Source organism: Acinetobacter apis, assembly GCF_900197575.1.
GTDB lineage: Bacteria > Pseudomonadota > Gammaproteobacteria > Pseudomonadales > Moraxellaceae > Acinetobacter > Acinetobacter apis.
In genome coordinates, this window is the sequence record NZ_FZLN01000005.1 from 1 (window position 1) to 57671 (window position 57671).

The 57671-nt window shown below is 38.7% G+C and carries 51 protein-coding genes, 1 tRNA gene and 3 pseudogenes (1 of these 55 running past the window's edge); 20 read left to right on the forward strand and 35 right to left on the reverse strand.

The window, feature by feature from the left end; all coding sequences use genetic code 11:
* Window positions 1-348 precede the first annotated feature (348 nt).
* Both CFY84_RS10175 and def read right to left on the reverse strand, forming a co-directional pair.
* Window positions 349-3291: an autotransporter domain-containing protein gene (locus tag CFY84_RS10175; protein WP_171289079.1), complete on the reverse strand. Its 2943-nt coding sequence runs from the start codon at window positions 3289-3291 to the stop codon at window positions 349-351.
* Between the two features lie 231 nt (window positions 3292-3522).
* Window positions 3523-4044: a peptide deformylase gene (gene def / locus CFY84_RS10180; protein WP_088824242.1), complete on the reverse strand. Its 522-nt coding sequence runs from the start codon at window positions 4042-4044 to the stop codon at window positions 3523-3525.
* A 116-nt stretch (window positions 4045-4160) separates the two neighbouring features.
* Here def and CFY84_RS10185 point away from each other — a divergent pair, with 116 nt between their 5' ends.
* The 4 genes from CFY84_RS10185 (at window position 4161) to CFY84_RS10200 (ending at window position 8178) form a co-directional block, all read left to right on the forward strand.
* Window positions 4161-5291, forward strand: a complete 1131-nt coding sequence (locus CFY84_RS10185) for a LysM peptidoglycan-binding domain-containing protein (RefSeq protein WP_088824243.1) — start codon at window positions 4161-4163, stop codon at window positions 5289-5291.
* A gap of 8 nt (window positions 5292-5299) precedes the next feature.
* Window positions 5300-6433, forward strand: a complete 1134-nt coding sequence (gene dprA, locus CFY84_RS10190) for a DNA-processing protein DprA (RefSeq protein ID WP_088824244.1) — start codon at window positions 5300-5302, stop codon at window positions 6431-6433.
* A gap of 14 nt (window positions 6434-6447) precedes the next feature.
* The gene (locus tag CFY84_RS10195) at window positions 6448-7017 is read left to right on the forward strand and encodes an L-threonylcarbamoyladenylate synthase (RefSeq protein ID WP_088824245.1); all 570 of its coding nucleotides are present in this window, start codon (window positions 6448-6450) and stop codon (window positions 7015-7017) included.
* 621 nt (window positions 7018-7638) lie between these two features.
* Window positions 7639-8178, forward strand: a complete 540-nt coding sequence (locus CFY84_RS10200) for a glutathione peroxidase (protein WP_088824246.1) — start codon at window positions 7639-7641, stop codon at window positions 8176-8178.
* 42 nt (window positions 8179-8220) lie between these two features.
* Here CFY84_RS10200 and CFY84_RS10205 read toward each other — a convergent pair whose 3' ends face one another.
* The 11 genes from CFY84_RS10205 to CFY84_RS10255 all read right to left on the reverse strand — a co-directional run bounded on the left by CFY84_RS10205 (window position 8221) and on the right by CFY84_RS10255 (window position 17341).
* Window positions 8221-9090 carry a D-hexose-6-phosphate mutarotase gene (locus tag CFY84_RS10205; protein WP_171289080.1) on the reverse strand — a complete coding sequence of 290 codons (870 nt, stop codon included), beginning with the start codon at window positions 9088-9090 and terminating at the stop codon, window positions 8221-8223.
* A gap of 94 nt (window positions 9091-9184) precedes the next feature.
* Complete coding sequence (locus tag CFY84_RS10210) at window positions 9185-9604, reverse strand: F0F1 ATP synthase subunit epsilon (RefSeq protein ID WP_088824248.1); 420 nt, start codon at window positions 9602-9604, stop codon at window positions 9185-9187.
* Between the two features lie 18 nt (window positions 9605-9622).
* Window positions 9623-11017: a F0F1 ATP synthase subunit beta gene (gene atpD, locus CFY84_RS10215; protein WP_088824249.1), complete on the reverse strand. Its 1395-nt coding sequence runs from the start codon at window positions 11015-11017 to the stop codon at window positions 9623-9625.
* Window positions 11018-11047: 30 nt separating this feature from the next.
* Window positions 11048-11917 (reverse strand): F0F1 ATP synthase subunit gamma, encoded by an 870-nt coding sequence (gene atpG / locus CFY84_RS10220; RefSeq protein WP_088824250.1) that lies wholly within the window; start codon window positions 11915-11917, stop codon window positions 11048-11050.
* Window positions 11918-11978: 61 nt separating this feature from the next.
* Entirely contained in the window at window positions 11979-13523 is a 1545-nt protein-coding gene (gene atpA, locus CFY84_RS10225) for a F0F1 ATP synthase subunit alpha (protein WP_088824251.1), read from the reverse strand.
* 40 nt (window positions 13524-13563) lie between these two features.
* Complete coding sequence (locus tag CFY84_RS10230; RefSeq protein WP_088824252.1) at window positions 13564-14100, reverse strand: F0F1 ATP synthase subunit delta; 537 nt, start codon at window positions 14098-14100, stop codon at window positions 13564-13566.
* A 12-nt stretch (window positions 14101-14112) separates the two neighbouring features.
* Window positions 14113-14583, reverse strand: coding sequence for a F0F1 ATP synthase subunit B (locus tag CFY84_RS10235; RefSeq protein ID WP_088824253.1), 471 nt, complete (start codon window positions 14581-14583; stop codon window positions 14113-14115).
* A gap of 37 nt (window positions 14584-14620) precedes the next feature.
* The gene (gene atpE / locus CFY84_RS10240) at window positions 14621-14875 is read right to left on the reverse strand and encodes a F0F1 ATP synthase subunit C (protein WP_088824254.1); all 255 of its coding nucleotides are present in this window, start codon (window positions 14873-14875) and stop codon (window positions 14621-14623) included.
* Between the two features lie 81 nt (window positions 14876-14956).
* On the reverse strand, window positions 14957-15832 hold the full coding sequence (atpB, locus tag CFY84_RS10245; RefSeq protein ID WP_088824255.1) for a F0F1 ATP synthase subunit A: 876 nt from the start codon (window positions 15830-15832) through the stop codon (window positions 14957-14959).
* Window positions 15833-15929: 97 nt separating this feature from the next.
* Window positions 15930-16331, reverse strand: coding sequence for an ATP synthase subunit I (locus CFY84_RS10250; protein WP_088824256.1), 402 nt, complete (start codon window positions 16329-16331; stop codon window positions 15930-15932).
* 167 nt (window positions 16332-16498) lie between these two features.
* Window positions 16499-17341, reverse strand: coding sequence for a metal ABC transporter solute-binding protein, Zn/Mn family (locus CFY84_RS10255; protein WP_407640207.1), 843 nt, complete (start codon window positions 17339-17341; stop codon window positions 16499-16501).
* A 144-nt stretch (window positions 17342-17485) separates the two neighbouring features.
* Between CFY84_RS10255 and CFY84_RS10260 the strand changes: the two genes are divergently transcribed.
* From CFY84_RS10260 to znuB, 3 genes are read left to right on the forward strand one after another with little or no spacing between them, the layout of a single operon-like run.
* On the forward strand, window positions 17486-17977 hold the full coding sequence (locus tag CFY84_RS10260) for a transcriptional repressor (RefSeq protein WP_088824258.1): 492 nt from the start codon (window positions 17486-17488) through the stop codon (window positions 17975-17977).
* The gene (gene znuC / locus CFY84_RS10265; RefSeq protein ID WP_088824259.1) at window positions 17956-18741 is read left to right on the forward strand and encodes a zinc ABC transporter ATP-binding protein ZnuC; all 786 of its coding nucleotides are present in this window, start codon (window positions 17956-17958) and stop codon (window positions 18739-18741) included. The genes CFY84_RS10260 and znuC overlap by 22 nt, the downstream gene beginning before the upstream one ends.
* 3 nt (window positions 18742-18744) lie before the next feature.
* Window positions 18745-19542: a zinc ABC transporter permease subunit ZnuB gene (gene znuB / locus CFY84_RS10270; RefSeq protein WP_088824260.1), complete on the forward strand. Its 798-nt coding sequence runs from the start codon at window positions 18745-18747 to the stop codon at window positions 19540-19542.
* A gap of 19 nt (window positions 19543-19561) precedes the next feature.
* Here znuB and CFY84_RS10275 read toward each other — a convergent pair whose 3' ends face one another.
* A complete protein-coding gene (locus CFY84_RS10275; protein ID WP_088824261.1) occupies window positions 19562-19804 on the reverse strand; it encodes a hypothetical protein in 243 nt (80 codons plus the stop codon).
* Window positions 19805-19850: 46 nt separating this feature from the next.
* On the reverse strand, window positions 19851-20861 hold the full coding sequence (locus CFY84_RS10280; protein WP_088824295.1) for a DNA/RNA non-specific endonuclease: 1011 nt from the start codon (window positions 20859-20861) through the stop codon (window positions 19851-19853).
* 305 nt (window positions 20862-21166) lie between these two features.
* On the opposite strand from CFY84_RS10280, the gene CFY84_RS10285 reads away from it, so the two are divergent.
* Window positions 21167-21430 carry a hypothetical protein gene (locus tag CFY84_RS10285; RefSeq protein ID WP_088824262.1) on the forward strand — a complete coding sequence of 88 codons (264 nt, stop codon included), beginning with the start codon at window positions 21167-21169 and terminating at the stop codon, window positions 21428-21430.
* Between the two features lie 38 nt (window positions 21431-21468).
* Here the strand turns inward: CFY84_RS10285 and CFY84_RS10290 are convergent, their stop codons facing one another.
* On the reverse strand, window positions 21469-23349 hold the full coding sequence (locus CFY84_RS10290; RefSeq protein WP_088824263.1) for a potassium transporter Kup: 1881 nt from the start codon (window positions 23347-23349) through the stop codon (window positions 21469-21471).
* A 121-nt stretch (window positions 23350-23470) separates the two neighbouring features.
* On the opposite strand from CFY84_RS10290, the gene CFY84_RS10295 reads away from it, so the two are divergent.
* Window positions 23471-23560: transfer RNA gene (locus CFY84_RS10295), tRNA-Ser, on the forward strand.
* Between the two features lie 27 nt (window positions 23561-23587).
* On the opposite strand, the gene CFY84_RS10300 is transcribed toward CFY84_RS10295, so the two are convergent.
* Together CFY84_RS10300 and ybaK are read right to left on the reverse strand one after the other, a co-directional pair.
* The gene (locus tag CFY84_RS10300) at window positions 23588-24208 is read right to left on the reverse strand and encodes a DUF805 domain-containing protein (RefSeq protein WP_088824264.1); all 621 of its coding nucleotides are present in this window, start codon (window positions 24206-24208) and stop codon (window positions 23588-23590) included.
* A gap of 475 nt (window positions 24209-24683) precedes the next feature.
* Window positions 24684-25154, reverse strand: coding sequence for a Cys-tRNA(Pro) deacylase (ybaK, locus tag CFY84_RS10305; protein ID WP_088824265.1), 471 nt, complete (start codon window positions 25152-25154; stop codon window positions 24684-24686).
* Between the two features lie 290 nt (window positions 25155-25444).
* Between ybaK and fruB the strand changes: the two are divergent.
* The 7 genes and pseudogenes from fruB to CFY84_RS10335 all read left to right on the forward strand — a co-directional run.
* A pseudogene (fruB, locus tag CFY84_RS11395) lies at window positions 25445-26573 on the forward strand (fused PTS fructose transporter subunit IIA/HPr protein); the annotation flags it as partial.
* Window positions 26574-26644: 71 nt separating this feature from the next.
* Window positions 26645-28294: pseudogene (gene ptsP, locus CFY84_RS11400) on the forward strand (phosphoenolpyruvate--protein phosphotransferase); the annotation flags it as partial.
* 2 nt (window positions 28295-28296) lie between these two features.
* Window positions 28297-29229 (forward strand): 1-phosphofructokinase, encoded by a 933-nt coding sequence (gene pfkB / locus CFY84_RS10315; RefSeq protein WP_088824267.1) that lies wholly within the window; start codon window positions 28297-28299, stop codon window positions 29227-29229.
* A 9-nt stretch (window positions 29230-29238) separates the two neighbouring features.
* Window positions 29239-30963: a fructose-specific PTS transporter subunit EIIC gene (locus CFY84_RS10320; RefSeq protein WP_088824268.1), complete on the forward strand. Its 1725-nt coding sequence runs from the start codon at window positions 29239-29241 to the stop codon at window positions 30961-30963.
* 233 nt (window positions 30964-31196) lie between these two features.
* Window positions 31197-32873 (forward strand): malate dehydrogenase (quinone), encoded by a 1677-nt coding sequence (gene mqo, locus CFY84_RS10325; RefSeq protein ID WP_088824269.1) that lies wholly within the window; start codon window positions 31197-31199, stop codon window positions 32871-32873.
* A gap of 127 nt (window positions 32874-33000) precedes the next feature.
* On the forward strand, window positions 33001-33885 hold the full coding sequence (locus tag CFY84_RS10330; protein WP_088824270.1) for a homocysteine S-methyltransferase family protein: 885 nt from the start codon (window positions 33001-33003) through the stop codon (window positions 33883-33885).
* A complete protein-coding gene (locus CFY84_RS10335) occupies window positions 33885-35210 on the forward strand; it encodes a basic amino acid/polyamine antiporter (protein WP_088824271.1) in 1326 nt (441 codons plus the stop codon). Before CFY84_RS10330 ends, CFY84_RS10335 begins: the two co-directional genes overlap by 1 nt.
* A gap of 52 nt (window positions 35211-35262) precedes the next feature.
* Here CFY84_RS10335 and gltP read toward each other — a convergent pair whose 3' ends face one another.
* A complete protein-coding gene (gene gltP / locus CFY84_RS10340; RefSeq protein WP_088824272.1) occupies window positions 35263-36549 on the reverse strand; it encodes a glutamate/aspartate:proton symporter GltP in 1287 nt (428 codons plus the stop codon).
* Window positions 36550-37026: 477 nt separating this feature from the next.
* Here gltP and CFY84_RS10345 point away from each other — a divergent pair, with 477 nt between their 5' ends.
* A complete protein-coding gene (locus CFY84_RS10345) occupies window positions 37027-38397 on the forward strand; it encodes a phosphohexomutase domain-containing protein (protein WP_088824273.1) in 1371 nt (456 codons plus the stop codon).
* A gap of 44 nt (window positions 38398-38441) precedes the next feature.
* On the opposite strand, the gene galE is transcribed toward CFY84_RS10345, so the two are convergent.
* From galE to tviB, 12 genes are all read right to left on the reverse strand, one after another.
* Window positions 38442-39464: a UDP-glucose 4-epimerase GalE gene (gene galE, locus CFY84_RS10350; RefSeq protein ID WP_088824274.1), complete on the reverse strand. Its 1023-nt coding sequence runs from the start codon at window positions 39462-39464 to the stop codon at window positions 38442-38444.
* A complete protein-coding gene (gene pgi, locus CFY84_RS10355; protein WP_088824275.1) occupies window positions 39457-41130 on the reverse strand; it encodes a glucose-6-phosphate isomerase in 1674 nt (557 codons plus the stop codon). The genes galE and pgi overlap by 8 nt, the downstream gene beginning before the upstream one ends.
* Window positions 41127-42386, reverse strand: coding sequence for a UDP binding domain-containing protein (locus CFY84_RS10360; protein WP_088824276.1), 1260 nt, complete (start codon window positions 42384-42386; stop codon window positions 41127-41129). Before CFY84_RS10360 ends, pgi begins: the two co-directional genes overlap by 4 nt.
* 17 nt (window positions 42387-42403) lie before the next feature.
* Window positions 42404-43288, reverse strand: coding sequence for a UTP--glucose-1-phosphate uridylyltransferase GalU (gene galU, locus CFY84_RS10365; RefSeq protein ID WP_088824277.1), 885 nt, complete (start codon window positions 43286-43288; stop codon window positions 42404-42406).
* 31 nt (window positions 43289-43319) lie between these two features.
* Window positions 43320-43946, reverse strand: coding sequence for a sugar transferase (locus CFY84_RS10370; RefSeq protein WP_088824278.1), 627 nt, complete (start codon window positions 43944-43946; stop codon window positions 43320-43322).
* Between the two features lie 115 nt (window positions 43947-44061).
* On the reverse strand, window positions 44062-45198 hold the full coding sequence (locus CFY84_RS10375; protein ID WP_088824279.1) for a glycosyltransferase family 4 protein: 1137 nt from the start codon (window positions 45196-45198) through the stop codon (window positions 44062-44064).
* Between the two features lie 7 nt (window positions 45199-45205).
* A complete protein-coding gene (locus CFY84_RS10380; RefSeq protein ID WP_088824280.1) occupies window positions 45206-46234 on the reverse strand; it encodes an NAD-dependent epimerase/dehydratase family protein in 1029 nt (342 codons plus the stop codon).
* A complete protein-coding gene (locus CFY84_RS10385; RefSeq protein ID WP_088824281.1) occupies window positions 46231-47334 on the reverse strand; it encodes a glycosyltransferase in 1104 nt (367 codons plus the stop codon). Before CFY84_RS10385 ends, CFY84_RS10380 begins: the two co-directional genes overlap by 4 nt.
* On the reverse strand, window positions 47331-48419 hold the full coding sequence (locus CFY84_RS10390; protein ID WP_088824282.1) for a glycosyltransferase family 4 protein: 1089 nt from the start codon (window positions 48417-48419) through the stop codon (window positions 47331-47333). Before CFY84_RS10390 ends, CFY84_RS10385 begins: the two co-directional genes overlap by 4 nt.
* A complete protein-coding gene (locus tag CFY84_RS10395; protein WP_088824283.1) occupies window positions 48416-49378 on the reverse strand; it encodes a glycosyltransferase family 2 protein in 963 nt (320 codons plus the stop codon). The genes CFY84_RS10390 and CFY84_RS10395 overlap by 4 nt, the downstream gene beginning before the upstream one ends.
* Before the next feature lie 9 nt (window positions 49379-49387).
* Complete coding sequence (locus CFY84_RS10400) at window positions 49388-50650, reverse strand: lipopolysaccharide biosynthesis protein (RefSeq protein WP_088824284.1); 1263 nt, start codon at window positions 50648-50650, stop codon at window positions 49388-49390.
* A 5-nt stretch (window positions 50651-50655) separates the two neighbouring features.
* Window positions 50656-51933 (reverse strand): Vi polysaccharide biosynthesis UDP-N-acetylglucosamine C-6 dehydrogenase TviB, encoded by a 1278-nt coding sequence (gene tviB, locus CFY84_RS10405; RefSeq protein WP_088824285.1) that lies wholly within the window; start codon window positions 51931-51933, stop codon window positions 50656-50658.
* A 282-nt stretch (window positions 51934-52215) separates the two neighbouring features.
* On the opposite strand from tviB, the gene CFY84_RS10410 reads away from it, so the two are divergent.
* Entirely contained in the window at window positions 52216-52905 is a 690-nt protein-coding gene (locus CFY84_RS10410) for an FKBP-type peptidyl-prolyl cis-trans isomerase (RefSeq protein WP_088824286.1), read from the forward strand.
* A 55-nt stretch (window positions 52906-52960) separates the two neighbouring features.
* Window positions 52961-53662: an FKBP-type peptidyl-prolyl cis-trans isomerase gene (locus tag CFY84_RS10415; protein WP_407640206.1), complete on the forward strand. Its 702-nt coding sequence runs from the start codon at window positions 52961-52963 to the stop codon at window positions 53660-53662.
* Window positions 53663-53727: 65 nt separating this feature from the next.
* On the opposite strand, the gene murJ is transcribed toward CFY84_RS10415, so the two are convergent.
* Both murJ and ampD read right to left on the reverse strand, forming a co-directional pair.
* A complete protein-coding gene (murJ, locus tag CFY84_RS10420; protein WP_088824288.1) occupies window positions 53728-55272 on the reverse strand; it encodes a murein biosynthesis integral membrane protein MurJ in 1545 nt (514 codons plus the stop codon).
* A 54-nt stretch (window positions 55273-55326) separates the two neighbouring features.
* Window positions 55327-55902 (reverse strand): 1,6-anhydro-N-acetylmuramyl-L-alanine amidase AmpD, encoded by a 576-nt coding sequence (gene ampD / locus CFY84_RS10425; RefSeq protein ID WP_088824289.1) that lies wholly within the window; start codon window positions 55900-55902, stop codon window positions 55327-55329.
* 144 nt (window positions 55903-56046) lie between these two features.
* On the opposite strand from ampD, the gene CFY84_RS10430 reads away from it, so the two are divergent.
* A complete protein-coding gene (locus tag CFY84_RS10430; protein ID WP_088824290.1) occupies window positions 56047-56421 on the forward strand; it encodes a diacylglycerol kinase in 375 nt (124 codons plus the stop codon).
* Between the two features lie 69 nt (window positions 56422-56490).
* Here the strand turns inward: CFY84_RS10430 and tpgA are convergent, their stop codons facing one another.
* Both tpgA and CFY84_RS10440 read right to left on the reverse strand, forming a co-directional pair.
* Entirely contained in the window at window positions 56491-57294 is an 804-nt protein-coding gene (gene tpgA / locus CFY84_RS10435) for a trimeric autotransporter adhesin/peptidogylcan-associated protein TpgA (RefSeq protein WP_088824291.1), read from the reverse strand.
* Between the two features lie 82 nt (window positions 57295-57376).
* Window positions 57377-57671 (reverse strand): annotated as a pseudogene (locus CFY84_RS10440) (ESPR-type extended signal peptide-containing protein); its annotated part runs 11195 nt beyond the window's last position; the annotation flags it as partial.

The window sequence follows — 57671 nt, forward strand, 5'->3', positions numbered from 1 at the left end:
TTCATTGCTTTTAATGATTTACTTAGTGACTCGTCATCAGTAAGCTAGGTCGGCTATATTACTCTCTTCTTCGAAGAAGTCAAGCAGTTGTGCTATTTATTTTTCCTTATCTCTAAACCTATTCTTAAACTATAAAGTTCGTCTCTAAAACCAACTCAATAACCCAAGCTATTGTTTATCAACAAGTTTTATTTAACAGCACCGCCGATGGATTCGCATTATAGACCATTCCTAATCCAACGCAACCCCTTTTTTTAACTATTTCTTCCGCTTGGTCAGTTACTGTGCGTTTTTCAGTATTTTTATGCTTTAATGCTGCTTTTTAAAGCATAAAACACATTTTAATTTTTAAAAGTTATAATTTAAAACCAGTGTGCCACGATGTTGCTTAACATCTTGTGCAAATTCTCCATCGTAATTTAATCCAACTTTCAATTGTGAATAGAGTGTTGTACTGATTCCTAAATTAATTTTAGCAGCGTCTTTAGCAAGTTGTGACCCTTCAACTTGATAACTGGCTTGTGACCCTGCAAAGGATAAGCGTGATAAACCATTCAAGTCACCAAATGCATGCGTCCAACCCGCACCTGCATGTACAGTGACATCATGAGATAAATGAGGAAGTTGATATAAGGTTCGCAATCCAATCGTTGAGAATGTGGTATTCAATCTCGTTTTTTGACCTGTTAACGAGGCAATGCCTGCATCATGCTCTCTAAATGAGTCTACCTCAGTCACAATATGTGATACACGAACATAGGGCTCTAAAGGAAATACTAAATCAGGCTTTGCCCAATACTCACCAAAAATCTGACCACTTCTGACATCTACATTTGCAGATGCTTGTGCATTTAAACCCTCTATATTGATCGTTCGTGTTGCATCTGCACGTGCAATTCGCCCCGTTAAGCCCAATGTGACTCCTGACTGTACATTGTTTTGGCGGGCATAAATACCAAATTCGGTATTGTTATCCTTTGCTGAAAAATACCGATCAGCAACTTTATTGTGTCCACGACCTTGCCCTAATACGGCGCCAATGGATGCTGTATCATTAAGTTGCCGTTCTGCACCGACGAGTGCGCCATAATTTGTGTATTCACTATCAAACCAAGAACCATTATTTTTAATTTGTTTACCATAACCTTGCATCCATACACTGTTTGACGCATTTCGTTGTTCAGCAATCATATGTGATGTTGCAAGTAAATCTTGAGTTGCATGCAGACTTAAAGCTGTATAGCCTTCACCCGAGAGTTGGTCAAATGACGCTTTAGCTTGGGCTTCGCTTTGTTTTGCAATAGTATTGTATAGTGTTTGACCAAACCCCAATCGCTCTAAACCGTTCGCCACTTGTACTTGGTTGTTATTTTCAGCAACTGTATTAAAGCTTTTATCATTTCTTAACAGTTGTAAGGTTACAGCTTGTGCATCATAACGAAGCTTTGGTGTTAAAAAGCTAAAATTACTACTGACCTGATCAAAGGTTCCTGTAATCCCCTGCTTTGCAGTGAGTATTTGATAGTCTGATAATAAATTATAATTGCTTCCAGCTCCAACATGTAACACTGTCCCGCCACGAAGGGTAATAGAACCTGCAACATCAATTCCACTTGAGTCCTTTACTGCTGAGTTCGTAAATACTGTCAGTTGTGCACCTTGATCTATAGTTAAATTATTTGAGACAGATAAGCGATCATTTGAGCTGCCTAAATCGACCACCCCTCCCTTCATCACATATAGATTTTCAAGCTGTCCTTTACCTGTCAAGATGCCGTTATTTCCAACAACTGTTTTTCCAGCCAAGGTACTTTGGATATTAAATCTGCCTTGTTGGATGTTGGTTTGACCTAAAAATTGGCGACCATCACCTTGATAAATGAGTTCTCCCACACCTTGCTTGTAAAAATTGCCTTGTCCTTGCCATGTATTTTTCATCACTTCTTGAGTGGTATTGTTAATAATTACATTGGCCTGATTATTAATTTCACCTTGACCAAATGATTGACCATTATTACCAAGTAACGTCCCTTCTAATACCTTTGTTCCGCCAGACCATGTGTTATGTCCAGCTAAAGTGAGCTGGCCTGTCCCTGTTTTTTCCAAACGCCCTGTACCACTAATATCGTTTAACCAAAGATCTGCTGCAGAAAAACCACCTTGCGCGGCATCCATATGAATAACTGTATTTTGATTCAAAGCACCATAGCCATATCCTGCTTGATATAAGTTTAGCGTGTCATACCCTAGTCCATTATCCAAAATACCACCGCGTGAATAAGATGTTGTGCTTAAAATCTCGCGTTGTTGTTGTGCCGTTAAATATGGGTATCGTGTTTCAATTAACAGTTCTGCATTTTTAGGGACAATTGGCGCGGCTGATGCATCTCCAATGACAGGAAATGTATGTGCAAATGTGTATTGATCATAACGTGCTTTATTGGCTTGATAGATTTGATAGGTTTGGTTTAAATCTTGGCTTGAATAACAACCTGCAATATTGCCCCCACATTGTTGAGCAAAAAATTGCTGCGCTTGTTGATAAGCAGCTTTTCGAAGCTCAGGATTCTTGGCCAACCCGTCAATCGTATAATATGTAGCATGCATTCGTCCCCCAATAACATCTAATGGCGAATGAATGCCTGCAACCACTCTGCTATAGCCAATTTCGCCTGCACGTAGAACCAAGTCAGAATATTGTTGTGGTACGGTATATGCAACTGTTAATGCTGCTAAATAAGCTGCGTTGGTATGGCCGCTTGGAAAGCCGCCATCGCCTTCACCTGTTGCAGGTACTCGTGCAACTAAAGAAGGTTGTAACACCCAACTTAAATTTTCCCCATTTAAAGTTTGCCGAAATGGCCGTGGGTAATTGTAGGCATTTTTTGCTGGTGTGGTAGATGCAGGATAACGGACTGTATCGACAAGTTTAATTAAGTCACTGAGCTTTGTGCTCGAACCTAAACCATTTCCTTTGTCGGATATACGTCCTGAATAAGCCTCTTTAGGGATCCCTTGAACTGTGGTAAATGCGCCAGTTTCTTGTTTGAGATAACCACTTAAAGGGCCTAAACCTTGGATAATGGCATAATTTGCATTTTGTGCATCAAATTCAAAAGCCTCAATTTCTTGCTGTTGTGTTCTTTTTTGAGCAATATCAATGACTGTATTTACATTGGTCTCTAAAATGCTTTGGCCAAGTAAGGTAGGTGTACCTGAATCCCAAGTACGACCCAATTGCCAAAGCTGATTAAATCCTGACAAAACATCAACCCCAGACTTTGCTGACACAGGTTCTGCGGAAAAAGTATATGGTGTGGTTAAAAGGCAGGAAATCGCCAGAGCAAGGCGGTGCTTTATAAAAATCATTGGTTGAATCGTTATATTATTAAGTTAGGCCACTCAATATACTGACGCTCTATGACATTTATCTTGCAGAAAAATAAATTATATATTAATCATCTAACGTAAATATAAATTCACGTTAGATGGAGTCCCACAATAAATTGCTCAGTCAAAAATTTATTTTGACGTGGCTTTTTCGCGTTGACGAACATACTTTTCAACTTTTTCGCGTGCACGTTGACGCTTTAGTGGTGATAAGTAGTCAACAAAAAGTTTACCTTCTAAATGATCCATTTCATGCTGAATACAAACAGCAAGTAATCCATCAGCATCAACCTCTACGGTTTCATTATCGAGATTTAAATATTCGATTTTGACGCGGCATGGTCGTTCAATTTTCTCATAAATTTGAGGAATTGAAAGACACCCTTCTTCGTACTGTTGGGTTTCTGTGGTTAATGGTGTTACTTTAGGATTCATGAACACCATCGGTTGGTCTTTGGTTTCAGATAAATCCATGACGATGAGCTGAATATGCTGATCGATTTGGGTTGCTGCAAGCCCTATACCCGGTGCGTCATACATTGTTTCAAACATATCATCCACAAGTTGCTTAATTTGAGGAGTAACTTGTTCAATCGGCTTGGCTTTGATTCGTAAACGCGGATCAGGAAAGCTTAAAATTGGTAATAAGGCCATGTGCCCTCCTTAAATTTCTCTTGTATATACGATAAACTGAGTTCGTGATAGAACTTTTCATCATATTTTCGTTATTATAACGTAAACTCAAGATTATCTTTTTAGGCTTTGCATCGATGAAAAAATATTTTAGTCAGAACAAACCTGTTTTTGTAAGATCTAAGCGTGTTGTTGTGCAAACCTTACTTCCAAGTGTTTTAGTTGCAGCAAGTGTATTGAGTTTTCAAACTACTTTTGCAAGCAGCACAACTATTTCTAAGAATGCGCCAGATACTTATATTGTTAAAAAAGGGGACACTTTATGGGGAATCGCGGGGAAATTTTTAAACAAACCTTGGCAATGGCCAAAGATTTGGGTCAAAAATAGTCAAATTAAAAATCCACATCTTATTTATCCAGGTGATCGATTATTGTTGTGTTTAAGCAATAACGCCACTTTGATTGGTAAAGATGAAGGTACAGGCTGTGCGGGTATTGTATCACGATACAATAATCCGAATGAAGTACGTCTTTCTCCACGGGTTCGTGTTGAATCTGAGGGCGAAGCCGTTCAACTCATTCCATTAAAGAACATAAAAACATGGTTAAAGCAGTCTCAAATTCTGCCTGAAGAACAAATTCGTCAATTGCCTCATGTTATTGGTGTTGAGGATAGTCGCTTAATTGCAGGTAAGGGACAAAAAGTCTATATTTCAGGGCAAAATTTAACGATTGGCCAATCATATAGTGTGTACAAAAAACTTGCGCCTTATATTTTAGGCAAAGGTACGCGTGATGAGCATTATGCTGGTACCGAGCTGATCAAAATTGCATCAGGCATTATTACACACAGTAAAGATGATATTTCGACATTAGAGCTTACTGAAAGCTTTGACAAAGAAGTCACTCGTGATGACCTCATCTTGCCGCAACAAAATATTGACTTGCCAAGTAACTTTGCGCCTGTCCCTGCAAAAAATATTGAAGGCTCAATTATTCGTGTGCTTGATTCAATTGGTGATGCCACTAAAAATAGTGTTGTGACCATTAATCAAGGCACTCAACAATCTGTTCAAGCTGGGCAGGTTTTTGAAATTGTGCAATCTGCTGGAACCGTTAAAGATAAAGGTAAAATTAAAGAATTGCCTTATGAAAAAGTAGGTGAGCTTTTAATTTTCAGAACATTTGACCAGTTAAGTTATGGTTATATTTTAAATAGTACCATTCCAATTAAAATTGGCTCAAAAGTTATTTCACCTGAATCATAAGCAGTGACATGTTAAACAACCTTTCAGAGCAACACCTAAATACCATTACATTATGGTATTTAGTCCAACATTCGATGACCGGCTTTAATACCATTAAGCAATATTTTGGCTCAGTGGAACATGCTGTAACAGCTGAAAACTTACTACGTTGGCAAGACCTGCCCCTTCATAAAAATCATGTAGAACGTGCTCGGCACTTCATGCAACCTGAGCAGCAGGCAAAGTTTCAAAGTTGTGTACAAACTCTTCAGCAGCAATGCGATTTCATATGTACACCTGATGATTCAGATTATCCGCAACAACTATTGCCTTATTTAGACCATCCACCTATTTTGTTTGGACAAGGCCATGCTGCTTTATTAAATCAAGCACAAATAGCCTTGGTTGGTAGCCGAAAAGCCAGCAAAAATGGCTTACAAACCAGTTATGATTTTGCATACTATCTAGCTGAAAAAGGTTTTGTGATTACAAGTGGTCTAGCTGAAGGTGTTGATTCAGCAGCGCATCATGCTGCGTTAACTATAGGTCAGACTATTGCAGTCATGGCTACAGGAGTTGAACAAACCTACCCCAAAAAAAATCATACTTTACGGCAACAAATTCTCAAACAAAATGGGACACTCATTACTGAGTTCTTACCTTTTACGCCTCCATTAAAAAGTTATTTTCCACGTCGAAATCGTATTGTCAGTGGTTTAAGTCTAGGAGTCGTTGTCACTGAAGCAAGTTTAAATAGCGGCTCACTGATTACTGCAAAATTGGCTGCTGAACAAGGAAAAGTTATTTTTGCTGTGCCTGGACATATTCATAATCAAGCACATCAAGGTTGTCACCATCTGATCCGTGAAGGTGCAATTTTAGTTGATCATCCAGAAAAAATTATTGAAGATTTAGCATTACCAACACAATGGCAATACGAGCAATCTACACCACAGCAATCTCATGCTTTACCAGAAGCGCATACCATCCCAGACCATTTGATCGCAGTATATGATGCTCTAGATTGGGACGGTCAAGATCTTGATCAACTGGCAAACAAAACACAGCTTAGTGCCCATCATTTATTGGCACAACTTATGGAGCTTGAACTCTTGAACAAATGTATTCAACAGTTTGGACGCTATAGTCGCGCCCCACGTTAATAGGACGTTTTTTCATGCTTACTCATCAAATTACAGCGGCTGCTTTGTGTCTAAAAGAAGGTAAAACATTAGCCTATCCCACAGAAGCTGTTTGGGGATTAGGCTGTGACCCTTTGAATGAAGCGGCTTTTCAACATATTTTACAGTTGAAACAACGCCCAATTGAAAAAGGCGTTATTTTACTTGCAAGTGATATATCACAAATTCATCATTTAATTGATGCTCTCCCTCAAGCATTGCAAGAAAAAATTATGACAAGCTGGTCTGTAGAACATCCCAATAAACGTGCAATCACATGGCTTTTACCTGCTCATGAGACTATTCCTCAGTGGATTAAAGGCAACCACCCTTCTGTCGCAGTGAGAGTAACTCGCCATCCTTTATGCCAAGCATTATGCCAAGCATTTGGCGGCTTTATTGTTTCAACCAGTGCTAATCCAGCCGGGTTAATACCAGCGAAAACACAGTATGAAGTTGAGAACTATTTTAATGATCAAGTCGACTATTTAGCGGGTGAGTTAGGCTCATCTAATGAACCAAGCATGATCATTGATGCACGAACAGGACAAGTGATCCGAAATTAAGGCAAAAAAAAGCTCAGTCTAAATGAGTAGATGACTGAGCTTGAAAAACGATGTGTTATACACATCAGAGGGTTAACTATAAATCTTTGTCCGTCTCATCAGGACAGTTTTATTATGTATAAGATTCACTATAATTTAAAATAGTTTTAAAGTATAAGTAAATTTTATCTTTTTAACCCTATATGTTTATATAATTTCTTTATTTCACTGTTTTCAAAAATAAAAAAAGAGAAAAAGGTGCTATTTCCCTGTTTTTGTATACAAAAATAATACAGATCGTTCTGATTAATTATTCATCAATCAATTTTATAAAAATTTTTGCAATGATAATTTGATTCAATTAATTACAATTATTCATTTAATGTCTTAATGACAAAAAATAAAGTATAATTAATACACGTTTTCTTTAAAATATATGATTTAAAAAACACTATATTATAAAAATAAGATATATATCAAAATAATTTTATGAATGAGTTCTATTGCATGTATTAAATCGAAACAAAATAAAGCTGTTCAAAAGAGATATCTTATTCTAGTCTTTTATGATAATCATTATATGTTCATGTATTAAAAACACGTTGAATATCAATTTATTATTTACATATCAAGGAACAGTACATGTCGATCTATAACATTCCAGTCAAAACAATTAAAGGCCAAGAAATTCAGCTTGATCAGTATCAAGGGCAAGTTTTATTGATTGTAAATACTGCCTCAAAATGTGGTTTAACTCCACAATACGAAGGCTTACAACAGCTGTATCATGACAAAAAATCAGCAGGGTTTGAGATTCTAGGTTTTCCTGCCAATGACTTTCTAGAGCAAGAGCCTGCATCTGAAGCTGAAATTGAAGAGTTCTGTTCATTAAATTATAAAGTTGATTTTCCGCTTTTTTCTAAGATTACCGTTGTAGGCGAAACAAAACACCCACTTTATCAATATTTAACTTCTGCACAACCAACCCGTGTTGGTGGCGAAGCTTTTCAACAAAAATTAGAAAAAGCCAATATTCCTGTTCGCTCTCTGCCAGAAGTACTGTGGAACTTTGAAAAATTTGTTGTGAATAAACAAGGTGAAGTGATTGCTCGTTTCTCTCCAGATACTTTGGCGACTGATCCTCAACTCATTGAAGTGATCGAAGCTGAATTAAACAAGTAATTTAGTTCCATATGCAGGTGAGTCACTAACACTTACCTGCATTTAAGCAATATTCAATTGATAGCTCGCAGTTTGATTGACATCTAAAGTTTGTACTGCTGTAGCAACTTGCCCATTTTCTACACAAACAAAATTCTTCCAATCTTCATCAATCACATCAGACAGTTTTTTTGACTTATCTATCCATGGATTCCACACTACAACGCTTTCTGTATTGGTGGTAATTTTAATTGGCTCAATTGCCTTAGATTGAATGACATACTCACCATGTGTTTGCGGATAAATCCGATCTACTTCACGCTCAATCATCAGAAAATGCTCTGACTGCAAATTCGTGGTGTTGGTAAGCTGATCAATATAAGACAAACCCTGTAAACCATAAATTTCTGTGCTTGATAGATCTACATTAAAGTAGCTGTGCCAAGCAAATGTAAAATCAAATCTTGTTGTATCTAAATTGGTAAGTTTAAAATCTAGTTGTAATGTATCAGCGCAATGAATGGTCAGTTCAAGCACAAATTTATAAGGCCATACGGCATGCGTTTCTTCATCATGTCCAAGCTTAAACTTTAATACATGGCTTTGGTCATGCTCTAAACGAATATCTTCACATTGCCATATTTTATTGCGCGCAAAACCATGTGAAGGATAGTTTGGATTACTATGTGGACCAAACCAAGGAAAACATAGTGGAATCCCACCTCGAATGGCTTTGTTTATAGTGTACTGATTGCCTCTTGATAACCATAAGCGGTCTGTTGGTGGCATTGTTTTTTTGGGTATAAAGGATAAGACTTGGGCACCTTGTAAAGCAATAACTGCATAACAATGTTGGTTATCAACCACGATCACATCTAAATTTGTGGTGAGATATTTTTCTTGGCGAATGCCTATCGGATAAGTTTTTTGCATTGATCTAGTTTTTTTAATTAAGTTTAGTTGAGTGTACCTTGTCAACACGCAATAAAAAAGCCACCACATGGGTGACTTTTTTATGATGCTCAATTTACATTGAGCGATTTTTAATTTTGCGAATGGTTTCAAGCTGACCTGCAATCTCTGAAAGAGAAGCAAGTGCTGCTGCTGAATCCAAATCACTTTTTTGATTTTCTAACAACTGCTCAGCATGTTTTTTGGCTTGCAAAATCGCAACTTCGTCTAAATTGCTAGCGCGAATTGCTGTATCAGCAAGCACAGTCACCACATGTGGTTGAATCTCTAAAATGCCACCTGATACATAGACAATTTCTTCTGCATCATTTTCTAACACCACACGAATGGGGCCAGGTTGAAGCAAAGTGACTAATGGTGTGTGATTGGCTAAAACACCAATTTCACCATCAATACCTTTTGCAATAAGCATTTTTACTGTACCTGAATACAGCGACTCACTTACACTTACGATGTCACATTGCATAGTCGCCATGAGAGGATCTCCTATAAATTAGAGTTTCTCAGCTTTCGCAATAACTTCATCAATACCACCCACCATGTAGAACGCTTGTTCTGGGATGTGGTCGTATTCACCAGCTAAAAGCCCTTTAAAGCCACGAATTGTGTCTTTAAGTGATACCAATTTACCAGGTGCACCCGTAAATACTTCAGCAACATGGAATGGTTGAGAGAAGAAACGTTGAATCTTACGTGCACGATACACAACAAGTTTATCGTCTTCTGCTAACTCATCCATACCCAAGATTGCGATAATGTCTTTTAGCTCTTTATAGCGCTGTAGGACATTTTGTACTTCACGTGCAATATTATAATGCTCTTGACCAACAACCAACGGGTCTAACTGACGCGATGTTGAGTCAAGCGGATCAATTGCAGGGTAAATACCTTGTGATGCAATATCACGGCTCAGTACAACAGTTGCATCTAAGTGAGCAAATGTTGTTGCTGGCGATGGATCGGTTAAGTCATCGGCAGGTACATATACTGCTTGGATTGACGTAATCGAACCTGATTTAGTTGAAGTAATACGCTCTTGCAATACACCCATTTCTTCAGCAAGTGTTGGTTGATAACCAACAGCTGATGGCATACGACCAAGGAGTGCAGATACTTCTGTACCAGCCAATGTATAACGATAAATATTATCTACGAATAATAAAACGTCACGACCTTTTCCGTTTGCATCTTTTTGGTCACGGAAGTATTCAGCCATGGTTAAGCCAGTTAACGCAACACGTAAACGGTTACCTGGTGGCTCATTCATCTGACCATAAACCATCGCAACTTTATCAAGTACGTTGGAATCTTTCATTTCGTGATAGAAGTCGTTCCCTTCACGAGTACGCTCACCAACACCAGCAAATACAGATAAACCACTGTGCGCTTTAGCGATGTTGTTGATTAATTCCATCATGTTTACTGTTTTACCAACACCGGCACCACCAAATAAACCAACTTTACCACCTTTTGCAAATGGGCAAAGTAAGTCAATGATTTTGATACCTGTTTCAAGCAAATCACGTGATGCAGCTTGATCTGCATATGACGGTGCTTGACGGTGAATTGGTAAATGAGATTCTGCTTGAACAGGACCTGCTTCATCGATTGGACGTCCTAAAACATCCATAATACGACCTAATGTTCCGTCACCTACAGGTACAGAAATTGGGCCATGTGTATTTGTTACCGGTAAACCACGCTTAAGACCTTCAGTTGATCCCATTGCAATGGTACGTACAACGCCGTCACCAAGCTGCTGCTGAACTTCCAATGTCGTTTCAGTACCATCAACATGAAGCGCGTCGTAAATTTTAGGAACACTGTTTCGTTCAAACTCGACGTCGATAACCGCGCCGATGATCTGAATGATATGACCGCTACTCATTGCTGTCTCCTCAATCAAATTTCAATATTATTAAACGGCAGCGGCACCACCAACGATCTCAGAAATCTCCTGAGTAATCGCGGCTTGACGCAGCTTGTTATAAACGAGTTGTAGATCTTTAATCAGCTGACCTGCATTGTCAGTTGCCGCTTTCATAGCAACCATACGTGCAGATTGCTCACACGCAATATTTTCAATCACGCCCTGATAAACCATTGACTCAACATAGCGAACCAATAAACCATTGAGCAATTCTTCTGCATTAGGTTCATAGATGTAGTCCCAACCGTAGTTACGTTCAAGACTTTCGCTTTCTTCAACAGGCGCCAAAGGAACAAGTTGCTCAACTTTTGGCTTCTGTGTCATTGCATTGACAAAACCATTTGATACTAAGTAAATGCGATCTAACTCGCCTTTATCAAATGCATCAAGCATGATTTGTACTGAGCCTGAAAGTTGATCTAACGTTGGTGCATCACCAAGCTGTGTTGTCGCCCCAAGCACGTTACCGCCGTAGCTTTTAAAAAAAGACACCGCTTTTTGACCAATCAAAGCAAATTGAACTTCAATTGATTGCTCTTTTTGTTGCTGCACATGCTGAACCACTTTTTTAAACAAGTTAATGTTCAAACCACCAGCAAGACCACGATCAGAAGACACAACAATGTATCCTACGCGCTTAACTGGACGCTCTACCATATAACGGTGTTTATATTCAGGGTTCGCTTGTACCAAGTGAGCAATTACACGGTGCATATTTTCGGCATACGGACGCCCTGCTGCCATGCGCTCTTGTGCACGACGCATTTTCGAAGCAGCAACCATTTGCATTGCACGCGTAATCTTTTGCGTGTTTTTAATGCTTGCTACTTTGGCGCGTATTTCTTTTAAATTTGCCATATGCTTAACCTACTGTTCGAAAGGCTCAAAAGAGCACCCTCGAACATTGATCCGTGAAAACTTAGTAAGTTTGAGTTGCTTTGAAGTTCTCAATACCTGCTTTAAAGGCAGCTTCGATATCTTTGTCGTATTTGCCTGTAGCATCGATATCATTCATCAATTCAGCATGTTCTGAACGGAAATATGAAATTAATGCAGTATCAAAATCAACAATTTTCTTCACATCAACATCAGACATGTAACCTTCGTTTGATGCATAGATTGAAACTGCTTGGTCAGCAATTGAGTATGGAGCATATTGTTTTTGCTTCATTAATTCAGTTACACGTTGACCATGTTCAAGCTGCTTACGCGTTGCTTCATCAAGATCAGATGCAAACTGAGCAAATGCTGCAAGCTCACGATATTGTGCAAGTGCTGTACGAATACCGCCAGATAGCTTTTTGATGATTTTCGTTTGTGCTGAACCACCAACACGTGATACAGAAATACCCGCATTCACCGCTGGACGAACACCAGCATTAAACAATGATGTTTCTAAGAAAATCTGACCATCTGTAATTGAAATCACGTTCGTTGGTACGAATGCAGATACGTCACCTGCTTGTGTTTCAATAATTGGCAATGCTGTTAAAGAACCTGTTTGGCCTTTTACTTCACCATTGGTAAAGTTTTCAACATATGCTGCAGATACACGAGACGCACGCTCAAGTAAACGCGAGTGAAGATAGAATACATCACCTGGATATGCTTCACGACCTGGTGGACGACGTAATAACAATGAAATTTGACGGTAAGCAACAGCTTGCTTAGACAAATCATCATAAATAATTAACGCATCTTCACCACGATCACGGAAGTATTCACCCATGGTACAGCCAGAGTAAGGCGCAAGGTACTGCATTGCTGCAGGATCTGCTGCTGCTGCTGCAACAACAGTTGTATATGCCATTGCACCAGTTTCTTCTAGCTTGCGTACAACGTTAGCAATGGTCGATTGTTTTTGACCTACTGCAACATAAACACATTTAATACCAGAATTCTTTTGCGCAATAATTGCATCGATTGCCATTGCGGTTTTACCCGTTTGACGGTCACCGATGATCAATTCACGCTGACCACGTCCAACTGGAATCATGGTATCAACAGATTTGTAACCTGTTTGTACTGGCTCATCAACACTTTGACGCCAAATTACGCCTGGTGCTACTTTTTCAACAGCATCAGTTAATTTTGCATCAATTGGACCTTTGCCATCAATAGGGTTACCTAATGCGTCGACAACACGGCCTAGTAGTTCAGGACCTACTGGAACTTCTAATACACGACCTGTACAGTGCGCTTTTTGACCTTCTTGAAGGCCTAAGTAGTTACCTAAGACAACGGCACCCACTGAATCCTGTTCAAGGTTCAGTGCCATACCAAATAAGCCGCCGTCAAATTCGATCATTTCACCGTACATTGCATCAGCAAGGCCGTGAATACGCACGATACCGTCAGATACTTTAACAATTGTACCTTCGGTTTTAGCCGTAGCGCTGGTGTCCAGATCACTGATACGCTGTTTAATGAGCGCACTGATCTCGGATGGATTCAGTTGTTGCATTGCGCTATTCCTCAATCTTTTAATAGTTCAGTCTTTTGCTTTAGGCAAGAAGACGAGTCCGCATTTTTTCAAGCTTGTTTAACGCAGAGTCATCGATCACTTGATCACCAGCATGAATCACAACACCTGCAATTAACGCAGGATTAACGGTCACAGACACTGTCACAGTGCTATTAAAACGTTTTTCTAAAGCACGTGTTAATAACTGTTCTTGTACTGCTGTGAGTGGTAATGCTGACTCAATCACAACATCAACCACGTTATTTTTCTGTGATTTTAGGTCTTCATATTCAGTTGCAATTTCAGGCAACAATGACAAACGGTCATTTTCAGCTAAAAGTGCAACAAAATTTGATAGAGATTCTGACTGAGCTTCACCTAAAATTTGCGTAAAAAGCTTTACCTGTGCTGTTGGAATCAGTTCAGGACGCTCTAAATAAGCGGAAAATGCTTCGTCTTGCACTGCAGCACTGAGCATTTGCAATGCAGTTGACCATTCGTCAGTTACATTATGCTCAGAAGCATAAGCAAATGCTGCTTTTGCATATGGACGTGCTAACGTCAAGAGTTCAGCCATATCTCGCCTCTCTTAAAGTTTAGCAGCCAGCTGAGTCAGCATGGCATTGTGAGCGTTTTCGTCAACTTCTTGGCTTAGAATTTTTTCTGCACCACTTACTGCTAAAGCAGCAACTTGTTGACGGAGTTGTTCACGAGCAGCATTGATGTCTTGATCAATCGCTTCTTGTGCTTGTTGACGAATACGTTCGCCTTCAGATGATGCTTGTGAACGCGCATCTTCGATCAATTGAGCCGCACGACGATTCGCTTGTTCAATCAATTGAGCTGCTTGCCCTTTTGCAACATCTAATTCTTTTTTGACTTGCGTCTGTGCATCCGCAAGATCAGCTTTTGCTTTTTCAGCTGCATTTAAGCCATCAGCAATTCGACGTTGACGCTCACTAATCGCATTGATTAATGGCGGCCAAACAAACTTCATGCAAAACGTCACGAAAGCTAAAAATGCAATTGCTTGACCAAATAACGTATAGTTGATATTCATTGCAATTCCTCAATCACATAATTTTGGAATGGACGAATTAACCTACTAAGCCTACAAACGGATTAGCAAAAAGAATGAATAGACCAATACCAACGCTGATCATTGGGATCGCATCAAGAAGACCCGCAACAATGAACATACGTGTTTGAAGTTGTGGTGCAAGCTCAGGTTGACGAGCAACAGCTTCTAGGAAACGACCACCTAACAATGCAAAGCCAATACCAGTACCTAGTGCAGCAAGTGCGATTAAAAGAGCCACTGCAATAGCAGATAATCCAACTACTAATTCCATGAAAAATTCCTCAGAGGTTAGGTTATACCAAATAAAAATATAAATTACGCCTAACCCTATTAATACAGTTAGGCAATGCTATTAATGTTTTTCGCTTGCCATACTCAAGTAAACGATTGTAAGCATCATAAATACAAAAGCTTGCAGCGTAATTACAAGAATGTGGAAGATTGCCCATGGCACAGACAGCGCCCATTGTGCCCACCACGGTAATAATGCAATCAGGATAAAGATTAACTCGCCTGCATACATGTTACCGAATAGTCGTAGCGCCAATGAAACTGGTCGTGCTAGGAAAGTTGCCAATTCTAAAACCAAGTTTACTGGAATCAACAAAACTTTAAAAAACGGGTTACTTGGATTAAATGGGTTGAGTGCAAATTCGCCCACAAAGCCACCTACACCCTTCTCACGTAAGCTATAAAAGATAATTAACGCAAAGACAGACAATGACATACCTAGGGTAACGTTAATATCTGTTGTTGGAACAATCTTAAAGTAAACGTGATGTGGATCCATGCCAAATACATTTGCACCAATTACCTGTGCTAAATATGGAATAAAGTCGACAGGAATTAAGTCCATTAAATTCATGAGGAAAATCCACACGAAAATGGTCAATGCAAGTGGAGCGATGAGACGAGATTTACCATGAAAGGTATCTCGAACATTTGAATCAATGAACTCAACAATCATTTCTACAGCAGCTTGCATTTTTGTCGGTACACCAGCATTTGCAGCTTTAGCAACGGTCCAAAAAATAAAGCAAAAAATGACACCAAGGCCAATTGACCAACCCATTGAGTCCAAGTGAATAGCAGAAAACCCCATCTCTTGAGCTTCATTTGCATTCTCAGCCAATTTCCATGTGCCATCTGGCATTTTGCCATAGGTGAGGTTGGTCAAGTGATGCTTGATATACTCGGTCGAAGTCAGGGCATGTTCTTCAGCAGCCATAAATCACACCTGGTCAATGTCAATTACGAAAAAGAGAAGCGAATATTGCGTACTGCAAATATCTCGCACCTCTCCAATAATATTCAATTTTATGTGTTTATACTTGTTTTTTTTGTTGTCTGGACACCAAAAATGGAGCCACCCATGACATCATCTGAACAAGTATAAAACCACAAAACAATGCAGTTGGTGACAACGGTTTCACATTGTTTAAAATTAAAGCAAATCCAATAATAACAATCGCAAACTTACCCATCATCCCTTTATACATGTTCAGGAGCACTTGCTTTGAGGCTCGGGCTCCGGCAACACGAAACGATTGCCATGAAAAATAAGTACATGCAAGCCAACAAACCAATGCACCAAGTGCAATACTTTTTGCTGCCGTCCAATCTTTCAAAAGCCATGCAATGAAGGCTGAAACTGGAATCATTAATGCCTGTAAGTAGATTTGAGCCTTGGCAAAACGTCGATCTATAAGACGATTTACCCGAGCCATTTAGACTTACACCTAACACGAATGTTCAAAAGTTTAACTCATGATCGTTTTTAATCGCAGGCATTATAGAGTTACCCCCCACAACATGCAATCTTTTCCGACCGTTAGCACCACCTTTTTGGTAAAAAGCTGCTTTTTTTTAATTGAACATTAAGTTAACCCAGTTTTTACCGATTTGCAGTGCTTTGTATACAACGATGAATCTTTTGTGCCAAATCTGTCCATGCTTGGATAAAATCAGTTTCGCCTTTCAAACTTTCATCCACAGGTTGGAACTGCAATGGCTGTAATTTTTGATACTGATTACTACTCGCCGCCCCTTCTGCCAATAAACACATCTTTGGATATGGACGGGTATCATTTAAAAATTTAATTTGACTGGCAGTCGGCGGAATATGTGGATCATCACTCAATGAGCCGACAAGCTTAATATTCAAGGCACGCTCTAAATACTGATACGCATCATGATATGACCAATATTGTAACGGCACTTTATGACGACCGAATTGCTGTGTTGCTGTTAAAAATTTTTGTGCAAACTGACGTGCATTTTCCCAATATTGTGCTTTATGTTCAGGATGCTGCCTTGAACGTGTGGCAGCAATAAAAAAAGCAATTCTGACAGCATTGTTCGGTTCTAGCCACACATGTGTATCGATAGATTGCGCTACAGGTTGTGCATGCGTATCACGTAATGGCAATGTGGTTAATAATCCTGAATTGAGCAGTGATAAGGCTTTAGGATGATCTGAAAGCAATTTGTCTAAAGGTGCTTCATGCGCCTTACCTAACCAAATCACAAGCTCAGCATTTTGAATGTCTTTTCGGTTTTCAGGTGTAAGCTGAATATCATGACCTGATTGATTGCCCAATAACAATACGGGCTCTTCAATTCCTTTAGTCACTTCTTGTGCAATTAAATAAATTGGATGGATAGACACCACTAACCCTTTGGCCCAAAGTGCATTGCTACAAAAAATACAAACCATTACAGCAAAAAAACGCCCCAACATATCGACCTTATCTCTAATCTATCATTACTTTGTTTAGCGTTATAACATAACCTTATTCGTTATACTATAACACTTAAAAGGAATATGTTAAGATGCCCCAATCTATACCAGATATTCAATATTCTTATTCGGTGGTAACGTATGACATCATGTACTCATTCACATGATAATGCTGTTCATGGTGTTCATGAGCATGGCGACCTTCAAACTCGTCTTAGTGACGCAGAAGCATTGTGTACAACACACCATGCAAGACTCACGCCGTTAAGAAAAGAAGTGTTGTCTTTGATTTTACAAGCATCAGGTCCGATTGGTGCATATGATATTTTAGCGCAAATTAAAAACACTTCTGACAAGCCAGCAGCACCACCTACAGTGTATAGAAGCCTAGACTTTTTACTTGAAATGGGTCTGATCCATCGTTTGAGTTCAATTAATGCTTTTATTCCATGTTGCCATCCAAGAGAAGGGCATCAAGCTGCTTTTTTAATTTGTTCGCAATGTAAATCGGTCAAAGAAGCTTCTGCAGATTTACTGCTTGATCAATTGGCTAAGCTTGCACAATCTGACCAATTTCAAATTCATCACACGACCATTGAGATTTCAGGAAAATGTCAACAGTGCAATCACTGAATACACCCGTATTAATTTCATTGAACCAAATCTCAGTGAAAATCGATGAACGAGAAATTCTCAATCATGTTGATTTTGAACTGCATCAACATGAAATTGTCACACTTATTGGTCCGAATGGCGCAGGTAAATCAACATTAATCAAGATTTTATTGGGTATCATGCCGCCTAACCGTGGACATATTGAAAAAGCACCTGAATTAAAATTATCTTACGTTCCACAAAAGTTTAACCCATCACATAGCTTGCCTTTACGGGTAAAAGACTTATTGCAGCTTGAAAAATGCGAGCCGCATATTAAGCAACAAATTATTAGTGAAACAGGGATTCAACATCTTCAAGATGCGAAAGTTCAATTGCTTTCTGGTGGCGAACGACAACGTGTGCTTTTGGCGCGTGCTTTGCTCAGACAGCCTGATATTTTAGTGCTCGATGAACCCATGCAAGGATTGGATATTCAGTCTGAAGCTGAACTTTATGCATATGTACGAAGCTTACCTGAACGATATGGCTGTGCCATTTTAATTGTTTCACATGATTTGCAATGGGTCATGCAGGGCACTAATCGTGTTGTGTGTTTAAATAAGCATATCTGTTGTAGTGGCTTGCCAGATAGTATTCAACAACATCCTGAATATCAGGCAATTTTTGGTAATCAGCGCACCTTGTATCAACACCATCATGACCACTGTGCACACAACGACACCCCAAGTGTGTGTCAGCACAGTAAAGAACCACATATTCACCCCGAGTTGGAAATCTAGCCCATGATTGAATGGTTACAATTGCTATTGCCTGCGTGGGCTGTGGGTAGCTTACTGATTATTTTAACTGCACCACTAGGGTGCTTAATGCTTTGGCGCCGCATGTCATTTTTTGCAGATACCATGGCACATGGAACATTGCTTGGGGTTGCAATTGCAGGTTTACTGTCATTGCCCATGTGGCTTGGTGTTTCATTTTTAGCGCTGCTTTTGGTTGCCATTTTATGGTTTTTACATGACCGCAGATTACCCAATGATGCGTTACTTGCGCTTTGTTCAGCAACATTGTTATGCAGTGGTTTATTATTAATCCAACAAATTCCTGCACTACGCCCAGAATTACTCAGCTATTTATTTGGTGATTTACTTACCATTCGTTGGTCAGAACTGCCTTTATTTTTAGCCATCATATTGTGTGCTGTTTCTGTTTTAGCATTTTTTTGGAAATCACAAATCCATATCGCAATTGATCCAGACATTGCGGCAAGTGAAGGTATTCACCCTAAAGTTCAGCATCTTATTTTTATGCTTTTATTGGCTGTATTTACTGTGCTTGCTTTACGCGCTGTGGGTTCACTGTTAATGGGTGCACTTTTAGTCATCCCGCCTTTAACCGCCAGATTGCTTGCACATTCACCCAAGCAAATGGTGATATATGCATTTGTTATTGGACAAATTGCTTTAGCGATTGGGCTATGGTCAAGTGCAGTGCTCAACATTGCCACAGGTTTAAGCATTGTATTAGCCATGTCTTTTGTATTTACAGTCATTTTTTGCATACAAAAGATAAAAGCATCTTAATTTCAGACACCCAATCTTGTTATAAAAAAGGATTCTCAACCTCTTTTTGATCTTGAATCTGAATTTTATCAGGCAAGCTGTCTGTATTTTCAAGTTCAGTCGTTAACTGAGTCAGAAAATCATGCAATGCTTTTGCTGTTTTTAAACCATCTTGATCTTTCGTAATTTGTAAATTGCCATAAATATTAATTCGGTCTAACCCATTTTCGAGGGTTAGATCGTAAATTGCTGATGACTCATCACCTTGAAAGGGCTTAAACATATTTTTATCCTCTTTTTTAAATTATTTTAATTACTCTTATACAGTTTTAAGATGCTTTGACCAATTTTAAAACAAATGCTAACAAATTCTCTACCACTTGTTTTAACATTTGTACAATGTTACTGCCTACAAAACTATCGGTTGCCCCATTACTGTTTGGACGACCGGGTGCAGTAAATTGCTTTTTCAAAGCATTTAAATCTGCTTCGCTGACTTCATTCGCACACTGACTTTTACTGTCCAAATTTGAAAATGCATATTTCTTGGCTGGTTTAACATCTGTGGTCGATAGCGGTAAATCGTAAACACGGCGTTTTACGCTTTCGCTTAATGCAGGAAACAAATTGACCCCTGTTAAATCTTCAATTTCACAAATACTAACCACTTTGACTTTCAGTGAATTATCATTTGGGGCGTAATAAGCACCTGCCACACCCGTTTCAGGGTAATACACAGCTTTAAATACAGATGATGGAACCAATACTCCATTACCCACTGTTTTTAATTTTTGATTCGAATAAACAGGACCGGTTACGACATAGACATTCTGTTTTTGTTTAGTTACAACTGCACGTGTAGCCTCTTCAAGCTTACGCCAAACCTCTTGGTTATTTTTAGGTGCTTGAGGCACCATATTGGCTAAAGAAAAACTGTCATATTGTGATGCTTCATCTGGCATATCTGCATTCGGTGACATATGTCCCCTATCATAGCCAGATGCACGATAATCTTTTAAAGTGGACCTAGATGTTGTATTTAAGCGTTCCTCTTCATGGAAACTGTCTTGTCTTTTAATTTTCACACTTAAACGTTGCACTGTAAGATGTTCAGCACTCCAAAGTGGCGTTTTCGACATCCCCGAATACATGACATTAAAGCCATTAAAACAAATCGGTGTTGTATTTTTTTTCAAGCTGTCTTTTACCAAATACGGTGGCGTGTCTTTATAAAACTGACTCACACATGACGATTTACTCCAAAAATTAGATGATGACGTTGAATTTGCTGCATGTACCTGCTGTTGAGATATGAATAAAGCAAAACAAGCTAGTGTCATATGCCGAATGGGTTGGTTAAATTTTAAATAAAGCGTGTTTAAAGTTAAATGATTAAATTTGATCAAATTATTCATAGCGTGTTCAACAGTAATTTCTGCACTGAGGGTAACAAGTGAAACTTAAAAAGTATATTAATGCTTAGTTAAAAACTGACGATGATTGTTATTATTTCATCACACAAAGCAGTTTAATCAACACATTGTGTTTCATACAATAACGCATGAATGATTGATTATATAAAGTTTCTATGTCATCGTTTTTATAACGGATTATGTCTACTTATCCCAATGATTGGAGTTCACAGATGCGTCATCTATTATTTGCTGCAAGCTTAGTTGCCTCTGCTAGCGCATTGGCAGAACCTGCCGTTCAACCCGGGCAAACACTTGAAAGCTTATCTCAAGCTCAAACATCAACCACAGTCAACGGACAACCAGGGTCACTCAAAGAATTGCTACAAGATGGAAAGTACAAGTTGGTTTCTCCTGACCCAATCAGTACCCCTGCATCTTCACCACAGACTGAGTCAACACCACCATCAGTATCCACATCACCTTCAGCACCTTAGTATTAAAAAACCGAGCAATTTAGCTCGGTTTTTTAATTTTAAATTTCAATTTGACTGCCCATTTCAATTACCCGATTGGTCGGAATTTGATAGAAATCACTCACAGGGCTGGTATTGCGATACATCGATATAAACAGCTTTTCTCGCCAAGGTGACATGCCTTCATCCATGGTATGAATCAAACGATCACGTGAGATAAAGAAGCTGATTTGCATCATATTGAACTCAAAATCTAATGACTGATATGCCACCTTCAATGCATCAGGAATATTCAATTGGTCTTTGAACCCGTAATACATGAATACACGATAAAAACGATCATTTAATTTTTCAACCAAGAGGCGATCTTCATTGGCCACATAAGGAATATCTTGCGTTACAATTGTGACTAAAATATTTCGCTCATGTAAGACTTTATTATGCTTAATATTATGTAGCATCGCATGTGGTACGGTATTTGGTGTACCCGTTAAGAAAACAGCATCACCTGGCACGTAATATGTGTCTGGGCTGTGAATTGCACTTTTAATAAATAAGTCTAAAGGCAATGCATTTTGCTCTAAACGGTTAATTAAAATATCACGGCCATTTTTCCAAGTCATTAAAATGGTAAATACAAAGATACCAATCACGATTGGCACCCAACCTCCTGCAACAATTTTAAGCGACGTTGAAGAGACAAAAACAATATCAATAATAAAAAACGGTACTGCAAATAAAACAATTTTCCATACAGGCCATTGCCAACCATAATATGCATAGGTCGTGACTAAAATTGTGCTACATAACATGGTCATGGTCACAGCCACACCATAAGCACTCGCAAGATTAGCACTGCTATGAAAAATTAGAATGAGCGCCATGACTGAAAAATAAAGTACCCAATTAATGAAGGGTAAATAAATCTGTCCTTGCTCAACATCAGATGTGTGGTGAACGGTTAAACGTGGCAAGTATCTTAATAATACTGCTTGGTTCACCATAGAAAATACACCTGTAATCACTGCTTGCGATGCAATGACTGCTGCTGCTGTTGCTAAAGCAATGACTGGATACAATGCCCAATCTGGCACAAGGAAGTAAAATGGGTTCGCAATTGCTGTTGGATCACGCAGCAATAATGCACCTTGTCCTGCATAGTTAATTAACAAACAAGGACATACCACAAAGAACCATGCCAAACGAATTGGTTTGCGTCCAAAGTGCCCCATATCTGCATAAAGTGCTTCACCACCTGTTAAGGTAAGTACCACAGCACCCATTGATAAAAATGCCACCATTGGATTATGTACAATAAACTGTATTGCCCAATATGGATTAACCATTTTCAAAATTTCAGGGGTCTTCACAATACTCGCTATCCCCAAAATACCAATGGAAATAAACCAAGCAAGTGTTATTGGACCGAAAAACTTGCCCATTACACCAGTTCCATGGCGTTGTACCACAAACAAAATGGTAAGAATAGTGAGTGCAATTGGAATCAACCATGCATCAAATGCAGGTGTAGCAATACTTAACCCTTCAACAGCAGAAAGTACAGAAATTGCGGGGGTGATAATTCCGTCACCAAAAAACAAAGATGCACCAATAAACCCAACCACAATTAAGCATGTTTTTTTATTGGTTGAAAGCTTTTTGGATCGTAAATTAAGCGCAAGTAAAGACATAATGCCGCCTTCACCATTGTTGTCTGCTCTCATCACAAAAGTGACATATTTAACACTAATCGTGAGGGTAATTGACCAAAATACCAATGATAAAATGCCCATAATCGTTGCAACGCTTAATGCAGCATGTGCTTCAGTCAATGACTGTTTAATCGAATACAGTGGACTTGTACCAATATCACCAAATACCACACCAAGCGCGGCAAGCGTAATGGTGTGAATTGATGTTTTATTTGTTGAATTTTGCATAAAAAACTAAGTTCGCTTTGCACCTGCTGCGAATTTTAGCACTATGTACGGTAATTTACTCTAAGTCCGTAAGAATTTATCTTGGCAGGGTTTAAATTTTTCGCTATCATGCCCACCCATTGGTGAGGTGTCCGAGTGGCTGAAGGAGCACGCCTGGAAAGCGTGTATACGTTTATTCGTATCGAGGGTTCGAATCCCTCTCTCACCGCCAATATAATCAATAAAATATCCTCTAGACTTATTTTGCAGGACTACCCCATTGGTTTGGTTTTGGATCTGTTTCTCGAATCAACCAAATAAAAAGTGGGATTATTCCAATAATTGTAAATGAAATTAATATCCACCAACCTGAACGGTTGACATCATGTAAACGGCGTACATAAACCGCCAAACTTGGTAAGAACAAAGCAACGCTTATAATATTAGCAAGAATAGATAACTTATCAATTCCACTTAAACCAGCAATAATTCCGATAACTACGCTTATAAGCAATTGAAATAATTGAAAATACCAATATTCTGCACGCCGTGCACGCCCAGTAAAATTGACATAATTCTCAAGTTTTATACATTTCATTACCCAATCAAAAAACCCATAATTCTCTTCTTGTTTTAGTTGTTCATGATTTTGAGTTAAATCAGGCTCAAGACTTTGATTGACAAAATTGTTTGATGAATGAATAACATAAATTGATGTTGCTTGATCTAATGCGTTCACTGTAAAGTCTACTTGCTGACCACGACTAGGCAGTTCAGACTCTTTCCACTCCGTATTAAAAAAACTATAACGGTTACCATCATTTCCCGAAATTAAGCCTTCTTTTAATGATTCGTTATATGATAAAACAATGCCTTTCATTGAGATTTCCTCATAATATTCAAACACATTATGCAATAATATTATGACATTAAATCAATATTCTTCATGAATATCATTGCTGTGTAAAAATATTAAAAGACATAAACCGAGACTTTTTTGAATCAAATCGCAATAAAATATTGTTTAATAAACATAAGTTAAACCTTATCTTTTTACATGCAATTGCTGAAAAAAGTATGCTTTCAAACATCTTTAGTTTATTAATAGAGAATAAAGCATTCTTTCTCAGCACCCGAATCATCAACAAGGCAAAATAGTGTCTACTTTGCAGGATTACCGCATATATTTTTTGTGAGTTTGTTTCTCGTGAAAGCCAAACTAATCAGGGAATTATGCCAACAACTGTAAAAACAATTAAAATATGAGCATTTTACCATCTTAAAGCCATAAGCTGAGACGTCTAAAAATAATACGCAATTTGATATCAGGGTATAAAGCAAGTTAAGTATTCATATCACTCATCCAAAACATCAACAAATGGTGCGCCTAATAACTGAGATAAATCATGCGGTGCTAATCCAATATCTACACCTCGGCGTCCAGCACTGACATAAACCTTATCTAGTTGTTCTGCACTTGCATCAATAATGGTTTTCAATCGTTTTTTTTGCGCAATCGGACTGATTCCACCGACTAAAAAACCAGTAATTCGCTCAGCATCTTTTAAGTCTGCCAATGACAACTTTTTACATGCAACTGCTGCTGCCATTTTTTTTAAATTTAGCTGATGACTCACGGGTAAAACCGCCACATAATAAGCTCGTCCATCTGATACAAGTAAGGTTTTAAACACCTCGTCAGGTCGCAAATTTAATTTTTCTACAGCCTCTAAGCCATAGCTGTTAGTCGAATTTGCTTCATGCTTGTATTCATGTATGGTATAGCTAATCCTGTGTTGTTTTAATAACTTACATGCAGGGGTCATGGATTAATTTTCTTTGCTTGGCACAATAAAAGGAAGTATTGTATGAGTATTTTAAAAATGATTAAACCATTAAAATGGTATGTAAATGATTTACTTAAAATTTTTAAAAATGAAAATTATCAACCTATTTTAATTTAATTAAAGTAAACTTTATAAAATGAATCTACGCCTATGCCTATCGATCAAAAAGAACTGAATTTAAAGCCAGATCATAGTAGAATTTGCCTTTCAATTGTTCTCGAAAAAGGCCGCGCCTCAACTCGATTTATGATGTTTTTCAAGGATATTTTATGTTAGCGCTAGATGTACAACATGTTAGAATGGATCAACATGCTGCTGATAAAACTCAGGCGTTACAGTGCTTAGTCAACATTTTAGTTGAAGATAAACTGGTGACTCCTGAATACTTAGAAGGTTTAAAAGCACGGGAACAACAAAGTGCAACATACCTCGGTCAAGGCATTGCTATTCCCCACGGTACGCCACAATCAAGACAATATATTTTAGAAACAGGTGTCCGTTTAGCACATTTTCCAGAAGGCGTAGTGTGGGATGGGGAAAATAAAATTTATTTAGCTGTGGTGATCGCAGCAAAATCAGATGAGCATTTACAAGTATTACAAGTACTCACAAAAGCACTGATTAATGATGTATCAGAGCAAGTGCGTACAGCGACTTCTGCAGAACAAATTATTGAACTATTACAAGCGCAGCCGCTGTCTTTATCCTTGCATGAAAATTTAATTTCAACGCATATACCTGCACAAGATACTGATGATTTATTTTGGCATGCATCACAACTGCTCAAGCAACAAAAGTTTGTTGAACCGGGGTTTTTAACGGCTTTAGATCCAAAGCAAATGATTCATTTAGGTGAAGGCATTTGGTCAATTACTGCCACAGATTATGTGATTACTCCTGCGATTAGTATTGTGAAGCCGGATCAAGCACTGACCTATCACAATGACACGCTTACAACACTATTATGTATTGCCAGTAATGAGCAGTTAGATTTACCCCAGTTTAATCGTTTAATTGATATTTTATTTGATCCAAGTCAGCGTGAAAAATTAACCTATGAAAATGACAGTCATGAGATTGCACAAATCATTGGGGCTGAAATTATTCCAGATTGGCCATCAAAACAAGTAACGCTTGCCAATGCACATGGTTTACATGCAAGACCAGCAACACATCTTGTCAATATTAGCAAAACCTTCAAAGGTGATTTACAAGTTGCTGTTGATGATGGTGCTTATGTATCGGCTAAAAGCTTAACCAAATTGCTGTCGTTAGGCTGTAAACGTGGTCAAGTTTTAACCTTTATTGCTGAACCTGATACAGATGCTGTGCTTGGTTTAGATCAAGTGATTGATGCAGTGAAGCAAGGTTTAGGTGAAGAGGTTGAGCCAATTGATGACCTTAGTCATCAAAATGAACATGTGACAGAAGATGTTTTAAGCTTTGATGATGAAAGCGCTGACCAAACTTCAGGTATTGCAGCCTCTGCAGGATTGGCTTTTGGCCCTGCACATGTGTTAAAGCCACGTGAATTTAAATATGAACGTCAAAGTAAAAATGTTAAAGTTGAAACTGAAAAGCTTGAAAAAGCCATTGAGCAAGTCAAGCAAAACATTCATCAACTGATTTCTGAAACTAAAATTAAAGCCATTCAGCAAATTTTTACAGCACATTTAGAAATGCTTGATGACCCTGATTTAATTCAAGGTGTACATAAAGGTTTAAAGCAAAACTTGTCTGCCCCTGCTGCTTGGTATGAACACATTGAAAGTGCAGCCAAAGCACAAGAATCGTTAAAAGATCATTTATTGGCTGAACGTGCGGCTGATTTACGTGACATTGGTGAGCGTGTACTTGCTGTATTATGCAATGCACCTGTCATTTCTGAGCCAGAAGAGCCGTATATCTTAATTATGCACGATGTTGGGCCAAGTGATGTTGCACGTTTAGATAAAGAGCGTGTAGCAGGTATTTTAACAGCTGTTGGTGGTGCAAGCGCCCATAGTGCAATTGTCGCACGTGCACTTGGTATTCCTGCTGTAGTTGGTGCAGGCGCATCGGTATTAAATATCGAAAGTAAAACAACGGTATTGATTAACGGTGACAATGGCGATTATGTGATTAATCCTACAGCTGACTTAATTGACCATGCGATTGCTGAACGAGAACGCCAACGTCAATTAAGAATTGAAGCTGAAAAACACAGTCAAGAACCAGCCATCACACTTGATCATCATCAAGTTGAAATTGCAGCCAACATTGGTAAAGTCAATGCCGGAATTAAAGCTGTAAAAGATGGTGCAGAAGCCATTGGTTTACTCCGTTCAGAATTGGTGTTCATGGCTCATAAAAGTGCGCCTGATGAAGCAACTCAAGAAGCTGAATATCGAATTATCCTTGATGATTTGGCAGGCAGACCTTTAGTCATCCGTACATTGGATGTCGGGGGGGATAAACCGCTTCCTTACGTACCAATTCCTGAGGAAGAAAATCCATTCCTTGGTATTCGTGGTATCCGTTTAACTTTGCGTAAGCCTGACTTATTGCGTAAGCAATTGGTTGCATTACTCCGTGCATCTGATAACCGTCCATTGCGTATCATGTTCCCAATGATTGGTCGAGTTGAAGAATGGCGCGCAGCGAAAGCGATTTTTGATGAGATTTTTGCTGAATACCCACGTGAAAATATTGAAGTGGGTATGATGATTGAAGTTCCATCTGCAGCATTGTTATCCCCAATTCTTGCTCAAGAAGTTGACTTCTTTAGTATTGGTACCAATGATTTAACACAATACACCATGGCAATTGACCGTGGGCATCCTGTATTGTCTGCTGAAGCAGATGGTTTACATCCAAGTATTCTATTGCTCATTGATCAAACTGTTCGAGCAGCGCATCAATATGGTAAGTGGGTTGGGATTTGTGGTGAGCTTGCAGCTGATCCAAAAGCAGTTCCTGTACTTTTAGGACTCGGTGTAGATGAGCTTAGTATGTCAAGTGGAAGCATTCCGCTTGTAAAAGCACAAATACGTCAGTTAAATTTTGCTGAATGCCAAAAAGTTGCCCAGCAAGCATTGCTGTGTGATAGTGCAACAGCTGTAAGAGAACTAGGTGAATAACCATGGCAAAAGTTTTAACCGTGACATTAAACCCTGCAATTGACATTACCGTTCAAGTTGATGCGTTAAAGGTCGGTCATGTCAACCGTCAGCAATCAGCTCAAAGCCTTGCTGCAGGAAAAGGGTTAAATGTTGCCCAAGTCCTGAAAGACTTGGGACATGACCCAATCATTACTGGTTTTCTTGGTCAGAGCAACCGTGAAATTTTTGATCACCATTTTGCCAAACAAGGGTTTGAAAACCATTTCATCTATATTGAAGGTGAAACACGTTACAACGTTAAAGTTGGCGAAGCATCTGGCCGTATGACAGACATTAATGGCAAAGGCTTTTTTGTAGATGATGCTGCTAAAAAGACCTTATTTAAAACCATTGAGACACTGCTAGATCAAGTTGAAATTGTGGCTGTTTCTGGTAGCCTTCCACAAGGCTTTAGTACCGATGAGCTGATTGAGCTGATTGAGTGGCTCAAGTCCAAAGGGAAAAAGGTCGCTGTAGATACAAGTGGTCCTGCATTAAAAGCTGCTATATCTGCCAATCCATGGTTAATAAAACCAAATTCTGAAGAATTGACAGAAGCATATCATCAGCCTGCGGAAACTTATGCTGAACAAAAGAATTTAGTTTTGGCACAACATTTCAAAATTGAAAATATTGTAATTTCAATGGGTGAACATGGCGTCAATTGGATTCACCCAACTCACCCCTTACATGCAAATGCGCCAAAAGTAACTGTAAAAAGTACTGTTGGTGCAGGCGATTCGCTGGTTGCAGGGATGATTCATGGTTTCTTAATTCAGGCAACGCCTGAAGAAACGTTAAAAACAGCAACTGCAATTGGAAGTAATGCAGTCACGCAAATTGGATTTGCAATCGAAGATTTATCAATCATTGACAATCTAAAAACACAAATCTTTGTCGATTCATTGATCTAGGTGAGTAAAATGCAAGACGTTAAACATATTTTATTTGTACCGCATAGTTCTGAACAGCCTGTCAATGCACTTCTACTTGCACGTAAATTGGCAAGTGTTGCTACATCACGTGGCTATGAAACGACGACTGTACAATCTATAGAACAGTTAGATACGATCACAGCAGTAGACTATGTTGTGGTGGTTGGCCGACAGCCAAACTTAGTCGATGCGCTTAAAAATAAAAAAGTATCGATTGTCAGTTTAGACTTAATTCAAAATGATGCTGAAGACATTCTTCAAAATGCATTGACCAATGCTACCACGCTAGATCAGTTGGTATCGAATGCACCTGTTTCAGGAGCGACCAAGTTTGTTGCAATTACTGCATGCCCTACAGGTGTAGCGCATACTTTTATGGCTGCTGAGGCATTACAACAAGGTGCAAAAAAACTCGGCTATGACATTCAAGTAGAAACGCAAGGTTCTGTCGGGGCAAAAAATATTTTATCTGATGCAGATATTGCAAATGCAGATATTGTGATTTTAGCCACAGATATTGAAGTCAATACTGACCGTTTTGCGGGTAAACGTGTTTATCGCTGTGGAACAGGTTTTGCTTTAAAGCAAACCAATAAAGCATTTGAAAATGCGATTAAAGAAGCAACTGTACTTGAATCCAATCATGGACAAGCAACAGCGGCCGCTTCTCACGACAAAAAAGAAAAAATCAGTTTGTATAAGCATTTACTTACGGGTATTTCTTTTATGTTACCGATGGTGGTTGCAGGTGGTCTTATCCTTGCAATTTCACTGATTTTTGGTCTAAACCCAGTAGAAGGTACACTTGGCGGTAATTTAAGCGTGATTGGTAAAACAGCATTAACCTTAATGGTGCCGATGCTGTCAGGCTATATTGCTTATTCTATTGCGGATCGTCCAGGTTTAGCACCAGGCTTAATTGGTGGCTTTTTGGCAGCGGGACCTTTGGGTGCTGGCTTCTTAGGCGGTATTGTTTCTGGTTATCTCGCAGGTTATGTTGCTTTATTCATTGCCAAAAAAGTTCCATTGCCGCAAAGTGTTGAATCACTTAAACCAATTTTGATTATCCCATTATTCGCAACGCTTATTACCAGTTTAATTATGTTCTACGTGGTGGGTAGCCCTGTGGCTTATCTGTTTGATGCCATGAAAAACTTCTTAAACAACATGGGTACAGCAAATGCGATTGCGATGGGTATGCTACTTGCGGGCATGATGTGTATTGATTTGGGTGGACCAATCAATAAAGCAGCTTATGCATTTACAGTAGGTTTGCTTACCACCAATACTTATATGCCAATGGCAGCAACCATGGCGGGCGGTATGGTCCCTCCTCTTGGTATGGCAATTGCGACTTTCTTGGCTAAAGCTAAATTTGATCAAGCTGAACGCGATGCAGGTAAAGCCTCTTTTGTATTGGGACTGTGCTTCATCTCTGAAGGTGCAATTTCATTTGCAGCGAAAGACCCAATGCGCGTCATTCCAAGCTGTATTTTAGGTGGTGTATTAACAGGTGCATTAGTTGCGTATTTCCACTGTGAATTACTGGCACCGCATGGTGGCTTATTTGTATTGTTGATTCCAAATGCCATTAACCATGGCTTACTCTACCTCATTGCAATTTTCTCAGGCAGTATTTTGACTGGGGTATCATATGCCTTTCTCAAGAAAAAACATACTGAACTGGTTGAAGCTGAACCTCAAAAAGCATAAGTTTTTTTAAACAAAAAAGCCAAGTCAGTGACTTGGCTTTTTTGTTTTTTAAATACGCAGCTCATTTACAATATGAAATGGTTTTTATAAATGATTCACGTTTACAATATCAAGCTCACGATACGCTCAATAGCCATGTCTTTGATAGACATAAAATTTGGAACATCAATACATTAAATTACACATGTAATATTAGATCTAAGGATAGATCTTGTTTTGCTTAGGACAGCTTTATGAAAAAATTTGGCAAGTATTTACTTATCTTCCTACTTACCATCGTAATGGTCTTGGCTACATTTTTATACCGACCTGTTGCATCACCCACACTCACACCGACAAATGAACCTCAAACTGTCGATGTGGTTTTAATCGGTGGTGGAATCATGAGTGCAACACTTGGCACTTATTTAAATGAGTTACAGCCTGATTGGCATATCAATATGTATGAACGCTTAGACCAAGTGGCTCAAGAAAGCTCAAATGGCTTTAATAATGCTGGAACAGGTCACTCAGGCTTTATGGAAATGAATTATACCGAAGAAAAAGACGGTAAAATGGACATTTCAAAAGCAGTGAATGTTGCCAATCAATTTGAAATTTCTAAGCAATTTTGGGCATATCAAGTCAGTAATCATGTGTTAGATAAGCCAAACACTTTTATTAACCCTGTTGCGCATGAAGCATTTGTTTGGGGTGATAATGTTGATTTCTTGGAAAAACGCTATGCTGCGATGATTACCCATCCAATGTTTAAAGGCATGAAGTTTTCGAAAGATCCGAATGTCATCAAAACATGGGCACCCCTGGTCATGCAAGGGCGTGACCCTCAGCAAAAAGTTGCAGCCACCAAAATGGATATTGGCTCAGATGTCAATTATGGTGCAATTACCAAGCAATTGGTTGCTCACTTACAACATACTGAAAACTTTAAGTTAAATACATCGACCGAAGTCACTGATATTAGCCAAAATGCTGATAAAACATGGACTATTCAAGCCAAAAACTTAAAAACAGGTGCCAAAACTTTAGTAAAAGCACGCTTTGTCTTCATTGGTACAGGTGGTGCAGCAATTAAAATGCTACAAAAAACGGGCTTACCTGAAGCCAATAAATATGCAGGCTTTCCTGTGGGTGGAGAATTTCTTATGACAGATGATCCTGCCATTACAGCTCAACACACCGTAAAAGTGTATGGCCGTGCTGAATTGGGTGCTCCACCCATGTCAGTTCCGCATATTGATACCCGATATATTGATGGTAAAAAATATGTACTCTTTGGACCCTTTGCCACATATTCAAATAAATTCTTAAAACATGGCTCGCAGTTCGATTTACTGACATCAACCACTCACAATAACATTCTGCCAATGACATTAATTGGCTTAGAAAACTTAGATTTGGTGCGTTATTTAATCAGTCAAGTTTTGATGTCTGATGCAGACCGTTTTAATGAATTAAAGAAATATTATCCAAATGCTAAGGCTGAAGATTGGCACCTTAGCCAAGGCGGTCAGCGCGTGCAAATTATTAAAAAAGAAAAAGATATGCCTGCAAAATTGCAGTTTGGTACAGAAATTTTTGTATCTCCTGACAAATCTGTTACGGCTTTACTTGGTGCATCACCTGGTGCATCAACCTCACCATACATCATGCTCAGCTTGCTTGAAAAGGCATTTCCTGAAAAAGTCCAAGACAATTGGCGTCCAAAACTGCATGAAATTATACGATCTTATCAACAAGATTTACGCCAAGACGCTGTGTTACTTGATCAAACCCGTCACTATACCAGCCAAATTTTGGGTCTGAATTATGAAACACCACATGATTTATTTACGCCAACACCCCCTGTAAAAGTGGATCAGAATACTGAAACATCTCATGGTACATGGCAAAAATACGGTGCATTATAAACAGAGGGCTGCTTTATACTGATGTTCTATTTCTTTTTTTCTGAATATGATTATCAAAAACTTCATTAACTAGAAAAAAGAGTTTTTAGTATACTCAGCCCATGATGGTTATATAGATCGAATAGAAATGGAAATTTTAGATGGTGGTGTGGGTCGTGAATTAGCCCGCCGTGGTGCACCCTTTCGCCAACCTGAATGGTCAGCGTTGGCGTTATGGGAAGCTCCACAAGAAGTGAAAGCCGTGCATATCGACTTTATTCATGCAGGTGCAGATATTATTACCACCAATAACTATGCTGTGGTTCCGTTTCATATTGGTGAAGAGCGCTTTGCACTAGAAAGTAAAACATTGGTTCAAATCGCATTAGAGCAAGCTCAAGCAGCAGTGGCTGAAACAGCAACACAAACTCGTATTGCAGGCTGTATTCCGCCATTATTTGGCTCATATCGTGCCGATTTATTCCAAGCAGATCATGTTGAAGCCTTGATAACGCCAATTGTTCAAACGTTGTCGACAGGTGTCGATTTTTGGCTCGCAGAAACGCAGTCTTGCTTAAAAGAAGTTGAATTGGTGCATCAATTTATTCCAAAAGATGGGCGTGAGTATTGGGTATCTTTTACCTTACAAGATGAAATCCAATTAGAAGAAGCCACCTTACGTTCAGGCGAAAACCTCACACAAGCTGCTGCACTTTTACAAAAAATTGGTGCCAATGCTGTTCTTTTCAATTGCTGTCAGCCTGAAGTCATTTTAAAAGCCATTGTACAAATCAGAGCCTTGTTACCAGACATCAAAATTGGTGCTTATGCCAATGCCTTTCCTCCGCAAAATGAAAGTGCAACAGCCAATGATGGATTAGATGAAGTCCGTGCAGATTTGAGCCCAGATGTATATTTAAGCTTTGCTAAACAATGGCAAGAAGCAGGCGCAAGTATTATTGGGGGTTGCTGTGGCATCTCTCCACAACATATTGCCAAATTAAGTACCACGTTAAAAGCAGAGTCATTGTAATGTCGACAAATAAAATTGGTGTTGTGGCATTAACTGCTTTGGTGTTTAGTTCAATGGTGGGCTCTGGTGTATTTAGCCTGCCACAAAATATGGCTGCTGTATCCAATGGAACGGCTTTATTAATTGCATGGGGCATTACAGGGATTGGTATTTTATTCTTGGCCTTTTCACTGCTGTATTTATCACGTCAATATCCTGAGCTTGATGGCGGTATTTACAACTATGCCCGTGCAGGATTTGGAGAGTTAATTGGCTTTTGTTCAGCATGGGGATATTGGCTCTGTACTACGGTTGGTATTGTCGGTTATGTTGTCATTGCCTTCTCTGCTTTAGGCATGTTTGTAGACACCAAAGAACATATCATCTTTGGCGAAGGCAACACCTTATATGCAGTGATTGGATCATCTATTTTTGTTTGGCTGGTCCATGGCTTAGTTAGCCGCGGTATTAAAGAAGCAGCGATTGTGAATTTGTTGGCAACGATTGCTAAAATTGTCCCAATGGTCATTTTTATTATCTTTAGTTTTATTGCATTTAAACTTGATGTATTTCAGCTTAATTTGTTTGATTTGTCCTTAAAGACGCCTGTTTGGCAACAAGTCAAAGATTTGATGCTCATTACGTTATGGGTGTTCACAGGCATTGAAGGCGCTGTGGTCATGTCGTCACGTGCCAAACACCGTAATGATATTGGTAAAGCCACTGTACTTGGTGTGTTAGTTGCGCTGATTTTTTATGTAATGGTCACAGTACTGTCTTATGGGATTGTCAGCCGTGCAGAAATTGCAGGTATGCAAAACCCTTCAATGGCAACTATTCTGACCCATCTGATTGGCTTACCTGGCACCATTGTTATTACCATTGGTTTAATTATTTCTGTAGCTTCATCTTATTTAAGTTGGACTTTATTCGCAACGGAAATTCCTTATTTAGCAGCTAAAAATGGTGCATTTCCTGCAAAATTTTTAAAAACCAATGCCAACAATGTGCCGATTGCTTCGCTTTGGCTCACTTCTGTTGTCGTACAGATTTCTTTAATTGCAGTTTGCTTTTTCAATAAAAACTATACGCAATTGTTGCTGATTTCATCTGTAATGATTTTATTGCCTTACTTTTTAGTCTCTGCATTTTATTTGAAAGAATCAGCACAAAAACGGCATGCTAAACATATTTTTATTGCGGCTGTTGCTACAATTTATGCACTTTGGCTCATTTATGCCGCTGGTGTGTCATTACTTCTACTCTCAGGTACGCTGTATACTTTGGGCTTAATCATTTTCTTCTACAGTTATTGGACTCACAAGCGTCAGTCAGCAAAGCAATAAGCACAAAAAAACGGTTCTTTGAAAGAACCGTTTTTTTATTACAGACGCTATATTATTTTAACGTCAATTCATATTCTTTGGCTTTTTCAACATCGAACTGCTTTTCCCACTTACTGATTACAAGTACAGCAAGCGCGTTACCAATAACATTTAACGCTGTACGTGCCATATCTAAAATACGGTCAACACCTGCAATAAATGCCAAGCCTTCTAATGGAATACCGACTGAACCAAGCGTTGCCAATAACACCACAAAAGAGACTCCAGGCACACCTGCAATTCCTTTTGATGTCACCATCAACGTCAATACTAGAACAATCTCTTGCGTTAATGACAAGTCAATACCATATAACTGCGCAATAAAAATAGCTGCAATACTTTGGTAAAGTGTTGAACCATCTAAGTTAAATGAATAACCTGTTGGTACAACAAAACTTGAAATCGCTTTTGGCGCACCATATGCTTCCATTTTTTGCATAATACGCGGTAAAACTGTTTCAGAACTAGCGGTTGAGAACGCTAAAATCAATTCATCTTTTAAAATCTTAATAATCGTGAAGATATTTAAATTACAGAATTTAGCCACTAATCCTAGAATACCTAGACCAAAAATCAAGATTGCAGCATAAACCAATGCAACAAGTTTTGCTAAAGGAATCAGTGAAGAGAAACCAAAGCTTGCAACCGTAACACCGATTAAAGCAAATACACCAACTGGCGCATACATCATCACAATGTGTGTCACTTTAAACATTGCTTCAGACACAGACTTCATAATATCTAATAAAGGCTGCTTTGTATCAACGGGCAGTGAAGATAAGCCTACACCAAAAATGACCGAGAAAAAGATAATTGGTAACATTTGCGCATTGGCCATTGCGCTAAAAATATTAGACGGAATCAGTGACAATAAGGTTTGTACAAAACTGTGCGAACCTGACTGAACCTGCTCGGTTGTATGTTGATACTGAGAAATATCAACTTTATGGAGCAATGACATGTCCACACCAATACCTGGTTGGAATGTGTTTGCAAGGAAGATACCTAAAATGATCGCAACCGTGGTGATCACTTCAAAATAAATAATTGTTTTTAAGCCAAGAGTCCCTAATTTTTTAGAATCTCCTACACCAGCTATCCCTAAAATCAGTGTAGATATAACAATTGGTACCACAATCATTTTAATCAGACTAATGAATATCTGACCTGCAGGTTTTAAAAAGTTAGTAACAACATGATCTCTCAGTTCTGTTTGATCATGTAAAATTGCCCCAACAATTACCCCAAGTACCAGCGCAATTAGGATTTGCCAAGCAAGACTAATCTTCACTTTTTTCATAAATTTAGTACCCTGTTATAATCCTGTAAATTAGAATGCGAGTCTGCATTACAGAACAGGAAATGGAAAATAAAGCACGAAAATTCAGAACCGAATTTTGGCGATGCTCCGTTCAAAACGCGACTAATGTACTAATGAGGTTATGATGCGTCAATAAAAAATTATGAATTATCTTACCTTTAAAAAATTATATTTTAATTTTTTTATAATAAACAACAATTTAGGTAAAACAAAAAGCATTAACTAAATATCAGACAAAATAATACCCTTTCCATCATACCTTGGGTAAAACTTGCATTTCAAGCTTTGATCATACTTTAACTACAATCGCTTTCAATCCTGTTTCATTGTTAGTTTTTCACCAAAATTTAAAATATAGCAGAAGAAAATTTTAATGTTTTTTATTCACTACTTACAATTATTCAAATGCTCGCTATAATCAAATTTCGTTAGCCAATAGTATAAATATAGAAATCTATGACAACACTAACTTGTTTTAAAGCCTATGATATTCGAGGCAAATTAGAAACGGAATTAAACGAAGAAATTGCCTATAAAGTAGGTCGTGCTTACGGTCAAATTTACCAACCCAAAACCATTGTTGTTGGTTGCGATGTCCGATTAAGTAGTGAAAGTTTAAAAAAAGCTACAATTGAAGGATTAAATGATGCAGGTGTCAATGTCCTTGATTTAGGCATGACAGGCACAGAAGAAGTGTACTTTGGTGCATTTCATTTAGATGTACAAGGTGGTATTGAAGTCACAGCAAGCCATAATCCAATGGATTATAATGGTATGAAATTGGTTCGAGAAAATGCACGTCCAATCAGTGCAGACACTGGCTTAAAAGAAATTCAAGCATTGGCAGAAAGCAATCAATTTGCTCCTGTAACCACCAAAGGGACAACAACGCCTTATAATATTTTGCCTGAATTTGTGACACATTTGCTGACATACATTCAGCCTGAACGCATTCAACCTTTAAAATTGGTGGTGAATTCAGGTAATGGTGCAGCAGGTCATGTGATCGATGCCCTAGAAGCACAATTTAAGCAATTAAATGTGCCTGTTGAGTTTATTAAAGTTCATCATGAGGCTGATGGTAGCTTCCCTAATGGGATTCCTAACCCATTGCTTGTGGAAAACCGCGCTAGTACATCAGAAGCTGTACTTGAACATCAAGCCGACTTCGGGATTGCATGGGATGGCGACTTTGACCGCTGCTTCTTGTTTGATGAAAAAGGACAATTTATTGAAGGCTATTATATTGTTGGATTGCTTGCCCAAGCATTTTTAATTCAACAACCTGGCGAAAAAATTGTTCATGATCCACGCTTAGTATGGAATACGTTAGATGTGGTTGAAAAATACCAAGGCACAACGGTTCAGTCTAAATCAGGACATGCATTTATCAAACAAATCATGCGTGAGCAAAATGCAGTTTATGGTGGCGAAATGAGCGCACACCATTACTTTAGAGATTTTGCTTATTGCGATAGCGGCATGATTCCTTGGCTGTTGGTTGCCGCATTACTGTCTGAGACCAAACAATCTTTATCTTCATTGGTTGAAGATATGATTGCAAAATTTCCATGCAGTGGTGAAATCAACTTTAAAGTGGCAGATACACAAACGGTGATTCAGCGCATTTTTGATCATTATGCAGATCAAAAACCTGAAATTGATAAAACTGACGGCGTAAGTTTGGATTTTGGAGCATGGCGAGTCAATATTCGTGCATCAAATACAGAACCATTATTACGTTTAAATATTGAGCTCCGTGCAGACCAAGCCACTCGATCGCTTGAGTCTTATGTGGATGAAGTTTCAAAATTAATCACAGCATAAGCAGCTTATCTCATAAAAAAACTCAGCCCTTGGGCTGAGTTTTTTTATTTACTTCGGTAACCTTGAGGGTTATTTTTTTGCCAATGCCAACTGTGTTTCAGCATATCGTCTAATTCATACTGAGGCTGCCACTTCAACTCATTCACTGCACGGGTATGATCTGAAAAACAAGTGGCCACATCCCCTGCTCGGCGTGCAACAAATTCAAATGGAATAACCACTGAATTGACTTTTTCAAATGCATTTTTAATTTCGAGCACTGAATAGCCACGACCTGTACCAATGTTCCAAGCACGACAGCCTGTATGCTGAGCACGGTTATTTAATGCACATACATGCGCATTTGCTAAATCCATGACATGAATATAATCACGAACCCCTGTCCCATCAACAGTGTCATAATCCTGCCCAAAAATAGCCAATTTTTCACGTGTTCCTACAGCAACTTGGGTCACATAAGGCATTAAATTGTTGGGAATACCTTGTGGATCTTCCCCAATTTGACCGCTTGGATGTGCGCCAACAGGGTTAAAATAACGTAATAATGCAATAGACCATTGTGAATCAGAGACTGCTAAACGCTGTAACATCTGCTCAACCACCAATTTGGTATAACCATAATTGTTATTAGGCGTACCTGTTGGCATACTTTCTTGAAGTGGTGATGCATGATCATCACCATATACTGTTGCTGATGAACTAAACACCAACTGAAACACCTGTGCTTTTTGCATGGCATTGAATAAACTCACACTGCCTGCAACATTATGCTCAAAGTACGACAGCGGAAATTTTTGGCTTTCGCCCACTGCCTTTAAGCCTGCAAAGTGAATCACAGCATCAATATGATGTTGCTGCAAAATGTCATACATCTGATCTTCATCACGAATATCTGCTTCAATAAAAACCAAGCTATGCTCTGTTAAAGCTTCTACACGCTGTAAAGAAACAATAGAACTATTAGATAAATTATCGACCACCACCACTTGGTGACCTGCTTCTAATAAAACTAAACATGTATGTGAACCGATAAAACCTGCGCCACCGGTCACAAGTACATTAGACATGCTGATTTCCTAACAAGATTTCGAGTAATCCACGTGTTGAATCATCAAATGAAGACAAATCATCTGTTGCACGATTAAGCACAGGTAAAAGCTGATTGGCAATCTCTTTACCTTTTTCAACACCCCATTGATCAAATGGATTAATGTTCCAAATTACTGATTGTACAAATACTTTGTGCTCGTATAACGCAATCAGCATACCTAAATTATATGGGTTTAACTCATCAATCAGCATCATGGTACTCGGGCGGTTCCCTTCATACTGTTTATAAGCAGGTAAGTGATTGATTTCATCTTGTGCCAACACATCATTACCAAATGCCAATAAACGTGACTGTGCTAAACAGTTAGACAATGCCAAGTGATGCTGAACAATTAAAGATTCTGCATTTTGTGCATAAGTAAAATGCTCTGCATTATAGCGTTTGATCGGTGCAATAAAATCACAGCTTACATCATGCGTTCCTTGGTGCAAAAGCTGATAAAAAGCATGCTGCGCATTCGGACCAACTTCGCCCCATACAATTGGGCATGTACTTTCTAATGTTTTCTGACCATTTCGCTGTGTCGATTTCCCATTAGATTCCATTTCGAGTTGTTGTAAATACGATGCAAAGTATTTTAAACGTCCATCATATGGCAATACAGCATGGGTTTGCATGTTCAGGAAATTGGTGTTCCAAACACCCAATAAGCCCAATAACACAGGAATATTTTTTTCAAATGGCGCATGTTGGAAATGCTCATCAATGGCATATGCACCCGCCAAAAAGGATTTAAACTCCTCAACCCCAACCGTTAAAGCAATCGGTAAGCCAATGCATGACCACAATGAGTAACGACCACCGACCCAATCCCATAATTTAAATTGGTTGTCTGGATGGATTCCCCATGCTGACATCTTCTCAGGTTTTGTCGAAACACCAATAAAATGGCTTTTGATCACTTTGTCTTGCTTGCCTAAAGCACGCTCTAACCAAATACGTGCTGTTTGCGCATTTGACAAGGTATCAATGGTGCCAAATGATTTTGAAGAGACAATAAATAAAGTTGTTTCAGGGCGTAACTGATGGAGCAAGTCACATAACTGACTGCCATCCATGGTCGATACAAAGTGAATTTTTAATGGTGTTTTGGTTTGCACTTTAAAATCTGACAGTGCATGGCTTGCCATTAATGGTCCAAGGTCTGAACCGCCAACGCCAATGTTAACCACATCTTGAATCACTTCACCTGTTGAACCACGGTAATGCCCTTGATGAATTTTTCGAACCAACGCGTACATTTTTTCAAGTTGCTCATGAACTTGATCTGCAAGTTTAGGATGGCGTTGGTCAGATTGTGGCAATCTCAGCGCCCAATGCATCGCTGCACGCTGTTCAGTATAGTTAATGGTTTGTTCTGAGAACAGTTTACCAATCCATGTCGATAACTGCTGCTCATTGGCAAATGCAATCAGCTGTTTCAATACATCTGCATTAATACGCTGCTTACTATAATCAAAAGTTAAGCCGTCAAATGACAATGAAAATGCTTTAAAACGATTGTCATTTTGTTGAAATAATTCATTTAAATGTATTTTTTCAATATCTTGTGATAAATTTTTTAGTTTATAGTGAGCTGTTGTTTTATTTTTTGGAAAGCGGGTAATTGTACTGTCGCTCATATTCGTCCTACTCCTTCATATGCAAAACCTTGTGACTTCACATAGTTTGCATCATATACATTACGTCCATCTAAAATTAAAGGATGGCTCATCCGTTCTTGGAGACGTTTGTAATCTAAACTTAAATATTCTTTCCATGCCGTCAATAAACATAATGCATCTGCACCATGTACTGCGTCATACCGATCTTCACATAAAATTAAATCATCACGTTTACCATATTTTTCAGCAATTAGTGGCAATGCTTCAGGATCGTGCAATTTAACAATAACCCCTTGTGCCCACAGTGCATCTAACATGGTATGCACAGGTGAAAAATTAATTCGTGGTGTCCCCTCTTTAAAAGAAGCGCCCCAAATCGCAACGACTTTCCCTTTTAAGTCACATTGATAATAATTCCATAATTTGCGAAAGAGTAACTCTTTTTGCTGCTCATTAATTGCCCAAACTTGTTCAAGCAAATCACTTTTAATGCCCAGCTCATTGATGGTTTTGGTTAAGGTAATAATATCTTGAGAGAAATTTTCACCACCAAAGCCAATACCTGGTGCCAAATAGGTTGATCCAATACGAGAATCCGCACCTAAACCTAATCTGACATTGGCAATATCAATGTTTAACTTTTCAGCCACTTGGGCCAAATCATTCATATAACTAATACGAGTTGCTAACATGCCTGACACACTGAGTTTAGTAAATTCAGCATCTAAAATCGGCATGAACAAATAAGCATGGTTGGCATTATAAAATGGACGTAAAATTTCTTTAATTTTATACTTCGCATGTGGTGTTTCAGCACCAACCACAATATGCGTGACCTTGGTTACGCTATCGAATACATTAGCTTCTTGTACCATGTCTGGTAAATAGCACCACTCATCTTTCGGTGCATATTTTTGTAATTTTTTAGTTCCTTCTAACCCAAAACTTGACCCATTAATGATTAGTTTAGGGTGAATAATAGGCTTGTGTTGGAGATCTTCTAATACGTTTTTGGCCAAATCATATTCATGTGAGTTTAATGCCAAAAAGTAAGCATCTACATCTGTAGGAATATGGTCTGCCTGACAAATAACCAAGCTTTGTTTGAGTGACTGTTTATAAATTAAATCATTAACGGATTTATCTTGATATTCAATTAAGCAACTGTTGGTCTCTACAAAATACTGGCACCAATACACTTGATGCCCATATTCTGCAAATAAACTTGCCATGACGCCTGCATGTAATGTTGCTCCATAGACAGCAATTTTCATGACGACCCCTTTTTTTATTATAAATTAAGTTCTTGGATTAATGCTTTAAAATCTTGGCCTAATGTGGCGTGCTCTACACCATAATGTAATACAGCTTTTAGATAACCAAGCTTACTGCCACAGTCAAATGTCTGCCCTTGCATACGAAATGCTTCAACAGTTGCTTCTTGTTGCAACGCTGCAATCGCATCTGTAAGCTGAATTTCATTGCCTGCACCTTTAGGTGTCGTTTGTAAAATTTGCATGATGCGTGCGGGTAAAATATAACGACCAATCACGGATAAATTACTAGGTGCTGCACCAATGGCTGGCTTTTCAACAATCCCTGTCATTTTCACACTTTGACCAATCTCAGGTGTGGTGGTGACATCAACAATTCCATACTGATCCACTAAATCTTCTGGCACAGCTTCGACCATAATTTGTGCTGCATGCGTTTGTCTAAAACGTTCAATCATATGTGATAAGTCATTGCTGCTGTCTGTGGCATGCTTTTCTTTAACCAAAACATCAGGCAATAAAACGGCAAAGTCATCATCACCGACAATGTCTTTAGCACAGAGTACAGCATGTCCAAGCCCTAAAGGCTGAGGCTGTCTTACACTTACAATAGATACATCACTTGGGACAATATGTTGAATGGCATTTAATAATTCAATTTTATTCTTCTTTTCAAGAGTGGTTTCTAATTCAAAATTACGGTCAAAATAGTTTTCAATCGATGCTTTTGAACTATGCGTGACTAAAATAATTTGTTTAATTCCTGCTGCAACAGCCTCTTTAACAACATACTCGATGGCTGGTCGGTCGACCACCGTTACCATTTCTTTGGGTATTGACTTACTGGCTGGTAAAAATCGTGTTCCTAACCCTGCAACAGGAAGAATAGCTTTTTTAATCATAACAGCTCAACTTTGCTTATTTAGTTTCAAATTATAGTTCATGCTTTTTTTCAGATGACTGATTTGTATTATTGCCTTTAAACAATGATGGCCCAACATGGCCTGGTGCATTGACACCCTCTTTCTTAGACATGACCCATACTGTTTTAAACATAATTTTGAAATCAATCAATAGATTTCGATGATCAACATACCATACATCTAATCGAAATCGTTCTTCATAATCTAATTCATTTCGGCCACTAATTTGCGCAAGCCCAGTCATACCAGGGCGGACATGCAAACGGCGCGCTTGTTCTTCTGAATACAAACTGACAAATTCTTTGAGCATTGGGCGTGGCCCCACCACACTCATATCACCTTTAATGACGTTAATCAGCTGTGGCATTTCATCTAAACTTGTCGATCTCAGCTTTTGTCCAAATGGTGTGATCCGTGCATCATCAGGCAAAGCATTACCATCTTGATCATAGGCATCTTTCATTGATCTAAACTTAATCATTTTAAATAGCTTGCCGTTTTTGCCAGGACGTTCTTGATAGAAAAATACTGGTGACCCCATATTTTTTTTCACTTTATAAGTCACATACAAAAAAACAGGCAACAAAATAAGAAATGCAAGAGACGCAATTATAATATCAATCAACCGTTTAAACATACCATCTATTCCAATCACGCTAGCAGATCATATCTATCTACTGCTTATTATACGTCAGTCCATGACAAATAAAATCATCTGGTACATGATTCAATTTATCTCATTGAACTCAATATCAATTTGACATTAAATCAATCATTTCCTGATTCACTTTATGAACATCATAACGCTGACACACCATGTCATATGAAAAATCACTCATGAATCTGAGATCAGATGGTGTATCAATTATTTTCTGCATGGCATCAGTTAAGGCTGTTACAGATGCAACTTTGACTTGATAACCATTTTTTCCATCAACAATGGTTTCTCGGCAACCTGGTGCATCTGTCGTAATCACAGCACGTCCCATTGCCATTGCTTCTAATACCGAACGTGGCGTTCCTTCTCGATAAGAAGGTAAAACCATAACATTGGCTTTGGCAATGATCGGACGAACATCATCAACTCGCCCCCAATATTCGATGAGTCCCGCAGTAATCCATTCATCAAGCACGTGCTTTGAAATTGCTTCTGGATTGTCATCAATCCAGCCCACCAAATGAAATACCGCCTCAGGATGACGAGATTTAATCTGTTGAACTGCCTGAATATACTCGTAAATGCCTTTGTCTTTGAGTAAACGTGCCACCATAACAAAAATGCTGGCTGGTTGCTGCTGAGTGTTCTCAATCAGCGGCATTCGCTTAAAGCGATCTAAATTTACACCTGAACCATTGACCACGCCTGTGGGTGTATTTTTCAATAAGCCCAACTGCTGGATTAAAGCCAAGTCATCACTATTTTGAAAAATGACGCGTGTTGCTTTTGTTAATGCATAGGCAAATACACGGTCAAATGCATATTTAATATATTTGAATGCACCACGATGCTGACTTTGAAATGCAAAGCCCAATCCACTGAGTAAAATATAACGTGCAGGAACACCTGCATAATAGGCAGCTAAGGTGCCATACATGGCAGGTTTAATGGTATAGCTTAAAACCCGGTTTGGCTGAATGTGTTTCAATTGCCGATATAAACTTTGGATGGTTTTTAATTCATGCCACGGATGAGTACCTGATTTTTGCAAAGCGTAGTCATGTATATAAAACTGCTGCGCTACAAATGCAGCTTCAATTGCGGGGTAGTCTGTACGGTTGGGAACAAGAATATGAATTTCCCAACCCTGCTCAGCCAAAGCATGTAATAAGTCACCGCGTAAATTAGACACAGTGTACAAATCATTTGAAATAATACAAAAACGTGGCATACATCTATTAACCAGACAAGTGAGAAAGATACCAAGGCATCGCTTGTTGAATGCCTTGCACAATATCAAATTCAGGCACATAACCTAAATGCTGCTGAATTTTAGAAATATCAGCTTGCGAATGTAATACATCACCTGCGCGAAAATCACGATATTGAGCAGGCTGTGTATACTGTACGCCACTGCTCGCTAAGGTTTCAGTCAACAATTTAAACAGTTGATTTAAATCTGTTCGACCACCTACAGCAACATTATAAATTTGGTTTAATGCTGCTTTGTCATCGGTAACAGCAGCAAGGATATTGGCTTGAACTGCATTTGCTACAAAATTAAAATCTCGGCTGGTGGTGCCATCGCCGTTAATTAAAACAGCTTGTCCTGCAATCATTGCTGCAGCCCACTTGGGAATCACAGCAGCATATGCACCTTCAGGCGTTTGGCGTGGCCCGAAAATATTAAAATAGCGTAATCCAATGCTGTTTAAACCATAGCTGCGCTGAAATACACTGGCATATAGCTCATTTACATATTTGGTGACCGCGTATGGTGACAATGGGTTGCCAATATGTGCTTCAACTTTTGGTAACGCAGGATGATCGCCATAAGTTGAACTGCTGGCAGCATAAACTACATTTTTAACATGTGCTTGATTGGCAGCCACCAACATATTTAAAAAACCATCAATATTGGTTTGATTGGTGGCAATAGGATCATCAATAGAACGTGGCACAGACCCTAATGCAGCTTGATGGAGTACATAATCCACACCTTGGCAGGCCTGGTGACAATCGTTTAAATCACGAATATCCCCTTGAATAAAAGTGAAATTTTTCCACAGCTCAGGGGATACATTGGCTTGTACTTCATCTAAATTAGATTGAAAACCTGTTGCGAAGTTATCAAGACCCACTACACGTTGTTGAAGATGAAGTAATTTTTCTAATAAATTGGAACCAATAAAACCTGCAACACCAGTGATTAACCAAGTTGAAGGGTGTTGAGTAAGATAATCACAGCATGTTTGATATTTTGTCATGTTCTACTCACGTTTTGTTGTATTGCATATTGATAATGACCGAGCCACTGTTGTAAAGCCGCTTCAGCACTATAATGGGTTTGAATGTGTAATCTATTTCGTTTGCCAATGGCCAAGCGCTCATCTTTTGGCAATTGCAATGCATGATTAATTTTTGCAGCAAGTGCCTGTGATTGCTGAGGTGGCACCAAAAAGTCTAAATTACCCATCACCTCTTTCACACCACCGCAATCTGTAGCAACCACCATGCGCTCACAACTCATGGCTTCAGCCACCACCAAACCAAACCCTTCCCACGCAGAAGACAAGACCAAAAGATCTGCCATACACAGCCACTCGGTAATGTTATGCTGAATACCCATTAAAAACACTGTACCTGACAACTCAAGTTGAATCACCAATTGCTCAATCTCAGCACGTAACTCGCCATCACCAATAATATAAAGTTGTGCATCATGATGTGTACATTTTACTTCCGCAAAGGCACGTAATAAATTTGGATAATCTTTGGCTGCATTAAAACGACCAATTGCGATCACCACAGGTGCTGAGCCGATATTATATTGTGTACGCATCGCAACACGTTGCTGTTCAGAAAAACAAAAATGCGTTGTATCAATGCCATTAACAACCGTTGTGCTCTGCCCTGCTGAAAACGCTTGCTCAGCAATAAAATGGGCTGTGGCTTCGTGGCTGACATTGGTATTCAGATCCGATAAGTGGTCCGTCAGACGGTATAACCATGCACGTGCTTGACCACCAATGGCTTTACTATGCGCAGTAGAAATCAAATAAAAGTGTTCAAGCCATCGCACCGCTCGACTGATCAAAATAGCATGGAATAGATGTGCATGAACGACATCATATTGACCGTGCTTGATATGTTGTCTTAATCGTTTTACTGCACGAGGTAAGGTGAAAGCATGGTCTAAACCCAAATGAATCAGTTTAATCTTTGGATTGATATACAGTTGAGGTTGCCCTTTTAAATAGGCAATATCTACCTGATGCCCTGCATGAATCAGTTGATTCGCCAAACCAATGACCATATGTTCAGCACCGCCAACACCTAAACCTGTAATCACCAACAATACTTTCATGATCGTTTACCTACAGCAAAAAGTGCCAACCACTGCTGTAAAATATGTTCAGGCAAATACTGCGTTGCATGGTGTTTGTTGTCAGAAACACGTTGCTGATAGCTCGCTAAAGGCAATGCAATGGTCGAGATTAACGCGGCTGCAAGCTGTGATACATGATCAGGTTCCACCAAACTGTTTTCAGTGCTCCCCAATACCTCATTTGGACCAATGCAACGTGAAGCCACTACAGGTAAACCAAACGCCAAAGCTTCTAACAAAACCAAGCCAAAACCTTCTGAACGTGAACTTAATGCATAGATTGAAGCTGCTGCATAACAAGGGCTTAAATCTGCTGTAGCAGCATGTAACTGAATGCTGTTGGTCAGATTAAGCGATTCAACTTGCTGTTGTAAGTTTGATTTTTCATCGCCATCACCAACAATCACCAACCTCCAATCAGGATACTGTGCATGAACCTGCTGCCATGCTTGGATTAATAAATCGAAGCCTTTTTCATGTCGTAATCGACCAATGCTAAGTACTGTTTTGTGCTGCTGTGATGGCACAGTCGCTTGAATAGGAAATGGTACTGCATTTGGAATCGCAACAATTTTTGCTTGTAATGATGCAATATTGTCTTGCCATTGGCTGCGATCATGTTCGGTTAATGTCACGACAGCATCGCTGTATTTGGCAGCAAGTAAACGCCCAAAACGGCGAAAACGCTGACCGAGGTCAACATCAAAACTAAAATGCTCCCAACAAATCTGCTGTATGTTTAAGCCTAGCAATGCAGGATAAGCAAATACATAAGAAATACTATCAACCACAATAAAATGCTGTATCTGATGCTGTTGTACAAACTGCCTAATTTTCCACATGGCTGCCAACGCATGCTTTTTCATAGACACTTTCTGCTGAAATAAAGCATGAAGATGAATTACATCATTCACAGGGAAAAATGGCTGTTCGCCCCCATACACATTGAGAATAAACACATTTTTATCAAGTGTTGCTAATCCATTGGCAATCAATGTGGTTGCACGTTCAGTCCCACCTGCAAGATTAAGATTGCCTACAAAAAAGCAAATATTTTGACTCATTTTTTTAAGCCCAACTGACGCAGCATGCGATCTGCCAACAAGAATTTCAGCCCAAAGCGATAAAATAAGCGATTACCACGATTTAAAATAAGGTCTTCTTGAATCTTCTTTTGTTGAATGTGCTGTTTTAAAGTATCCCAACGCTGCTGTGCTTTAGCATAACCTTCAGCACGTAAGCTGTCATTAATATAAGATTGGCTAATTGCCATTAATGTTGGCGTAAATAAAGGATATTGTTCAACATAGTCTAAATAATGTAAGGCACCTTGCCCTAAATCATCAATATTTTTAGTCGATTTAGTGGCTGTAATTCCGGTGTGATTGATCCGATATTGCAGTAACACATCATCGATAAAGTAAATAGATTTCGATTTTAAAAACAAAAATGGTGTGGTGTATGCATCTTCATAATTACGTCCGACAGGAAATCTCAATGTGGCAAATAAGTCTTTGTGATACACCCTCAGCCAAGAAAACCATGCTGAACGGTTAAAAATATCTAATAAAATGTCAGAATTTAATAATTTTAAGCCTGAATATGGCAATGCAGACAAAAATGGGGACGTGTCACCTTCATCATTGATGCGTTCTGCACGAAATTGGATTAGATCAAGATGAGGATGTTGCTGTAATACCTTTAAAATCTGAGCAATATAATCTTCTTTTAATGTGTCATCCGAGTCTAAAAATGCCAAATATTGTCCGCGTGCCTGCTCAATTCCTGTATTTCGCGCAGCACTTAAACCTTGGTTATCTTGATGTAAACACACAATATGTTCAGCAAGATGTGGGTAATCTGCAATCAGTGCTTCTGCCATAGCCATGGAATGATCAGGCGTACCATCATTCACTATAATGACCTCTACACCATGAGCAGGCAACTGTGATAACACACTGTTTAAACAAGTTTGAATATACTTTTCAACACGATATACAGGAATGATTAAACTTAACAGCATGATGATCACCTATGACCGTGTATAGGTTGATGGTTTAAACATGCGAAGATGAGTATCCCAAATCAAACCGTGTTTATAAAAGTAATTAAAGACCGTTAAAGACATCAATTCGGTACATAAAATGGCAAAAATTGCCCCATGTAAACCATAATAATGGATTGCTGTTGCTGTTAAGCCAAGGTTAAACAAGACTAATATTAAGGTTTTTTTATGCAAATAATCATAGGCATTGAATTTAATAAGGTATTTTTCCGCAACAGTCGATAGTCCTGAAAATAAAGTGACAACGACTGCAAGCAATAAAATTTGGTTCACTTGGTCATAAGCTTGCCCATATAACCAATGCACAATGTGCTGACCAAAAAGCGCAAAAAAACCTAAGGCAGACAACGCAACACATGCCACTAAGGTATTGAGTTGAGCCACCATTTTCTGGCTGCGCTGAAGGTCATTTTCTGCATAAATTTGCGTTAAAAATGATGAAATTAAAGCATTTAAGACAAAATAAAAGCTACCACCTAAGGTCATTGCAACAGTATATACACCCAAGTCATGCTGAGATGATAAGCCTAAAAACAACTGCGAGGTTTTAGTAAAAATTGCAACCGACAAGCTATATAAAACAAGTTTTCGCCCAACGCCAAGCATATAACCTTGATATTTTTTAATTTTATACTGCACAGATTGCGTTGGTGTCACTTTTCTTTGTGCAAATAAATAACGTCTTAATACATAAGGAACAAGTGTCACTAGCACAATCGGAACACTTAAATAGCTGACTGGCAACTCAAAATAAGCAATTCCATAACGCACAAGTAAGCTCATTAAAATGGCTACGACATTACACCATGTATTTAAATATGATTGCAGTGTGGCGTTAAAATAAATGCTATATACATCATGTAATGCAAAAAACACAGCAATGCATGAGGCAATGGAAAATACAAAAGTTAAGTGGTCAACTTTAAAATATAAATAGATCAATACCACAGAGGCAAATACTGCATAAAGTGCATTACGCATATATTTGGTGGCTTCAATAATCCGCTCACCTGTTTTTGGGTTTTTGCTGGTTTTTTGAAAAATAATATTGTCTGAACCAAACATAGCAAGCGTTTGAACAATCGCAAAAATAGATGTAGCGAAGGTCAGCTTCCCAAAGTTTTCAGGTCCGATATAGCGTGCAACAAATGACGTCACAAAAATTAAGCCGATAATAGACAATAATTTTTCGGACATCATCCAAATTGAATTGCGATAGACCTTGTTCATTCATTTTATAATCGGATATCTACATCATGTTTTGGCATGACATATTTGAGGTCATATAAGACAAAATTATCTTTTGCCATTTTTTCAATATCTTGGCGAACAAGGGTTTTAAACTGCTGATGTGCCACAGCAATGACCACAGCATCATAATAATGACTTTTCGGCTCGCTGACTAAATCAAGTTGATACTCTTGGTATACTTCACCGGCATCGACCCAAGGATCATAGACATCAACTTCAATATGATAATCTTTCAGTTCATGCACAATATCAATAATTTTGGTATTACGAACATCTGGACAGTTTTCTTTAAAACTTAATCCCAAAATTAATACTTTGGCTTCCTCAACCTGAATGCGTTTTTTCACCATGGTTTTAACCAACTGGGTAACGACATAACCTGCCATACCGTCATTTAGACGGCGACCTGCTAAAATAATTTCAGGGTGATAACCAATCGCTTGTGCTTTATGCGTTAAATAATATGGGTCAACACCAATACAATGCCCACCAACTAAACCGGGACGAAATGGTAAAAAATTCCATTTGGTCCCTGCTGCTTTGAGCACTTCTTCTGTATCAATGTTCATTTTATTAAAGATAAGTGCCAACTCATTAATCAATGCAATATTGACATCACGTTGGGTGTTTTCAATGACTTTGGCCGCTTCAGCCACTTTAATACTGCTGGCTTGATAAGTGCCTGCTTCAATAATTAAACGATATACTGCATCAACATAGTCTGCAATTTCTGGTGTCGAACCTGCTGTAATTTTTAAAATGTTGGTGACACGGTGCTGTTTATCACCCGGGTTAATTCGCTCAGGACTATAGCCTGCAAAAAAATCTTGATTAAAGGTTAAACCTGACAATTGCTCTAAAATAGGAATACAAACTTCTTCCGTTGCACCTGGGTAAACCGTTGACTCATATACCACCACATCCCCTTTTTTAAGCACTTTTGCAATGCTGGTTGATGCTTTTATCAATGGGGTTAAGTCCGGCTGCTTAAATTCATCAATCGGTGTTGGCACAGTCACAATAAAAAAATTACATGCTGTTAAATCATCTATTGAAGTTGTGAATGACAAATGCGTGGCTTGTTTTAATTCATCTGAGGTGGTTTCTAAGGTGTGATCTTCACCACGGCGTAAATCATCAATTCTTTTTTGGTGGATATCAAACCCGAGCGTTGCGACCTTTTTTCCAAATTCTACTGCCAAAGGTAGACCCACATAGCCTAAACCCACAATAGCAATTTTGAGATTATCCAGTTGCAACATATCCAGCTTCATCCTAACCATAAATCATTTTAAAGGTATCATGCCATATGATACAGCTGTTAATATAACAGAAATTCAAATGAATTTTTTTGTTAAAGTGTGCATAACAAATGAAATAATAAAGCGTTATTTTAAACACACTATGACTGCTTTTCTGTTTATCCGTTAAGCTTTCACACAAAAAGCATATTGTTTGCATACAATACGTTATATGCTTATCCTTAAAGAAAGAATACGCTCTCTTTAAGGCGTATATGACGTGTTATATTTTAGGATGTTCTCATGAGTAAAGTTTTACCCGTTTCGGTTGCTTTAGTTTTAAGCACGATTGCACTTCTTCCTGTTGCATGTTCAAAACATGATGATGCAGAAAAAAAAGTAAAAACCCAAAAAAGTACGAATCCGCTTGAAGTTTTAAGCTATGCACAAGGCTTCCAGCTTGGCGCACAGCTTCCTGCTGAGATTAATACCAAGCAACTTGCTAAAGGGATCGAAGACGGTAAGTCTCATAAAGATCCTGTATATACAGAAGAAGAAATTAAAACTGCATTTACAGCGTATCAAAAAACGATTGAACAAAAATCAAAAGCTTTAGCTGAAAAGAATGAAAGTTTCCTTGCAACCAATGGCAAGAAATCAGACATTAAAACAACGGCTTCTGGTCTGCAATACAAGATTGTCAAAGAAGGTACTGGCAAGGTGGCAACACCAACTTCGACTGTGAAAGTGAACTACGAAGGTAAGTTGGTCGATGGCACTGTATTTGACAGCACGTTTGCCCGTAAAGAGCCTGCAGAATTACCATTAGGTTCAACCATTCCAGGTTGGGTTGAAGGTCTACCTTTAATTAAAGAAGGTGGTAGCATCATGTTATATGTACCTGCAAAACTTGGTTATGGCGACCGTGATGTTGGTAATATCCCAGCAAACAGCGTTTTGATCTTCAAGGTTGAGCTACTCGAAGTCAAATAAAAAAATATGAAGAGTAACCTTTGTTACTCTTCATTTTAATTCACAGGTGATGATAATGAATAAAACTTTAATCGCTGCTCTTACCGTCACTGGGTTATCAAGCTCACTATGGGCAGCTTCGCCAACCGCTGTTAATCCACAAAGTTCATTAAGTGAGCAAGCAGGATACAGCTTTGGTTATTTGCTGGGTAAAAATAACTCTGAAGCATTACAAGGTATTAACCTTGAATCGTTAATCCAAGGATTAACTGCTGCATCGCGTAATCAGCAGCCTGCTTTGTCAGAAGAACAGATGGGTAAAGCGCTTTCAAGCTATAAAAAACAAGCAGAAGCCAAAGAATTTCTTGAGTTAAAACAACAAACAGAAAAAAACACACAAATTAGTCAGACCTTTTTAGAAAACAATGCAAAGCAGCCTCAAGTTATTACCACAAAAACAGGCTTGCAATACATTACACTTCAAGCAGGACAAGGCATTTCTCCACAGCCCACCAGCACAGTGACCATTAACTATGAAGGGCGCTTAATTGACGGTACCGTGTTTGACAGTTCAATTGCTCGTCAACAACCTGTGACATTGCAAGTAGGTGATGTAGTCACTGGTTTAGCACAAGGCTTACTGCTCATGAAAGAAGGCGGAAAAGCACGCTTTTTTGTACCACCACAGCTAGGTTATGGCACCATTGGTGCAGGTGATGCAATTCAGCCGAACAGCACACTCATTTTTGACGTTGAATTGGTCAAAGTGGATCAATAACATATTATTGTATTGTTGATCAGTAAATTGAACTAAAAAGCCCCTAAACTAGGGGCTTTTAAAATTTAGTCGTGACGTAAATCTCTCACGCGAAATCCTGCAATGAATAAAGCCACCACATAAGCAATCACACCAATACAGCATAATCCAATCAATTGCCCTATGCGTAACCATTGTGATAAGTCGCTTTGGTAATAATGCAGCCCCACCAATAAGCCTGCTATTAATGCTAAATTGGCAATGGTGTATTGGATTGCAATTTTTTTCCAATGTCCGCCAAAACGGTAAATACCACGCTGGTGTAAATAAAAATACAATAAGCCTGCGTTCATAAGTGCCGAAATAGAAGAAGATGCAGCCAATGCCATATGCGGCGCATGCCAATCAATATATTTAAACAGCGTAATTAAAACCACATTACTGATGGCATTGGTAGCGACTGCAATCAATCCAACACGAACAGGGGTTTTGGTGTCTTGCTGTGCATAGAACCCTGGAGCAAATACTTTAATCAGCATAAATGCCAATACACCACCACTCATACACTGCAATGCCAATGCAGTCATATGGGTATCTTCAACGGTAAATTCGCCGCGCTGAAACAAGGATTGAATAATCGGGGTCGACAGCATAAATAAAGCAATACTGGCAGGTACACCCACCAAAATAATGACCCGTGCAGCCCAATCAATCATAGCTTTAAATTTTTCAGTGTTTTGTTCTGCATGACGTGCTGACAGCGATGGTAAAATGACTGTACCAATCGCAACACCAATTAAACCCAAAGGCAGTTCAGTCATCCGCTCAGCACTGTATAACCATGAAACAGAACCATCTTGCATAAACGATGCCCAAACTGTATTTAATAGCAGATTGATTTGTGTCACCGATACCCCAAATAACGCAGGTAACATCAGCTTTAATATTTTTTTTACACCCTCATGTTTAAAATCTACTTTAGGGGTAATTAAAAGCTTTTTCCGCCACAACTCTGGAATTTGTATTGCCAACTGAATAAAGCCGGCGATCAATACTGCCCATCCTAATGACATAATCGGTGTATCGACATAGGGCGTCAGCCACCATGCTGCTGCAATCATGGCAATATTTAAAAGAACTGGCGAAAATGCCGGACTGAAAAATGAGCCATAGCTATTTAAAATACTGCTTGCAAATGCAGTTAACGACATGAATAGCAAATAAGGAATGGTTAAACGAAACATCTCTACAGCATGAGCAAACTTTTCAGGATGATCATGAAAGCCGGGTGCGTATATATACACAATCGCAGGTGCTGCAATCATGGCAAGCAAAGTAATGGTAGACATCATCACCAATAAGCAGCCAAACACACGACTAATCAAAATTTGTACTTCTGCATGCAAGCGTTCGCTTTTATATTCAGTCAGTACAGGAATAAATGCTTGTGAGAATGCACCTTCTGCAAAAAGTCGCCTAAAAAAGTTAGGAATTCGAAATGCCACCACAAAAACGTCAAACTCTTTACTTGCCCCAAATACAGTGAGTAACACCATATCTCTAAGCAATCCAAGTACACGTGATAACATCGTCATTGTACTTACAACAAATGTCGATCGCCACAGCGCCATGTTTTATCCCTAATTATTTTTAAATAACATACAAATCAAAAAAATTGATTCCCTTTATTTCGTCAGTGCATCTGACTTTATTGTTCTCAACAACGTTCGAAAATGATTCCACTCAAAAAAAGGTCCTGGATCTGTTTTTCGAATTGGTGCCACATCTGAATGACCCGCAAGATGAATTGCTTTAGGGTATTCTTGCTGAATGGCCTGAACGACATGTGCCAAAACCTCGTATTGTATTGGTTCAAATGCAGTGTCATCACTGCCTTCAAGCTCAATACCAATCGAATAATCATTACATTCAGGCTTACCCAAATAGGTAGAACGCCCTGCATGCCACGCTCGATCTGCAAAGTTCACACACTGTATCACCTCACCTGTTCTTAAAATGACCAAGTGTGCCGACACTTGTAATCCTTTTAATGTTTGGAAATATGGGTGCACCGTATAGTCTAGCCTATTTTGAAAAAACGCTTCAATATACGGGTTGCCAAACTGAGACGGCGGCAAACTGATATTGTGTATCACAATCAGCTGAATTTCTGTATTGGTTGGGCGCTGGTTAAAATTAGGAGAAGGAACCTCACGTGCGCCCTGTAATACGCCGTGATGAATCTGAAAAGGTACTACCATGGTCAATCAACTATGATGCAATCTACCAAAAAGATGCAAGAGAATAACACCTTTTAAAATAATTTAAAAAAACTCTTCTTGCCTTAATTTAGGCTTAATCATTACAGCGTTATGATTCTTCCAAACTTTTTAGATTAGGCAGTCATGACCATCTATTCACCATTAAAGGGTAAAACGGGGTATAAACGAATATTCAATGCATTGTTCTATTCTATTTCAGGACTGCGTTGTGCCTTTAAATATGAAGCGGCTTTTCGACAAATTATTTTGTTAAATGTGTTTTTAATTCCACTGAGTTTATGTCTAGATATTTCCAAAGTTGAGCATATCTTACTCATTATTATTGGTTTAAATGCAATTGTTATCGAGCTGTTTAACTCAGCGATTGAAGCTGCCATTGATCGAATTTCATTAGAACATCATCCTTTGTCTAAAATTGCCAAAGACATGGGAAGCGCTGCACAATTGATTGCGCTTTTAATTATCTGTGTTGGATGGGCAGGTGTACTTTTATTTTAAAACGTCAGCCTCAATAAAAAAAGCCGCCTATTGTTAGGCAGCCTTTTTTATTTAAACGTTATAATCAATTTATTTCCAATCAATGACAACGCGGCGATTCGGTGCTTGGCATGCAATATTTTGGCTAGTGCGTTGCTGCCCTTTACATTGGTTAAATTGCTGCGTTTTATTGGCTGCTGTAATTTTAACAATGTTTTGGTTCACACCTAAATTCACCAATTGCTGTGCAACAGTATATGCTCTTGCTTCAGACAGCTTTTGATTATAGCTATACGAACCAATTGGATCAGTATATGCCGTAATAGTCACGTCATTGGCAGCGGATGTTTTAATGTGATCGGCAATCGCTTGCAGCGGTGTTGATGCAGCTTCAATTGAATTTTGATCTGAACGGTCAAATGCAAAAATCACGTAAGCATTTTGTGGCTGTTTAACCGGAACAACCACAGGAACAACAACTGCTTGGTTGTTTACCCCCCAATCGACCAAGCCTTGACATTCTTCGCCTTTCCACGACAATCTTTCACCAACATAATGCTTGTCAAAATCAATTCTAAGTTGGCAACGTTTATAGTCATGTGTATTTGGAACACGAATATCTAAAACATAATTCCATGTTCTAACAAAGAAAATACCTTCACTAAATTGTGGATTACCAAGTAAATGACGATATTGATCTTTGGTTAAACCTGCACTTAAATTCGCTACAGTACCTTGTTCATAACGTGGTACTTGTTTTAAATAGCTGTCTTCAACATCAGGAAACTCGACATCTTTTTGGTAAGTTGGCTTTTCAGCATACGTTGGCATAATTGATAATAAAGAACTGAAGCCAATTGCAGTACTGAGAAAAAATGCTGATTTTTTATTCATTTTATAACACTCTCAAAACAGTGAAAAAGGAAGGAAAGCGACTGTGTAACAACCACTTTCCTCAACTCATTTTGGCTATCGATTAATCAATCACACCACTGATACCTACGCGGAACAATGGAGAACCTTCATTTCCACCAGCAATACCACCTGTCATTGACCAACGACCGCTGTCTGCTGTGCGACGTAAGGTTGCACCAATGGCACTTTGGTTATTGTAATATGATGCACCTGCAGCATATGTCCACTTACCTGCCACAAACGGCGCTTGCTCTAATGCCGCTGTTGCAGCAATACCCGCAGATAAGCGATCTTCAAGTCGATTAATACGGTTATTGGTATAAGCAAATCCTTGATCAATTGCTTTTTCAACATTG

What these genes read in the sequence shown, in the direction of transcription:
- def (WP_088824242.1), bottom strand. Translation starts at nt 4,044, where the DNA reads ATGGCCTTATTACCAATTTTAAGCTTTCCTGATCCGCGTTTACGAATC.
- CFY84_RS10185 (WP_088824243.1), top strand. Translation starts at nt 4,161, where the DNA reads ATGAAAAAATATTTTAGTCAGAACAAACCTGTTTTTGTAAGATCTAAG.
- dprA (WP_088824244.1), top strand. Translation starts at nt 5,300, where the DNA reads ATGTTAAACAACCTTTCAGAGCAACACCTAAATACCATTACATTATGG.
- CFY84_RS10195 (WP_088824245.1), top strand. Translation starts at nt 6,448, where the DNA reads ATGCTTACTCATCAAATTACAGCGGCTGCTTTGTGTCTAAAAGAAGGT.
- CFY84_RS10200 (WP_088824246.1), top strand. Translation starts at nt 7,639, where the DNA reads ATGTCGATCTATAACATTCCAGTCAAAACAATTAAAGGCCAAGAAATT.
- CFY84_RS10205 (WP_171289080.1), bottom strand. Translation starts at nt 9,090, where the DNA reads ATGCAAAAAACTTATCCGATAGGCATTCGCCAAGAAAAATATCTCACC.
- CFY84_RS10210 (WP_088824248.1), bottom strand. Translation starts at nt 9,604, where the DNA reads ATGGCGACTATGCAATGTGACATCGTAAGTGTAAGTGAGTCGCTGTAT.
- atpD (WP_088824249.1), bottom strand. Translation starts at nt 11,017, where the DNA reads ATGAGTAGCGGTCATATCATTCAGATCATCGGCGCGGTTATCGACGTC.
- atpG (WP_088824250.1), bottom strand. Translation starts at nt 11,917, where the DNA reads ATGGCAAATTTAAAAGAAATACGCGCCAAAGTAGCAAGCATTAAAAAC.
- atpA (WP_088824251.1), bottom strand. Translation starts at nt 13,523, where the DNA reads ATGCAACAACTGAATCCATCCGAGATCAGTGCGCTCATTAAACAGCGT.
- CFY84_RS10230 (WP_088824252.1), bottom strand. Translation starts at nt 14,100, where the DNA reads ATGGCTGAACTCTTGACGTTAGCACGTCCATATGCAAAAGCAGCATTT.
- CFY84_RS10235 (WP_088824253.1), bottom strand. Translation starts at nt 14,583, where the DNA reads ATGAATATCAACTATACGTTATTTGGTCAAGCAATTGCATTTTTAGCT.
- atpE (WP_088824254.1), bottom strand. Translation starts at nt 14,875, where the DNA reads ATGGAATTAGTAGTTGGATTATCTGCTATTGCAGTGGCTCTTTTAATC.
- atpB (WP_088824255.1), bottom strand. Translation starts at nt 15,832, where the DNA reads ATGGCTGCTGAAGAACATGCCCTGACTTCGACCGAGTATATCAAGCAT.
- CFY84_RS10250 (WP_088824256.1), bottom strand. Translation starts at nt 16,331, where the DNA reads ATGGCTCGGGTAAATCGTCTTATAGATCGACGTTTTGCCAAGGCTCAA.
- CFY84_RS10260 (WP_088824258.1), top strand. Translation starts at nt 17,486, where the DNA reads ATGACATCATGTACTCATTCACATGATAATGCTGTTCATGGTGTTCAT.
- znuC (WP_088824259.1), top strand. Translation starts at nt 17,956, where the DNA reads ATGTCAACAGTGCAATCACTGAATACACCCGTATTAATTTCATTGAAC.
- znuB (WP_088824260.1), top strand. Translation starts at nt 18,745, where the DNA reads ATGATTGAATGGTTACAATTGCTATTGCCTGCGTGGGCTGTGGGTAGC.
- CFY84_RS10275 (WP_088824261.1), bottom strand. Translation starts at nt 19,804, where the DNA reads ATGTTTAAGCCCTTTCAAGGTGATGAGTCATCAGCAATTTACGATCTA.
- CFY84_RS10280 (WP_088824295.1), bottom strand. Translation starts at nt 20,861, where the DNA reads ATGACACTAGCTTGTTTTGCTTTATTCATATCTCAACAGCAGGTACAT.
- CFY84_RS10285 (WP_088824262.1), top strand. Translation starts at nt 21,167, where the DNA reads ATGCGTCATCTATTATTTGCTGCAAGCTTAGTTGCCTCTGCTAGCGCA.
- CFY84_RS10290 (WP_088824263.1), bottom strand. Translation starts at nt 23,349, where the DNA reads ATGCAAAATTCAACAAATAAAACATCAATTCACACCATTACGCTTGCC.
- CFY84_RS10300 (WP_088824264.1), bottom strand. Translation starts at nt 24,208, where the DNA reads ATGAAAGGCATTGTTTTATCATATAACGAATCATTAAAAGAAGGCTTA.
- ybaK (WP_088824265.1), bottom strand. Translation starts at nt 25,154, where the DNA reads ATGACCCCTGCATGTAAGTTATTAAAACAACACAGGATTAGCTATACC.
- pfkB (WP_088824267.1), top strand. Translation starts at nt 28,297, where the DNA reads ATGGCAAAAGTTTTAACCGTGACATTAAACCCTGCAATTGACATTACC.
- CFY84_RS10320 (WP_088824268.1), top strand. Translation starts at nt 29,239, where the DNA reads ATGCAAGACGTTAAACATATTTTATTTGTACCGCATAGTTCTGAACAG.
- mqo (WP_088824269.1), top strand. Translation starts at nt 31,197, where the DNA reads ATGAAAAAATTTGGCAAGTATTTACTTATCTTCCTACTTACCATCGTA.
- CFY84_RS10330 (WP_088824270.1), top strand. Translation starts at nt 33,001, where the DNA reads ATGGAAATTTTAGATGGTGGTGTGGGTCGTGAATTAGCCCGCCGTGGT.
- CFY84_RS10335 (WP_088824271.1), top strand. Translation starts at nt 33,885, where the DNA reads ATGTCGACAAATAAAATTGGTGTTGTGGCATTAACTGCTTTGGTGTTT.
- gltP (WP_088824272.1), bottom strand. Translation starts at nt 36,549, where the DNA reads ATGAAAAAAGTGAAGATTAGTCTTGCTTGGCAAATCCTAATTGCGCTG.
- CFY84_RS10345 (WP_088824273.1), top strand. Translation starts at nt 37,027, where the DNA reads ATGACAACACTAACTTGTTTTAAAGCCTATGATATTCGAGGCAAATTA.
- galE (WP_088824274.1), bottom strand. Translation starts at nt 39,464, where the DNA reads ATGTCTAATGTACTTGTGACCGGTGGCGCAGGTTTTATCGGTTCACAT.
- pgi (WP_088824275.1), bottom strand. Translation starts at nt 41,130, where the DNA reads ATGAGCGACAGTACAATTACCCGCTTTCCAAAAAATAAAACAACAGCT.
- CFY84_RS10360 (WP_088824276.1), bottom strand. Translation starts at nt 42,386, where the DNA reads ATGAAAATTGCTGTCTATGGAGCAACATTACATGCAGGCGTCATGGCA.
- galU (WP_088824277.1), bottom strand. Translation starts at nt 43,288, where the DNA reads ATGATTAAAAAAGCTATTCTTCCTGTTGCAGGGTTAGGAACACGATTT.
- CFY84_RS10370 (WP_088824278.1), bottom strand. Translation starts at nt 43,946, where the DNA reads ATGTTTAAACGGTTGATTGATATTATAATTGCGTCTCTTGCATTTCTT.
- CFY84_RS10375 (WP_088824279.1), bottom strand. Translation starts at nt 45,198, where the DNA reads ATGCCACGTTTTTGTATTATTTCAAATGATTTGTACACTGTGTCTAAT.
- CFY84_RS10380 (WP_088824280.1), bottom strand. Translation starts at nt 46,234, where the DNA reads ATGACAAAATATCAAACATGCTGTGATTATCTTACTCAACACCCTTCA.
- CFY84_RS10385 (WP_088824281.1), bottom strand. Translation starts at nt 47,334, where the DNA reads ATGAAAGTATTGTTGGTGATTACAGGTTTAGGTGTTGGCGGTGCTGAA.
- CFY84_RS10390 (WP_088824282.1), bottom strand. Translation starts at nt 48,419, where the DNA reads ATGAGTCAAAATATTTGCTTTTTTGTAGGCAATCTTAATCTTGCAGGT.
- CFY84_RS10395 (WP_088824283.1), bottom strand. Translation starts at nt 49,378, where the DNA reads ATGCTGTTAAGTTTAATCATTCCTGTATATCGTGTTGAAAAGTATATT.
- CFY84_RS10400 (WP_088824284.1), bottom strand. Translation starts at nt 50,650, where the DNA reads ATGAACAAGGTCTATCGCAATTCAATTTGGATGATGTCCGAAAAATTA.
- tviB (WP_088824285.1), bottom strand. Translation starts at nt 51,933, where the DNA reads ATGTTGCAACTGGATAATCTCAAAATTGCTATTGTGGGTTTAGGCTAT.
- CFY84_RS10410 (WP_088824286.1), top strand. Translation starts at nt 52,216, where the DNA reads ATGAGTAAAGTTTTACCCGTTTCGGTTGCTTTAGTTTTAAGCACGATT.
- CFY84_RS10415 (WP_407640206.1), top strand. Translation starts at nt 52,961, where the DNA reads ATGAATAAAACTTTAATCGCTGCTCTTACCGTCACTGGGTTATCAAGC.
- murJ (WP_088824288.1), bottom strand. Translation starts at nt 55,272, where the DNA reads ATGGCGCTGTGGCGATCGACATTTGTTGTAAGTACAATGACGATGTTA.
- ampD (WP_088824289.1), bottom strand. Translation starts at nt 55,902, where the DNA reads ATGGTAGTACCTTTTCAGATTCATCACGGCGTATTACAGGGCGCACGT.
- CFY84_RS10430 (WP_088824290.1), top strand. Translation starts at nt 56,047, where the DNA reads ATGACCATCTATTCACCATTAAAGGGTAAAACGGGGTATAAACGAATA.
- tpgA (WP_088824291.1), bottom strand. Translation starts at nt 57,294, where the DNA reads ATGAATAAAAAATCAGCATTTTTTCTCAGTACTGCAATTGGCTTCAGT.